General features: G+C 67.3%; 57 protein-coding genes and 2 pseudogenes (1 of these 59 running past the window's edge). 25 read left to right on the top strand and 34 right to left on the bottom strand.

Translation table 11 applies throughout. The features are described from left to right. Positions 1–37, bottom strand: the 5' portion of a protein-coding gene (locus Psi02_RS30935; protein ID WP_203979372.1) for a hypothetical protein. 263 nt of this gene lie to the left of the window's left edge; the window shows 37 of its 300 coding nt (coding positions 1–37); its start codon is at positions 35–37; its stop codon lies off the left edge, out of view. Positions 38–383: 346 nt separating this feature from the next. On the opposite strand from Psi02_RS30935, the gene Psi02_RS30930 reads away from it, so the two are divergent. Continuing rightward, a complete protein-coding gene (locus Psi02_RS30930) occupies positions 384–2,036 on the top strand; it encodes an ATP-binding protein (protein ID WP_203979371.1) in 1,653 nt (550 codons plus the stop codon). A 35-nt stretch (positions 2,037–2,071) separates the two neighbouring features. Here the strand turns inward: Psi02_RS30930 and Psi02_RS30925 are convergent, their stop codons facing one another. Further along, complete coding sequence (locus Psi02_RS30925; RefSeq protein WP_203979370.1) at positions 2,072–2,305, bottom strand: hypothetical protein; 234 nt, start codon at positions 2,303–2,305, stop codon at positions 2,072–2,074. A gap of 820 nt (positions 2,306–3,125) precedes the next feature. On the opposite strand from Psi02_RS30925, the gene Psi02_RS30920 reads away from it, so the two are divergent. After that, entirely contained in the window at positions 3,126–3,722 is a 597-nt protein-coding gene (locus Psi02_RS30920; protein WP_203979369.1) for a Clp protease N-terminal domain-containing protein, read from the top strand. A gap of 285 nt (positions 3,723–4,007) precedes the next feature. On the opposite strand, the gene Psi02_RS30915 is transcribed toward Psi02_RS30920, so the two are convergent. Both Psi02_RS30915 and Psi02_RS30910 read right to left on the bottom strand, forming a co-directional pair. Continuing rightward, positions 4,008–5,171 (bottom strand): acyl-CoA dehydrogenase family protein, encoded by a 1,164-nt coding sequence (locus Psi02_RS30915; protein ID WP_203979368.1) that lies wholly within the window; start codon positions 5,169–5,171, stop codon positions 4,008–4,010. 49 nt (positions 5,172–5,220) lie between these two features. Further along, on the bottom strand, positions 5,221–6,513 hold the full coding sequence (locus Psi02_RS30910; RefSeq protein ID WP_203979367.1) for an acetyl-CoA hydrolase/transferase family protein: 1,293 nt from the start codon (positions 6,511–6,513) through the stop codon (positions 5,221–5,223). 149 nt (positions 6,514–6,662) lie between these two features. Between Psi02_RS30910 and Psi02_RS30905 the strand changes: the two genes are divergently transcribed. Together Psi02_RS30905 and Psi02_RS30900 are read left to right on the top strand one after the other, a co-directional pair. Then, a complete protein-coding gene (locus Psi02_RS30905; RefSeq protein WP_203979366.1) occupies positions 6,663–6,839 on the top strand; it encodes a hypothetical protein in 177 nt (58 codons plus the stop codon). 277 nt (positions 6,840–7,116) lie between these two features. Further along, positions 7,117–7,464 carry a GNAT family N-acetyltransferase gene (locus Psi02_RS30900; RefSeq protein WP_203979365.1) on the top strand — a complete coding sequence of 116 codons (348 nt, stop codon included), beginning with the start codon at positions 7,117–7,119 and terminating at the stop codon, positions 7,462–7,464. A gap of 280 nt (positions 7,465–7,744) precedes the next feature. Here Psi02_RS30900 and Psi02_RS30895 read toward each other — a convergent pair whose 3' ends face one another. Next, on the bottom strand, positions 7,745–8,182 hold the full coding sequence (locus Psi02_RS30895) for a hypothetical protein (RefSeq protein WP_203979364.1): 438 nt from the start codon (positions 8,180–8,182) through the stop codon (positions 7,745–7,747). A gap of 170 nt (positions 8,183–8,352) precedes the next feature. Further along, positions 8,353–9,078 (bottom strand): SDR family oxidoreductase, encoded by a 726-nt coding sequence (locus tag Psi02_RS30890; protein ID WP_203979363.1) that lies wholly within the window; start codon positions 9,076–9,078, stop codon positions 8,353–8,355. A gap of 134 nt (positions 9,079–9,212) precedes the next feature. Here Psi02_RS30890 and Psi02_RS30885 point away from each other — a divergent pair, with 134 nt between their 5' ends. After that, the gene (locus Psi02_RS30885; protein ID WP_203979362.1) at positions 9,213–9,677 is read left to right on the top strand and encodes a MerR family transcriptional regulator; all 465 of its coding nucleotides are present in this window, start codon (positions 9,213–9,215) and stop codon (positions 9,675–9,677) included. 177 nt (positions 9,678–9,854) lie between these two features. On the opposite strand, the gene Psi02_RS30880 is transcribed toward Psi02_RS30885, so the two are convergent. Continuing rightward, positions 9,855–10,943, bottom strand: coding sequence for a quinone oxidoreductase family protein (locus tag Psi02_RS30880; protein WP_203979361.1), 1,089 nt, complete (start codon positions 10,941–10,943; stop codon positions 9,855–9,857). Positions 10,944–10,958: 15 nt separating this feature from the next. Further along, a complete protein-coding gene (locus Psi02_RS30875; RefSeq protein WP_203979360.1) occupies positions 10,959–11,513 on the bottom strand; it encodes a DUF302 domain-containing protein in 555 nt (184 codons plus the stop codon). A 445-nt stretch (positions 11,514–11,958) separates the two neighbouring features. Between Psi02_RS30875 and Psi02_RS30870 the strand changes: the two genes are divergently transcribed. Next, positions 11,959–12,456, top strand: coding sequence for a winged helix-turn-helix transcriptional regulator (locus Psi02_RS30870; RefSeq protein ID WP_203979359.1), 498 nt, complete (start codon positions 11,959–11,961; stop codon positions 12,454–12,456). 282 nt (positions 12,457–12,738) lie between these two features. On the opposite strand, the gene Psi02_RS30865 is transcribed toward Psi02_RS30870, so the two are convergent. After that, on the bottom strand, positions 12,739–13,626 hold the full coding sequence (locus tag Psi02_RS30865) for an NmrA family NAD(P)-binding protein (protein WP_203979358.1): 888 nt from the start codon (positions 13,624–13,626) through the stop codon (positions 12,739–12,741). A 346-nt stretch (positions 13,627–13,972) separates the two neighbouring features. Here Psi02_RS30865 and Psi02_RS30860 point away from each other — a divergent pair, with 346 nt between their 5' ends. After that, positions 13,973–14,542 carry a TetR/AcrR family transcriptional regulator gene (locus Psi02_RS30860; RefSeq protein WP_203979357.1) on the top strand — a complete coding sequence of 190 codons (570 nt, stop codon included), beginning with the start codon at positions 13,973–13,975 and terminating at the stop codon, positions 14,540–14,542. A gap of 775 nt (positions 14,543–15,317) precedes the next feature. Here the strand turns inward: Psi02_RS30860 and Psi02_RS30855 are convergent. The 7 genes and pseudogenes from Psi02_RS30855 to Psi02_RS30825 form a co-directional block, all read right to left on the bottom strand. Then, a complete protein-coding gene (locus Psi02_RS30855; RefSeq protein WP_203979356.1) occupies positions 15,318–15,491 on the bottom strand; it encodes a hypothetical protein in 174 nt (57 codons plus the stop codon). An 8-nt stretch (positions 15,492–15,499) separates the two neighbouring features. Further along, complete coding sequence (locus tag Psi02_RS30850; RefSeq protein WP_203979355.1) at positions 15,500–15,790, bottom strand: DUF6247 family protein; 291 nt, start codon at positions 15,788–15,790, stop codon at positions 15,500–15,502. Between the two features lie 289 nt (positions 15,791–16,079). Beyond that, the gene (locus Psi02_RS30845) at positions 16,080–17,288 is read right to left on the bottom strand and encodes a vWA domain-containing protein (RefSeq protein ID WP_203979354.1); all 1,209 of its coding nucleotides are present in this window, start codon (positions 17,286–17,288) and stop codon (positions 16,080–16,082) included. Next, a complete protein-coding gene (locus Psi02_RS30840; RefSeq protein WP_239095304.1) occupies positions 17,288–18,451 on the bottom strand; it encodes an AAA family ATPase in 1,164 nt (387 codons plus the stop codon). Before Psi02_RS30840 ends, Psi02_RS30845 begins: the two co-directional genes overlap by 1 nt. Before the next feature lie 82 nt (positions 18,452–18,533). Further along, positions 18,534–19,817, bottom strand: coding sequence for a hypothetical protein (locus tag Psi02_RS30835; RefSeq protein ID WP_203979353.1), 1,284 nt, complete (start codon positions 19,815–19,817; stop codon positions 18,534–18,536). Positions 19,818–19,934: 117 nt separating this feature from the next. After that, positions 19,935–20,129, bottom strand: a pseudogene (locus Psi02_RS30830) (transposase family protein); the annotation flags it as partial. 245 nt (positions 20,130–20,374) lie between these two features. Then, on the bottom strand, positions 20,375–21,220 hold the full coding sequence (locus Psi02_RS30825; RefSeq protein ID WP_203979352.1) for a helix-turn-helix transcriptional regulator: 846 nt from the start codon (positions 21,218–21,220) through the stop codon (positions 20,375–20,377). A 188-nt stretch (positions 21,221–21,408) separates the two neighbouring features. Here Psi02_RS30825 and Psi02_RS30820 point away from each other — a divergent pair, with 188 nt between their 5' ends. Then, positions 21,409–21,801 carry an ester cyclase gene (locus Psi02_RS30820; protein ID WP_203887760.1) on the top strand — a complete coding sequence of 131 codons (393 nt, stop codon included), beginning with the start codon at positions 21,409–21,411 and terminating at the stop codon, positions 21,799–21,801. Between the two features lie 170 nt (positions 21,802–21,971). Here Psi02_RS30820 and Psi02_RS30815 read toward each other — a convergent pair whose 3' ends face one another. From Psi02_RS30815 to Psi02_RS30805, 3 genes are all read right to left on the bottom strand, one after another. Then, positions 21,972–23,150 carry a GDSL-type esterase/lipase family protein gene (locus Psi02_RS30815; protein WP_203979351.1) on the bottom strand — a complete coding sequence of 393 codons (1,179 nt, stop codon included), beginning with the start codon at positions 23,148–23,150 and terminating at the stop codon, positions 21,972–21,974. Between the two features lie 79 nt (positions 23,151–23,229). Further along, on the bottom strand, positions 23,230–23,799 hold the full coding sequence (locus tag Psi02_RS30810; RefSeq protein ID WP_203979350.1) for a TetR/AcrR family transcriptional regulator: 570 nt from the start codon (positions 23,797–23,799) through the stop codon (positions 23,230–23,232). Positions 23,800–23,965: 166 nt separating this feature from the next. Continuing rightward, positions 23,966–24,184 (bottom strand): hypothetical protein, encoded by a 219-nt coding sequence (locus Psi02_RS30805; protein WP_203979349.1) that lies wholly within the window; start codon positions 24,182–24,184, stop codon positions 23,966–23,968. A gap of 404 nt (positions 24,185–24,588) precedes the next feature. Between Psi02_RS30805 and Psi02_RS30800 the strand changes: the two genes are divergently transcribed. The 7 genes from Psi02_RS30800 to Psi02_RS40860 all read left to right on the top strand — a co-directional run bounded on the left by Psi02_RS30800 (position 24,589) and on the right by Psi02_RS40860 (position 32,676). Continuing rightward, positions 24,589–26,022 carry a M20/M25/M40 family metallo-hydrolase gene (locus Psi02_RS30800; RefSeq protein WP_203979348.1) on the top strand — a complete coding sequence of 478 codons (1,434 nt, stop codon included), beginning with the start codon at positions 24,589–24,591 and terminating at the stop codon, positions 26,020–26,022. Positions 26,023–26,283: 261 nt separating this feature from the next. Next, the gene (locus Psi02_RS30795) at positions 26,284–27,219 is read left to right on the top strand and encodes an ABC transporter ATP-binding protein (RefSeq protein WP_203979347.1); all 936 of its coding nucleotides are present in this window, start codon (positions 26,284–26,286) and stop codon (positions 27,217–27,219) included. Continuing rightward, positions 27,219–28,067, top strand: coding sequence for a hypothetical protein (locus Psi02_RS30790; RefSeq protein ID WP_203979346.1), 849 nt, complete (start codon positions 27,219–27,221; stop codon positions 28,065–28,067). The genes Psi02_RS30795 and Psi02_RS30790 overlap by 1 nt, the downstream gene beginning before the upstream one ends. A gap of 89 nt (positions 28,068–28,156) precedes the next feature. Next, positions 28,157–29,479, top strand: coding sequence for a sensor histidine kinase (locus Psi02_RS30785; protein WP_203979345.1), 1,323 nt, complete (start codon positions 28,157–28,159; stop codon positions 29,477–29,479). Beyond that, positions 29,476–30,153, top strand: a complete 678-nt coding sequence (locus Psi02_RS30780) for a response regulator (RefSeq protein WP_275415303.1) — start codon at positions 29,476–29,478, stop codon at positions 30,151–30,153. The genes Psi02_RS30785 and Psi02_RS30780 overlap by 4 nt, the downstream gene beginning before the upstream one ends. Before the next feature lie 1,528 nt (positions 30,154–31,681). Beyond that, positions 31,682–32,428 carry an SDR family oxidoreductase gene (locus tag Psi02_RS30775; protein WP_203883076.1) on the top strand — a complete coding sequence of 249 codons (747 nt, stop codon included), beginning with the start codon at positions 31,682–31,684 and terminating at the stop codon, positions 32,426–32,428. A 125-nt stretch (positions 32,429–32,553) separates the two neighbouring features. Next, a complete protein-coding gene (locus tag Psi02_RS40860; protein WP_275415302.1) occupies positions 32,554–32,676 on the top strand; it encodes a hypothetical protein in 123 nt (40 codons plus the stop codon). 1,017 nt (positions 32,677–33,693) lie between these two features. Here Psi02_RS40860 and Psi02_RS30770 read toward each other — a convergent pair. The 4 genes from Psi02_RS30770 to Psi02_RS41175 form a co-directional block, all read right to left on the bottom strand. Continuing rightward, entirely contained in the window at positions 33,694–34,989 is a 1,296-nt protein-coding gene (locus tag Psi02_RS30770) for an MFS transporter (RefSeq protein ID WP_203979343.1), read from the bottom strand. Positions 34,990–35,134: 145 nt separating this feature from the next. Further along, on the bottom strand, positions 35,135–35,272 hold the full coding sequence (locus tag Psi02_RS30765) for a hypothetical protein (RefSeq protein ID WP_203979342.1): 138 nt from the start codon (positions 35,270–35,272) through the stop codon (positions 35,135–35,137). A 91-nt stretch (positions 35,273–35,363) separates the two neighbouring features. Further along, positions 35,364–35,669 (bottom strand): DUF427 domain-containing protein, encoded by a 306-nt coding sequence (locus Psi02_RS30760; RefSeq protein WP_203979341.1) that lies wholly within the window; start codon positions 35,667–35,669, stop codon positions 35,364–35,366. A 289-nt stretch (positions 35,670–35,958) separates the two neighbouring features. Beyond that, a complete protein-coding gene (locus Psi02_RS41175) occupies positions 35,959–36,219 on the bottom strand; it encodes an MmyB family transcriptional regulator (RefSeq protein ID WP_203979340.1) in 261 nt (86 codons plus the stop codon). 707 nt (positions 36,220–36,926) lie between these two features. Between Psi02_RS41175 and Psi02_RS30745 the strand changes: the two genes are divergently transcribed. The 5 genes from Psi02_RS30745 (at position 36,927) to Psi02_RS30725 (ending at position 40,637) form a co-directional block, all read left to right on the top strand. Then, on the top strand, positions 36,927–37,481 hold the full coding sequence (locus tag Psi02_RS30745) for a carboxymuconolactone decarboxylase family protein (protein ID WP_203979339.1): 555 nt from the start codon (positions 36,927–36,929) through the stop codon (positions 37,479–37,481). A gap of 254 nt (positions 37,482–37,735) precedes the next feature. Continuing rightward, positions 37,736–38,746, top strand: coding sequence for an isocitrate lyase/PEP mutase family protein (locus Psi02_RS30740; protein WP_203979338.1), 1,011 nt, complete (start codon positions 37,736–37,738; stop codon positions 38,744–38,746). Between the two features lie 60 nt (positions 38,747–38,806). Beyond that, positions 38,807–39,454 carry a nitroreductase family protein gene (locus Psi02_RS30735; RefSeq protein ID WP_203979337.1) on the top strand — a complete coding sequence of 216 codons (648 nt, stop codon included), beginning with the start codon at positions 38,807–38,809 and terminating at the stop codon, positions 39,452–39,454. Positions 39,455–39,876: 422 nt separating this feature from the next. Next, entirely contained in the window at positions 39,877–40,074 is a 198-nt protein-coding gene (locus tag Psi02_RS30730; protein WP_203979336.1) for a hypothetical protein, read from the top strand. Further along, positions 40,068–40,637 carry an MmcQ/YjbR family DNA-binding protein gene (locus tag Psi02_RS30725; protein WP_239095302.1) on the top strand — a complete coding sequence of 190 codons (570 nt, stop codon included), beginning with the start codon at positions 40,068–40,070 and terminating at the stop codon, positions 40,635–40,637. The genes Psi02_RS30730 and Psi02_RS30725 overlap by 7 nt, the downstream gene beginning before the upstream one ends. Before the next feature lie 399 nt (positions 40,638–41,036). On the opposite strand, the pseudogene Psi02_RS30720 reads toward Psi02_RS30725, so the two are convergent. The 6 genes and pseudogenes from Psi02_RS30720 to Psi02_RS30695 form a co-directional block, all read right to left on the bottom strand. Beyond that, positions 41,037–41,309, bottom strand: a pseudogene (locus Psi02_RS30720) (cupin domain-containing protein); the annotation flags it as partial. 526 nt (positions 41,310–41,835) lie between these two features. Continuing rightward, entirely contained in the window at positions 41,836–42,534 is a 699-nt protein-coding gene (locus Psi02_RS30715) for a response regulator transcription factor (RefSeq protein WP_239095301.1), read from the bottom strand. After that, a complete protein-coding gene (locus Psi02_RS30710; protein WP_203979335.1) occupies positions 42,531–43,109 on the bottom strand; it encodes a hypothetical protein in 579 nt (192 codons plus the stop codon). Before Psi02_RS30710 ends, Psi02_RS30715 begins: the two co-directional genes overlap by 4 nt. 16 nt (positions 43,110–43,125) lie before the next feature. Then, entirely contained in the window at positions 43,126–44,397 is a 1,272-nt protein-coding gene (locus tag Psi02_RS30705; protein ID WP_203979334.1) for an ABC transporter permease, read from the bottom strand. Next, positions 44,394–45,134, bottom strand: a complete 741-nt coding sequence (locus Psi02_RS30700) for an ABC transporter ATP-binding protein (protein WP_203979333.1) — start codon at positions 45,132–45,134, stop codon at positions 44,394–44,396. The genes Psi02_RS30705 and Psi02_RS30700 overlap by 4 nt, the downstream gene beginning before the upstream one ends. Positions 45,135–45,139: 5 nt before the next feature. After that, positions 45,140–46,327: an efflux RND transporter periplasmic adaptor subunit gene (locus tag Psi02_RS30695; protein ID WP_203979332.1), complete on the bottom strand. Its 1,188-nt coding sequence runs from the start codon at positions 46,325–46,327 to the stop codon at positions 45,140–45,142. 409 nt (positions 46,328–46,736) lie between these two features. On the opposite strand from Psi02_RS30695, the gene Psi02_RS30690 reads away from it, so the two are divergent. Continuing rightward, positions 46,737–47,429 (top strand): response regulator transcription factor, encoded by a 693-nt coding sequence (locus Psi02_RS30690; protein ID WP_203979331.1) that lies wholly within the window; start codon positions 46,737–46,739, stop codon positions 47,427–47,429. A 166-nt stretch (positions 47,430–47,595) separates the two neighbouring features. Here the strand turns inward: Psi02_RS30690 and Psi02_RS30685 are convergent, their stop codons facing one another. Both Psi02_RS30685 and Psi02_RS30680 read right to left on the bottom strand, forming a co-directional pair. Beyond that, positions 47,596–49,053 carry a HAMP domain-containing sensor histidine kinase gene (locus Psi02_RS30685; RefSeq protein WP_203979330.1) on the bottom strand — a complete coding sequence of 486 codons (1,458 nt, stop codon included), beginning with the start codon at positions 49,051–49,053 and terminating at the stop codon, positions 47,596–47,598. Next, the gene (locus Psi02_RS30680; RefSeq protein ID WP_275415305.1) at positions 49,050–49,721 is read right to left on the bottom strand and encodes a response regulator transcription factor; all 672 of its coding nucleotides are present in this window, start codon (positions 49,719–49,721) and stop codon (positions 49,050–49,052) included. Before Psi02_RS30680 ends, Psi02_RS30685 begins: the two co-directional genes overlap by 4 nt. A 402-nt stretch (positions 49,722–50,123) precedes the next feature. On the opposite strand from Psi02_RS30680, the gene Psi02_RS30675 reads away from it, so the two are divergent. Continuing rightward, on the top strand, positions 50,124–50,621 hold the full coding sequence (locus tag Psi02_RS30675; protein ID WP_203979328.1) for a hypothetical protein: 498 nt from the start codon (positions 50,124–50,126) through the stop codon (positions 50,619–50,621). Between the two features lie 130 nt (positions 50,622–50,751). On the opposite strand, the gene Psi02_RS30670 is transcribed toward Psi02_RS30675, so the two are convergent. From Psi02_RS30670 to Psi02_RS30660, 3 genes are all read right to left on the bottom strand, one after another. Continuing rightward, positions 50,752–51,549, bottom strand: a complete 798-nt coding sequence (locus tag Psi02_RS30670; protein WP_203979327.1) for an SDR family NAD(P)-dependent oxidoreductase — start codon at positions 51,547–51,549, stop codon at positions 50,752–50,754. Positions 51,550–51,745: 196 nt separating this feature from the next. After that, positions 51,746–52,615: an LLM class flavin-dependent oxidoreductase gene (locus tag Psi02_RS30665; RefSeq protein ID WP_203979326.1), complete on the bottom strand. Its 870-nt coding sequence runs from the start codon at positions 52,613–52,615 to the stop codon at positions 51,746–51,748. Between the two features lie 235 nt (positions 52,616–52,850). Continuing rightward, entirely contained in the window at positions 52,851–53,297 is a 447-nt protein-coding gene (locus tag Psi02_RS30660) for a hypothetical protein (protein ID WP_203979325.1), read from the bottom strand. Positions 53,298–53,520: 223 nt separating this feature from the next. Here Psi02_RS30660 and Psi02_RS30655 point away from each other — a divergent pair, with 223 nt between their 5' ends. From Psi02_RS30655 to Psi02_RS30645, 3 genes are all read left to right on the top strand, one after another. After that, positions 53,521–53,778, top strand: a complete 258-nt coding sequence (locus tag Psi02_RS30655) for a hypothetical protein (RefSeq protein WP_203979324.1) — start codon at positions 53,521–53,523, stop codon at positions 53,776–53,778. 495 nt (positions 53,779–54,273) lie between these two features. Continuing rightward, positions 54,274–55,455, top strand: coding sequence for a Dyp-type peroxidase (locus Psi02_RS30650; protein ID WP_203979323.1), 1,182 nt, complete (start codon positions 54,274–54,276; stop codon positions 55,453–55,455). A 75-nt stretch (positions 55,456–55,530) separates the two neighbouring features. Further along, positions 55,531–56,643 carry a YVTN family beta-propeller repeat protein gene (locus tag Psi02_RS30645; protein ID WP_203979322.1) on the top strand — a complete coding sequence of 371 codons (1,113 nt, stop codon included), beginning with the start codon at positions 55,531–55,533 and terminating at the stop codon, positions 56,641–56,643. The last annotated feature ends 332 nt before the right edge of the window (positions 56,644–56,975 follow it).

The following is a 56,975-nucleotide window of genomic DNA, read 5'->3' as shown; positions in this document are numbered from 1 at the left end:
CCTTGTAGAACCGCTCGGCAAATAGCTTGGACTGCACAGTCCACGGTCAACTCCCTGGTCGTCCTGCCCGTGGCCCTGCCCAACCCCCCCGGGCATCGCCGCAGTGGTGGTCGTTGCCCAGACCCTGGTCGAGGTGGTCGGCATGGTGATCTACGTCCAGGCGGTGCCCCGACTGTCGCCCGCCCACTGACCTCGGTCCCGCCTCAGTCAGCCGTGCCCGGGTCGGCGCCGTACAGCTCGAACGGGGACACTCCTCGTGGGTCGAGAACGATCTATGAAGGATCTCCCCGGCGCACACGGCAGTCCCTTTCGGAATACATAGCCTTAAGGCATTATTCGCCGTTTGGGCGGATTGGGCAGGTGGTGGGTAAGGGGGAACCGCCATGGCAGCCAGCGACGGGCTCGAGGACTGGGCGGGGTATGGGTTCAGCGAGGACCTCGTCAGAGCCTTGTTCCACGGTCTGCGCGTGGGTCTGTACGTGGTCGACCAAATGGGGAAGATCCTCCTGGTCAATCCGTATGCCGAGAGGCTGCTCGATCGTCCCGCACGGCAGTTGATCGGGGTCGACCCCCACGACCTGCTGCACCGCAACGCCGACGGAAGCCCGATCCCCCGGGAGGACTGCCAGATTCTGGCCGCGTTTGCCGAAGGGGTGTACGTCCGCAGCGAGGAGGCGTGGTTCACTCGCGGATCCGGAGACCTGGTCCCGGTGGGCGTGATGGCGGCCCCGCTCCCGTTGGGCGGGAAGAAGGACATGGGCTCGGTGGTCCTGTTTTACGACCTGTCGCGGCACAAGGCCGTGGAACACAAGCAGGCGGCCGCTCTGGCGGCACTGGAGAAGCTGACCGACCGGTTGTCGCTGATGGCCGAGATCAGCACCGTGCTGGCCTCCACCCTGAAGGTGGATGAGGCGCTGCGGCGGCTGTCGCGTCTGGTGGTGCCCCGGCTGGCCGACTGGGCGATGATCGACCTGCTCGGCCCCAGCGGTGACGGGGTGAACAGGGTGGCGGTCGTGGTCAAACAGGACCGGAGCGGTGTCGAGTGCAAGCAGTGGGAGGGGCCGCTTCCGGCGTTTCCAGGGACCTCCCAGGTGCCGATGGCGCGAGTGCTGCGCGGCGGCCCCGCGGTGCTGTTCGGCCCAGAGGATCTGGCCGAGCAAATTGACCCGGAGGAGTACAGCGTCCAGCGGCGGCGGCCATACGAGGAGTTGGGTGCCCATTCGGTCATCGTCGCGCCGCTGCGTACGCCGCGCCGGGTGCTGGGTGCGCTCACCCTGGCCCGCTACGCAACCTCCCCGGTGTACGACTCGGCCGATCTATCCCTTATCGGCGACATCGCCAGCCGGGCTGGGCTCGCCGTGGACAACGCGGACATGTTCGAGGAGCAACGTCGGTTCGCCTCCTCCACCTCTCACGAGCTCAGAACGCCGCTTGCCGGTCTCCGCGCCCGGCTCGAGGAGGCGGTGCTCTACCCCGCCGACGTCGACCCGCACGTGACCATCAGGGAGGCGCTGACGGTCACCGATCGGCTGGAGACGATCATCGACGACCTGCTGGTGTCGGCCCGACTCCGTGCCGGAGGGCCGGCCGCGTACGAGCCGATCGACGTCGGCGCGCTGGTGGCGAAGGAGGTGGCGGCCATGGCGGGTGGCGTCCCGGTACACGTCGACGCGGGCCGGGATGTGAACGTTCTGGGCAACCGGATTCAGCTGATCCGGGTCATCGACAACCTCCTGGTCAACGCCCGGCGGCACGCGGACGAAAGGGTCGAGGTCACGGTGGCACGAGTGGAGGGCTCGGCCGTCATCACCGTGTGTGATGACGGTGCTGGAATCGAGTCGCAGGACCGAGAGCGCGTCTTCGAGCGCTTCGTCCGACTGGACGAGGGCCGGAGCCGGGAGCCGGGAGGTAGCGGGCTCGGCCTGGCCATCTCGCGCGACATCGCCCACGCCCACAACGGGACCCTCTCGATCGAAGACTCAACGCGTGGTGCCCGGTTCGTCCTCCGACTTCCGCTGACAGACAGGCGTCCGTAGCCTTCGCGGGCCACCGGCCGTCCTCGAGCGGCGGCTCAGGCGTGGGTCGCCTTCGGACGACACGACTTCCGGCGCTGGTCTCCAGCGGTCTGGCGACGAAGGGAAGCAGCCCCCTGGTTGTAGACATACCCGAGTGCCTCCATCGACTCGAACACCCGCTCGAGCACCAGGCCGGCGAGCAGCACGACCCCGAGCACGAGGGGGATCAGCGTGCCACACGACACCCAGCCGTACGGCTCGGCCTGCACGATGGCGTAGACGACGAGCATGACGCCGGCGGTGACAGGATGGCGCCGAGGCGGCGCGCGGCAATCCGACAGCGCGCGAGGCGCCGCCTGAGCCAACGGCTCATCGCGTCCTTCAGAGAGGGCGCCGACCTCTCGCATGGCGACAGATGGGAAGCCGACAGGCAAGGAGAAGGACAGCAAGGCGTTACAAGGGGCAAGGAGTGCCCGTCACCCCCCGATAACGGGCACTCCTTGTGCCCCCGGTGAAACCACGGAGACAACCCGGCAGGGAATGCGTCGCCAGGCCTGCGCAGGCTCCTCCTCCGAGAGAGAGCCGCGGACCGAACGCTAGCAATTTTCGCAGGTCAAGCGGCGGAAGCACGCCGCGTAGCGCATCGGCGCCGGGGTCCCCCTACTTCGCCCGGTCTCGACCTGCGGTTTCCTAGTCTGCTCGCGTGACGCTGCGCATGGTCGGCCTGCACGGGTACGAGGTCGAGGCGATCAATCTCAACGGCCGCCGGTAATTCCGCATCCCCCAGAACGTCGGCATGCACCCGGATGCGATCAGGCGTCGCTTGGCCGAGCGCGAGCAGCGGGAGAAGCGGCACCTCCACTGAGGGCTCGCCTCTCAGCGCGCAGGAGTCGCATCATCGTGCCACGCGCGCAGACCGACGACGGCGCATAGACTCCACACCAGAGGCGGTTGAACGTTCCGCCCGCTCCGAGCCGTAGGTGCCTACGCCACCCGGCGAAGAGGACAAGGTCCACCGGATCAGCGTTCCTACTCCTCACGAAAAGTCTTCCCTCAGCGGACATGGTTCCCGGCGGGGTGCGTAGGACGCCGCCCGAGAGGATAGAGACCGTGGTCAAGGACTCCGCCCGCAAGAAGGCCATCAGAGAGCACATGGCGAACACGGGCAAGAGCTACACCGACGCCGCCCGCGACCTGGATCAGCAAGCCGACGCCAGGCAACCGCAGGTGGTCACCTTCGACTGGTTCAGCAGCCAGGCGCGCCACGTAGTCGATCTGGCACGCGAACATGCCCGAACCCACAGGCACAGCGCGCTCGGCACCGAGCACCTGCTGCTGGGGCTCCTCGACGACGGGGCGGGCGGCCTGGCCTTCGAAATCCTGGACGATCTGGCCGGCAGCGTGGAGGCCGTCGAATCAGCCATCACCACCGCCATGCCCCAGGGTGAGACCAGCGCATCGCAGGAGGTTGCCTTCAGCGATCACGCCGCGTTCGTACTGGCCAAGGGCGCGCCGCGACAGGCGAACAAGACTGGACACGGCTACGTCGGATCCGAGCACATCCTGCTCGCCCTGCTCGCCGTTCACGACTGCCGTGCCTGCCAGATCCTCACCAGTCTGGGGATCTCTTACAACCCCATCAGAACCGAGATCGTCGATCGACTGAAGGCCATGGGGGTGCTCAGCCGCTACCACAACCCTCGCTGACGTGCCCTTTGGGGAATTAAGCGACCTCCGGGCAGGCCACCCTGCCCGGAGAAGCGGGCGAATCGTGATCATCCGTAGAACGGAAGGCCCCTGGGCGGGGGCTTACGCTTTTGCCCTCGCCTGACTGCGGTTTCCCACCATGCCGCATGCCACTAAGGATGGTCGGTATACCCGATCACGGCGCGTTGCCCTCGGCGTACTGCCTTGGGGAGCCGGCCGGCACAGCCGGGCGGCCTGGGCCTTCGCCTTGGCGAGCCGGTCGCGGCCACGCGAGCCCGGCGGATCCTAGGCGAACGCAGGCAGGCCCGTGATGGCCTTGCCCATGATCAGCGTGTGGATTTCATCGGTTCCCTCGTAGGTGCGGACGGCCTCGAGGTTGCACGCGTGCCGCAGGGGCGAGTAGTCGAGCGTGATGCCGTTGCCGCCGAAGATCATGCGGGCCTCCCGGCAGACCTCGATGGCCTCGCGGACGTTGTTCAGCTTGCCGAACGAGATCTGCTCGTGCCGCAGCACGCCGGCGTCCTTCAACCTGCCGGTGTGCAACGCCACCAACGTCCCCTTCTGGATCTCCAGCACCATGTCGACGAGCTTCTGCTGGGTGAGTTGGAACGCACCGATCGGTTCGCCGAACTGGTGGCGTTCCAGTGCGTAGTTGAGCGCCGCCTCGTACGCGTCGCGGGCCGCGCCCATGGCGCCCCACATGATCCCGTATCGCGCCTCGTTGAGACAGGTGAAGGGGGCCCGCAGGCCGTGGGCGTCCGGCAGGACGGCCTCGTCCCCGAGGCGTATGTCGGTCAGGGAGATCTCGGCCTGGATCGAGGCGCGCATGCCCAGCTTGGGCTCGATCGGCATGGCGGTGAATCCGGCCGTGCCGGTGGGGACGAGGAAGCCACGGAGGCCCTCGTCCGTCTTGGCCCAGATGACCGCCACATTGGCGATCGTGGCCAGCCCGATCCACCGCTTGGCGCCGTTGAGCACCCAGCCGTCGCCGTCCCGCTCGGCCGTGGTGCGCATCTCGGCGGGGTCGCTGCCCGCTTCCGGCTCGGTCAGGCCGAAGCAACCGATCAGATCACCGGCGGCCATGCCGGGCAGCCACCGCTGCTTCTGCTCTTCGGAGCCGAACCTGTGGATCGCCGTCATGGCGAGCGACCCCTGGACGCTGGAGAACGTGCGTATGCCGGAGTCACCGGCCTCCAGTTCCATACAGGCCAGGCCGTACTCGACGGCGCTGCGGCCGGCGCATCCGTAGCCCGTCAGGTGCATGCCGAGCAGGCCGAGCGCGCCCATCTCCTGCGCGATCTCCCTCGGGAAGTACGCGTCTTCGTACCACCGCCTGATGTTCGGTGTGATCCGGGCGCGCACGAATTCGCGGACCTGGTCGCGCAGCTTCAGTTCCTCCGCGGAGAACAGGCTATCGAGATCGAGGTAATCCGCTGACAGATCCGGCATGTCGGCCTCCTTGCCCCGGGATGGTGCCGTGCGTCGTGACGAGTCCTTCTCAATGCAGGAGCCCGGCCGTACGGGCATCGTGGCGGAGCCGGTCGCGGTGGTCGGGATGGGCGATCCGGATCAGCGCCTCGGCGCGCTGGGAGAGGCTGCGTCCTCGCAGGTGGGCCACGCCGTACTCGGTGACGACATGGTCGGCCGTGTTCTTCAGGCTGGTCACCGCGCTGCCCGGAGTGAGAGTGGCGGTGATCCGGCTGATGCCGCTGCTGGTGGTCGCGTGCGTCACCAGGAAGCCCTTGCCGCCCTCGGAGTACAGGGCGCCGCGTGCGAAGTCGGCCTGGCCGCCGGAGCCCGACCAGTACCGGCCGGCGATGGTCTCGCTCGCCGCCTGCCCCATCAGGTCAACCTCGCTAGTGGCGTTGATCGAGATCATGTTGGGCTGCTGAGCGATGACGCGCGGGTCGTTGACCCGCTCTACCGGCAACAGCGCCACGGACGGGTTGTCGTCGATCCAGTCGAACAGGCGGCGTGTCCCCAGGCAGAGTGTGGCCACGTGCTTGTTGCGATGTCGGCGCTTGGTTCCACCGGTCAGCGCGCCCGCCTCTTCGAGATCCACCATTCCGTCGACCAGCAGTTCGCTGTGGACGCCGAGATTGCGATGATCGCGTAGCGCGGGCGACAGGGCGCTGGGAACCCGGCCGATCCCGATCTGCAGGCAGGCCCCGTCGGGGATCCGATCGGCGATGAACTCGGCGATCCGCCGGTCGCGCTCGTCCGGGACGGCCGACCTCATCTCGGACAGCGGGTAGTCCGCCGTGCACCAGCCGGCGACCTGGGACATGTGCACCTGGTTCTCGCCGTAGCTGCGCGGCATCTGGGGATTGGCTTCAAGGAAGAACGGGACTTCACCGATGAACGAGGCGACGTAGTCGGCGTTGGTGCCGAGGCTGAAGTACCCGTGCTGGTCAGGCGGGGCGGCGGCAGCCAGGACGATCACGTGCTTGGTCGTTCGGCGCAGCAGCAGCGGCACCTCGCTGAAGTGCGCAGGGACCAGTTCGACCGTGCCGGCCGCGTACGCGTCACGCGATCCCGGCCCGAGGAAGGCCGTGATGTGCTCCAGCCGACCCGGATACGCCCCCTCGATGTAGCGGCGCCGGCGCGACGGGTCCATCTGATGTATGCGCACGCCCTCAAGCTCGTTCGCGTGCGTTTCCAGAGTGTCGATCAGCGTCTGCGGCTCACCGCACTGCGGCGGCACGATGAGGTCGGTGCCTGGCGCCACCAGGGGCAGCACGTCCTCCTGACGCCCCGGCCGCACCATCGCGGCCTGCCCGCGCTCCGTCATCATGTACCCCCTTTGGGTCATGACCGTGTCTGGGGCACGCACCTCAGCCTATGGCGAGTCACGGCAAACCTTCGTCAAGCGCCAGCATGCGCTTGATGAACCACCGAGGCCGCACGCCGACAGGCGGCTCAACACCGCCTACTTCCCCGGTGGCGCGCTGGGCAGCGGCCGCCCTGCACGCCGTCGGACGGCTGGCCGCCGAATACACCCTGGTGAGCTATACCTTCCTCCCTCCACTCGACCCCGGCGTGCTCGCCGCTCACCTCGGTCGGCGCGTGCAGCGCCTGGACAGCGAGAGCGACGACTTCTCGAGGACCCGTGGGTGAAGTAACGGGGGAAGCCGACCGCGACGCCCCGCCACGTCCTGTTCGAACGGCAGGTAATGCCGACGCCCAAACCTTTCTGAGAGTGAACATGAACCCAGCTCATGCAGCCCTGCCTACGAGAATTCCCGATGACATCGCGACTGGTGAATGCCACGCTCGTGGTGTGGAACATGTGTCGATCCGCCCAGCCCGGCTAGAGGACCTCCCGTTCCTTGATGAGCTGGTCCTGCGGTCGAAGTCGCATTGGGTGGGCGGGCGCGTGGAGGAGGTTCCCGCCGTGACGCCGAAGCTCACAGCAGGGGACATCGCGTCTCGCCATGCCACGGTTGCGGAGAAAGACGGCATCCCTATCGGCTTCTACACACTCAACGAACACGAGGACTACCTGGGAATCGGTCTGCTGTTCGTTGATCGGTACATCATCGGCACGGGGGTCGGACGCCTGCTGTGGTGTCACCTGGTCCAGCACGCGGTCTCACTGGGCGCGCGTCTGCTCGGCGTCGGCGCGGAGCCGCGTGCCGAGGGCTTCTACCAGCGGATGGGCATGGTCAGCCGGCACGAGATCGATCACAACGGTGAGCGCCTGATCTGGATGACGGGCGAAATCGGCAAAGTTGCGAGCTGACTAGGACACGAGCCCGCTCCCTGACCCCGACGAATTTACGGTGGTACCCACAAAACGAGGCATCGTCGCGCTGGTTCTGGCCCAGTGTGCCGTGCCCGCTACCGCTCCGCAGTGGGTCGACGGCAGGTGGACAGGGGCAGAAGCTGTGGCTGATCTTCCTTGGCATGCGCGCGATGCGGACGAGTTCGCGCGCCACCAGAGAGGATCAGCGTCCGGCGAAGCTATCGAGATCAGCGGTCGAACTCTTGGCATGGATCTCGCAGTCATTTAGCCCGGCTGGTCAACTCAATTGGCTTAACAGCCATATGAACCATGCGATGAACAGCACCCCGCCGGCGAGAGTCAGGTAGCTGAGTAAGACGCCGCAGAATGCGATACGCGAGCCTCGCCCGTAGGTCCACCTGAGTTTGTGCTGGGCGATATGACCGCTGACAATTCCCAGCACGCTCAGCCCCGGGAACAGCAAGGGGAATACCACAGGAACCAGCAGCTGCCTGATGGCTTCTGTGATCGAGTCGACGTCCATGAACAACAAGATCACTATGCCCGGAAACGGAAGGAGGCTGCACAGCCCGCTCACGAAGGAGGCCACGGCCAAAGCATTGATATTGGATAGCGCGGTATCGCGACCGGAACTGTCGTCAGGATCATTCATTGCCGATTCACCTATCGGCGATCGCATCTCCATGACAGTGAGTGTCTGCTGCCCCACCTCCATCGTCCTGAGTACAAGACGCACATTTTCCTGAGTACCGCGATGAGAGCCTGGGGCACCGCCCCGCGTGCCCGTTGCGTGCCCGTACGGTCGGCAAGCAGCGGGGAATGACGGGGACTCACGGTCACTCGACCGGCATACGCGAGCGGTATATCCCACTCCGACCGAGCTGCTCAACTCGCACCGAGCAACTCGGTGATCTGTGCGTAGAACGCGGCGGGGTCGCCGACGAGCGACGCCTTCACCATTGCGGTCCAGTCATCGACGATCACCTCGATCGAGCCGGCGGCCAGGCCGTCGAGCGAGCGGCGCGGCACCTCGCGGGGATCGATCTTGGGTCCGTCGTATCCGGCCATGATGTCCGTGTCGGCGGCGCCGAGGAGGACGCCTTGGACGAGCGTGCCCTGATCCGCGAGCTCGAGACGGACGCCGTTCGACATGTTCCACTCCGCAGCCTTGGCAGCCGAGTACGAGCCGGTGCCCGGGCCGGCGAACCACGACAGCGCCGACAGGACGTTCACGATTGCACCTCCGCCGTTGGCCGCGAGGACGGGGCTGAATTCGCGGATCACGTCGAGCGTGCCCCAGAAGTGCGTGTCCATCTCGCGGTGGACCTCGTCCAGGTCACCCGTGACGAGGGCGGCACCGGTCGCGATGCCGGCGTTGTTGACGAGGAGGGTCACATCCCGCGCGGTCGCCGCTGCCGCGAGGACGGACTCGTGGTCGACAATGTCGAGTCGCAGCGGCACCACCCGGGTGTCGTCGAAGTCGAGGCTCTCGGGGCGGCGAGCCGTCGCGTAGACCTTGCTCGCCCCGCGCTCGAGCAGTTCGAGCACGAACTGACGGCCGATACCGCGGTTGGCTCCGGTGACGAGGGCGATCTGGTCGGTGACGTTCATGGGTTCCTTGCTTCCTGCGTAGGTCTCTCGGGTTCGGCGAGCCGCATCCGGCCCGGCATCGGCTACCGTAAAACCTCACATTGACGTCAAGGGCAAGTCGAGAACCGCGAAGCCGGAATCAGGGGAGGGCGCAGATGCGGATAGGCGAGATCGCACACCAGGCGGGGGTCAGCACCAGAGCTCTCCGGTACTACGAAGAGCAGGGTCTGCTCACCCCGGAACGCACCGCCAGCGGCCAGCGAACCTACCCCGAGTCAGCCGTCGAACGTGTCCGGCTGATCCAGCAGTTCTTCACCGCCGGCCTGCCGAGCCGGACCATCCTGCAGCTACTGCCCTGCGTCGATACCGGGCAGGCCTCCCCCAAGGCCTTCGAGCTGCTGGCATCGGAGCGCAACCGCATCACCGCCGCCATGGCCGACCTTGCTGCCGCACGCGACGCTCTCGACCGCATGATCGACATCGCGAACCATCCAACTCCCGAACACTGCCCTGCCCTCCGTGAGCCCGCCTGGGCGCCGTACAACCCTGCCGACGCAACGCGGACTGCACCTCACCCAACTGCGGCTCGCGATGAGTCAGCCACGCTCATCACCATGTGACCGTGGCACAGCGGAGACCAGGCCCGCCTTGTCGCAGCCCCCACCCGGCGCACTCTGCGCGTACGCCGGGACGACTGACGGCAGCAGATAGAAGCTCGCCGAGGAGCCGACGACCGTCACAAAGCGCAACAGCGGGGAAGTCGACCCTGCGCTGTAGGGCTCGTGAGCGCTCCCCCCTCACGTCCCCGCGGCCAGATCGCGATCCACGATCACCGCGATCTTGCCTAGCGCTCCGCCGCCCTCCTTCAGCGACCGCAGTCCGGTGCTGATCGCCTCGACGGTGCTGTCGACGGTCTGGCTGACGTGCGGGACCACGAGCCCCTTCGCCGCCCACTCCATCGCCAGGTCCATCCCGCGCTGGAGGAAGCCACGCGCCTCGCCGTCGAGCATGGCGGGTTCGGAGAAGTAGCGCAGCAGGTTGACGTTGACATGCCTGGCTCCGCGCCCGGCCAGGGTGGCGTCCACCGGGCTGTGCGTCTCGGCCAGGCGGGTCGTCCTGCCGGGGCCGACACCGAGCACGATCCAGCTGCCACCCCGCCGGACGGTCTTCGCGGTCTCGGCGAAGCTCTGCTCGTTGTAGGTGGCGTCGAAGACCAGGTCGACTCCCCGGCCGTGCGTCAACTCCGCGATCTCGACTGCGACGTCGTCACGCTTGTAGTCGAAGACGAAGTGCGCGCCGGACTGCCGGGCCAGCGTGATCGACTGCGGCCTGCCACCACTGCTGATCACCGTCCCGGCGTCCAGGGCACGTGCCGCCATCTGGACGGCCAGATGACCGACACCGCCCCCGCCGCCCGGTACGTAGACCGTGGCACCGGCCTGGACGGCCCCGTAGAGACCCGCGAAAGCCGAGAGGAAGCACATGGGAAGCGCCGCCGCGTCACGGAAGCTCACGGACGTCGGCTTGCGGACGGTGAGGAAGCACGGTGCGACGGCGTAGGAGCCGCCGTCGCCACCCGTCGCGGCCCAGCCCCCGTCACCGTTCAGGCCGGCCATGGCGGCCACCTCGTCACCGACGGCCACGCCCTCCACGTCACGGCCCACGGCGGCCACCACGCCGGCGAGGTCGAAACCGAGCACGACGGGAGGCGTCCGTCCCATGAAGTTGAGGTCGGCCAGCTTGTACTCCAGCGGGTTGAGCGACGAAGCGGCGACGCGGATCAGCACCTCGTCGGCCGTCGGCCGCGGGACGGGAACGCGTACTGCCTCAAGTGGCAGCCCGGCGCGGTCCCTCGTGTAACCGACACCGAGAAACGTCTGCTTCATGTCCGCCACCCACCTCTACCTCGTACGGGCGTCCGCCGGGACGAGCCGTTCCGGCACGGGCACGCCGAGGTAGTCGAGGAGGGCGGCAACCTTCCGGTCGAGTTCGACGCCGACGGCCGCTATCTCGGGATCGCCGAAGGAGGCGAACTGCGCGCTCGGCTGGTCGAAGGCGAAGCGCGTCACCCCACGGGCGTCCTCGTAGACCGTGGTGCGCAGAGGCGCGTAGAGCAGGACACCGGGATCGTGGTGGAACATGCGCTGGGCGATGGTGTGGTTGCCCATCAGGTACTGCACGCTGTGCCACCGGTCACCGGAGCCTTGCATGATCGCCGTGTTGTCCAATCTCCAGAAGATCATGAAACCGTGAGGCGCGTTTTCCCCTGCGGCTCGCAGGACGGCGTCCCAGTCGGAACCGGAATGACGCAGGCGTTCGTACTCCGCCATGTCGAGCGGCGGCACCGCCCGCTCGTAGCTCTCCCGGAAGGCCGCGAATGGCATGCCTGTATCCACGGTCAGCCGGTGGACCTCGCGCGCGACGTCCTGGACAGGGTGGGTCTTGATAGCCGTCATGGTGATTCCCCCTTCACCAGTGCGGCCGGTCCGGCATCCCGCTCCGTGGGCGGGACCGGGACATGGGCGTCGCCGTACTGTAGGGCGCCGTTCTCGGCGTCTGCCGCAGGACAGCTCCGGCCGACCAGCCTGACTTTCAAAACGAAAGCTATTTCTACCTGCGACGTTACGTCTTCGGCTTGTCAGATGCAAGCCAGGCTGTGCGGAGCGACCGAGGCGGCCGCCTGACACCGAACCGGCCGCCCCAGGCGACCACACCGTGGCGAACGACACTCGACGTCAAAGGACACACCGCCTGAAGGGAATGATGAGGCGGTCGCGCGGTGAGTGGCGTGACGCCGCATGCCAGGTCGAAGCGCCATGGGGCGAGGGGCCGACCCCCTTCCGGCCTCCCGAGCTAGACTTGCTTAATGAAAGCCAGTGTTGGGCTCGAGAGGAGGCTGATGTGACAACAGCGCGACAGGTGTCCGTTCCCTGCCCGATCGGCCGCGCCGCCGGCCTGCTGGGCGAGCGGTGGACGCTGCTCATCCTGCGTAACGCCAACCTGGGCACCACCCGCTTCGACGCCTTCCGCGCGGAGCTCGGCATCGCCGACAACATCCTGTCCAACAGGCTCGCCCGGCTGGTCGAGGCCGGGGTGCTCATGCGGGTGCCGTACCACGACGGGGGGCGCACCCGGCAGGAGTACCGGCTCACGACTGCGGGGGCCGAGGTGCTGCCGGTGCTGCACGCTCTGGCCGTCTGGGGCGAGGAGCACACCAAGCCGGCCGAGCCGACCGGCTCGATGCAGGTGATCCACCAGCGGTGCGGCCAGGTCACGACCCCGGGCAGGGTGTGTGACGGCTGCGGCGAGCTCGTCCGGCGCGAGGAGGAGGCGTGGGTACGGCCATGGCTCTCCCCCGACCCGATCATCCTGGCCAGCCCGGTCACCACCGGCACCTGACCCCCGGGCGCCCGCCCGACCAGCGGCGGCTCCGTGTCATGGACGTGCCGCCGTGGTGAACGCGCACGTGATCGCCACCATGCTCCGGCCCCTGGTGGTCATCGCGTTCGCCATCGGGGTCGCGTTACTGATGGGTTCAGCCCATACCTTCCGCAAGACCGTCGCCACTGAACCGCGCCGAACCTCTCGGCCCGTAGGCAAGCTCCGAGGCGGCCGTGACGCTGCCTTGTCCATCTCGGTCATGATCACGGCCATACCCCGGCCCCGAGCCCTAGGGGGAAGTCAGTTTGCCGACTTGGTGTAGTCGAGCTCGAACAGGGAGCGGTTCTCGTTGATGAACTCCTCGACCGTCACCAGCGGCTGGCCGTTGATGCTCGGGGCCGCTTCGCTGACACCTGCCAGACGCCCCTCCTGCTGGTCGATGGTGACCGCCTCGAAGTGCTTGAGCTTGGCGGTGTCGTTCTCAAGACCGATCAACTCAAGGAACCTGGTCACGGTGACCTGCTCGAAGGGAAGGTCCTTGCCCAGCACGCGGCTCACCTCGGCCGCGAGCTCCTGGTGGCTGTATTCCACCGGGCCTGTGAGCGTGTAGATCTGGCCGCCGTGCTTCTCGGGCGAGGCGAAGACGTTGGCGGCGGTCAGTGCGATGTCACGGCCGGCGATCGGAGCGAAGCGGCTGTCCCCATTGAAGGGCATCACGTAGCGGCCATAGCGGATGAGCCCGGAGATGTAGAGGAGCCACTGCATGAAGAACGTGATCCGCAGGTGAGTGGTCGGGACGCCGGACCAGTCGAAGACCTGCTCGGACAGCCAGTGGTTCTGGGTGGCCTTGCTGCGCGCGTAGGGGCGCGACTGAATCTGCGACATGTTCACGATGAGCTCGAGATTCTGCTCCTTTGCGGCTTGCGCGAACATGACGGCCGCCTCCACCAGGCCGTCCCCCAGCGGGTAGTTGAAGTAGGCACGCTGGACCCCCTCCAGGGCCGTACGCACGTCGCGGAAGTTGAGGAGGTCACCGAAGACGACCTCGGCGCCCGCCTCGCGCAGTTCCTGTGCCCGTGCATCGTCACTGCGGACCATGGCGCGGACGTTGAAGCCGTCCTTGAGCAGGTAGTCGACCATCGGCCGGCCGGTGCTGCCGTTGGCGGTGGTGATCAGAATCGTGGTCATCTCATCTCTTCTTTCACTGCGCAGAGCGCCCCGGGTGCGCCGAGTCCGCGAGATCGCTCGCGGGCCCAGGCCCGGCTGAAGAGAGGATCGCGGCCGGACTGCGCCGCCCTGGAACCAATAGGGGCGACGGGCCCACGAGCGGCCGTCCGCCACCCCTCCGGCATCAGCTGTGTCAGGGCGGCAGAGCCTGGGATCACATTTAGATTATGACTGGCATCTAAATGATGTCAAGCTCGTCACGCTGCGTGAAACTCGGCACACCTAGAGAAAGCGGACCTTCCGCATGAAGTACGGTCGGCTACGATAGATATCGTTGAAACTCTAAATGGAGAGCAGGTGTCCCCCAGTGAGCCGTGTGTCCCAAGCCCAGGCCCTGGAGAACCGGGCCAGCGCCGTCGCGGAGGCTGCGCGCCTGTTCCGCGAGCGCGGCGTGCAGGAAGTCAGCGTCGCCGATGTCATGAAGGCCATCGGCCTGACCCCTGGCGGGTTCTACAAGCAGTTCGGCTCCAAGGAAGCGCTCGTGGCCGAAGCAACCATTCGCGCGTTCGAGGAACGTAGTGCATACCTGGCCGGCTTGAGCGGAGCCCACCCCGACGCCACGACGGCACGCAAGGCACTCCTGGACGAGTACCTCTCGCCCGACCACAGGGACGACCCCGGGACCGGCTGCGCCGCCGCGGGCCTTGCCGGCGATATCGCAAAGACGGATGACGACGACATGGGCCCCCGTGAGACCTACGCCGACGGCGTGCGAGAGTTCGCCGACTGGCTGTCGGACACCGACCGCGAGGACGGCCTGGCCGCGACCGCCACCCTCGTCGGAGCCATTCTCCTGGCCCGTGCCACCGCGGGCACGGACCTGTCCGAGGACATCCTCGCTGCCGCCCGCCACTCACTGGAGGCGCAGCTTTCCTGAGACGGCCGCACTTCATGGCGACGCTCAGCAAGAGATCCTCGAGATCGAACTGACGAGTGCGGTCAACTACGCGCGATCCGGGCTGTGGCCGGGAGCGACCATAGAAGCCCTCGTCGGCTGGGCACGAACTTCCCGTAACCCCGCGACGTTCGAGCCCCACCCGTGCGATTGCTGTGGACGCACCAGCCGTCAATTCCTCGGCGAGATTCTTGAGATGCTGTCGTCCGTGTGTACCCAATCTCCCCGGTCGACCGAATACGTCGGTCCGCTACGCCCACAACGTGCGAAGGCAGGCCGATCAACCTGATACCCGGACCTTTCCGCGCGCGTCGACGTTCCGATCGAACACGGTGGTCCGCCGTCCCCACGCAACCGGGTGCCGGGAGTGAGCGGCTCAGTGACGGTCCAGGGCGGCAGGTGACGTCTGGTCCCACGGACCAACCACGGTCCAGACGACGAAAGGCCAGACCCCGCTGGCGCGGTATCTGACCTCTGAACTGCGGAAACGTGGTGGGCGATACTGGGATCGAACCAGTGGCCGCTTCGGTGTGAAACACCTGAGTGAGACCGCCCACGTGGGTCGAAAGCCGACCTGACCTGCGATTACGATCCACGGGCGTCCGCCTCCATCTGAGGACGTCCGTCGCCGTTGTCACTCAAATAGTCGCTCATATCGAGAGTGGGCCGGGAGGGATAGCGTTGCTCGATCCCTCCGTCAGCCCGCCCACGTCACATTGAAGATGGTGATCAGCTCGTCGGCCTCATCGACCTTGAATTACAGAACGCCGAAATCACCGAAGGTCGTCATACGGAAATCGGGATCATCCTTGTACAGGACCCACGCGTCCCAGGGCTTCTCGACGAGATCCACCGTCCGGGAGATCAACGCGTCGAGCGCTTCATCGGGAAGGCCCTTCATCTGGGACAGCGCCGCCACGTGGAGATCCACGCGGTAACTCATCGACGGTCGGCCCATCCAGGGAAGGCATCCTCCATCGACACGAACTCCTCGCGCCGACCCTCACGAACCGCCCGCTCCGCCGTGTCGAAATCGGGATCGGAGACCGCAGCCGCGTGCAGCCGCCACACGCGCAGAAGCTCCCGCAGTTGCTGGAACCGCCAGACCTCGTGGGCCGCGTCCAAGGCACTGTGATACTCGCTCAGGAACTGCTCATGCCACCGCTCCGGCAGCGCACGCAAGATCTCCGCCGGGTCATCCTCGGCGTGATGCAGCGGCTCAGCAGTCATGCCATCAGGCTACCGCCGCCTCCCACGGCGGCCTCCGGATATCCACAACGCCGAATTGGTCATCAGCATCAGCGAGACTGTCGGTATGCACGAGCACGATCATGCATCCGCACAAAGAACACGCCCGCACCTGAAACGGTAGTCACCCAGAGCATGCGAAAGGCCGCTGCCATCCGAGAGGGAACGGCCTCTGAACTGCGACAACATGGTGGGCGATACTGAGATCGAACCAGTGACCTTTCGGTGTCTATACCCGAAGGCCTGATCAGGAGTGTCAACGAGGTATTGACTAGCCGATGTCGACCACCCGTGCCCATGAGGGCGGGATGTCCGGCACGTAGTCGGGATCGCTCTCGTACGACCGCCTGGTCCGGGAAAACAGCCCCACCACCATGCGGGCCGTCGGCCGTTCCTGCGGCCACGGGGTCTGTCCGTCGGTCAGGACCACGATGACGTCCGGCCGCGGGCTCGCCCGCAGCGCCTTGGCGATGCCCGCACGCAGGTCCGTACCGCCACCGCCCACCAGCGTCATCCCCTCGGCCCGGCACAGCTGTTGCGCGACCCGGGCGGCCGCGTCGCAGGACAGAACGCTGACCAGGTCGCGCCGGCCGCCCACGGCGCGGACGATCGCGGCGACCTCCAGCAACGCGCTTCCCAGTTCGGCGTCGCTGACCGACGCGGAGGTGTCGATGACCACGCTGATCCGCGGCGGCCTGCGCCGCAGGCTCGGCAGGATGACGCCCGTCAGGCTGGCCGAGCGCCGCGGCGGCCTGCCATAGGTGTAGTCCTCGCCCACGCCGGGTCCTGACACCGCTGAGCGGATGGCTGTGCCGAGCAGTTCCCGCCACGGCTGCGGCGGGTGGAATGCCTCCTCCGCCCACCGCCGCCATCCCTTCGGCACATTCCCCGGATGGGCGTTAATGCCCTGCGCCACCCGGAACCGGACCGCCTCCCGCTCGTGGTCGCTGAGCCCGTTCGCGCCCTCCAGTCCGAGATCCCACTCCCGCTCGAGTCCGTCGGCGCCGCTGCCGCAGTCCAGCCAGATCAGATCCTGCGTGTACGGGCCCAGCCGGAACTGGCGCAGATAGTCCTCCATGAGCTCGCCTTCGTGCAGCCCCAGCATCTTCGGTTGGACGGCGCCACCAGGCCAGGCCAGCCCGTCACCGTACACGTCGTCGTTGATCTCGAGGTCAGCGGCGATGTTCATCCGCAGCCGCTCTCCCCGTCCCGTCAGCTCCCGCTGCCGGGCGACCCGGTCGCTGCGGCCGTGATGGTCGCGCAGCAGGTGGGAGACCTCGTGCACCCACACGCTCGCCAGCTCCTCAACGGGGGTCCGCACGACGAATGCCGGTGAGATGTAACAACGCCAGTGCCGATCCACGGCCATCGTGGGCACTAACCGCGACTCCACCGGATGCAGCGCGAACAGCGCCGTCGCCAGATAGGGCCGGGCCCGCGCGGCGTACAGCCGGGCGGTGAAGAGCTTCTCAAAGTCCATCAGCCCGTCACCCGCGCCGCGATCGCATCCGCCTTCCTGCTCAAGGAGACCACCCCGGCAAGCCTCTCGATCGTGGCCGGGACCTCCCAGTCCGCGCGGCGCAGCGCGGCGAGCGTGGAAGCGGGCACGACCACCAGGTCCGGCGCACCGGTCTCCAACGCTCGCGCCAGCAGCGCCCATGCTGCGTCCCACCGGCCCTTATCCGGCCGCTTCCGCACGGCCGCGACCACACCGTCAAGTACGGCCTGGCGCAGGTCACCCCGCTGGGGCAGCTCGGCCGTCGCCGGGTCGGCCAGCAGCGCCTCGGGGTCGGGAAGGTCCATCCGGTCCATGGCGGCAAGCAGCTCCAGCCCAGGCCCGTCTCCCACCGCGCCCCTGACCAGCATGGACAGCACGTCCTTGGACGCGGCGGCCGCGGCGGCGAAGGCGGTCAGGCACAACGCCATCTCCCAGCTGCGAGGTGAGGGCCACGGGCCACCCCGGTGTGCCTCATTGTTCGGCAGCCGGTGCACGAGCTCGGGGCGGGCGGTGAGGAGCCCGCACACCGCACGCCGGGCGAACGTCACCGCCTCGGACAGCCGCTCCGGGTCGAGCCACGGCAGGCTCGCGCGCGGCCAGGTCCCGCCGAGGCCGCGTACGACGACATCGTGATCGTGACGCCATTGCAGGTGGACGAACCGGTTCGCGAGCGGCGGGCTCAGCTCCCAGCCATCAGCGGCAGAGGAACGCGGGTTGGCGGCCGCCACGATCCGGACACCTGCCGGGAGCCGCAGGGCCCCGACCCGCCGTTCCAGAACCAGGCGGAGCAGGGCGGCCTGTACGGCGGGCGGTGCCGTGGACAGCTCGTCTAGGAAGAGCAGCCCCCGGCCCGCGCGAGCCAGACGTACGGCCCAATCCGGCGGCGCCATCGGGACGCCCTGCGCGGCGGGGTCGTCACCGACCACCGGAAGGCCGGAGAAGTCGGACGGCTCGTGCACGCTGGCGATTACCGTCGTGAGCGGCAGGTTGAGTGCCTCAGAGAGTTGCTGCAGCGCCGCGGTCTTGCCGATCCCCGGCTCCCCCCACAGCAGGACGGGCAGGTCGGCCGCCACGGCCAGGGTCAGGGCCTCCAACTGCGTGTCGGTACGTGGCTCCGTGGTGGTGTCGCGGAGCAGGGTCAGCAAATCGCCGGCGACTTCAAGGCGCGAGGCGTGAACAGACGAAAGGATGATGAATCACCTTGGAGGTCTAGGAAGAAGTACAGCGTCAGCGGAATGTGGCGTGGCGCGGGCGTGCCCGGCCCTTACGGGAGCGGCGGTCCGGTCGCTCGGTCGGTCCCGGGACCGACCCGAGCCCGGTACGGAACAGCCCGTGGTCGATCCGCCGCCGCGCGGCCTTCTCCAGCACGTCGCGCAGCGCGCCCTCGGGCAGCCGCGCACCAGGTCCGAGGAGACCGTCGACGGTGGCCTGAGCACCGGCGGCGTCGCCGTGCTCCAGTCGCGTGCGGACATCGAGGAGGCACTCCGGGGAGCGGTGGGCCTCCTCGATTAGCCGCAAACAGGGCAACGGGGTGCCGGTCAACTCGGCCAGCAGTTTCTCGCGCCGGATCTCGGTCGCGTCGTGATCCAGTGCGACCAGCATGCCGTTCACGAGCGCGATCCTGTGCTGGGCGCCGCGACACTCGACCATTCGCGGCTCGTTCTCGCTCTGGTGGCCGTGCGGCTTGGCGTCCGGCGAATGGCCGGGTAGAAGAGCCGTTGCAACGAGCGGGTGCAGCCTGTCGGCCTCGATTAGCCCGGCACGCAGCAACGCCAGGTCGGGCAGCACCCAGGTCGCCGCATCAGGCAAGATCGGCGGCGGCGCGGGTCCTTCGTTGCCGACCCGGGACGCGTCAACATCGAGGATCACCTGACGCCGCCCGCCGACCCGGACGGCGACCGTACCCCCGTCCTGCCCCTCGGCACAGAGCAGCAACCGGGCCTCGGCCAGCCACCGATCGACGGCCCAGCCCCGTGCGTGCGGCGGCGTTTCGGAACGTGTACGCAGCTCACCGGCCCTGCGTGCATCCCACAAGTGGCGATGCAGATCGAGGCGGAAGCGTCGATTCGGATGGGGGTGCGGATGCGGTCCCGACCGGGAACTGTCCCAGAGCGCCAGGCTGATCCGCTGACCGGCATCCGCCCAGGCCGGCGGAGTCCTGGCCACAAGGTGGACCGTGTTATCCCTCTCGCGGTACCGGGCCAGCGAGAGGGTCAGGCCCGGACGTATCAGGCCGTTGGGAGCGATTCTTGGCATGTGCCAGCGCAGCAGGTCAGGCGCCAGGTGACGGAGGTCGCTGCGAAGGTGGGTGGCCAGTTCCTGGCCGTGGAGGCGCGCTATGTGGCGCAGGTTGAGATCGACGTCTACGTGTGCTGCTGCGCACGCTGCTGCCCAGTCTCCGGCAGCACGGCGGGCGGTCGCAGACTCGATCATGGGGGGCGGCACGGCGAACTCACGCACGCGCAGCCAGAGGGTTAGGCGGGAATCCTCGTTCGGGGTTGAGTGCGGCATCAGCACTCACCTTGCGTGAACGGGGCCCCCAATCTGATGGAGGAGGTATTCATCATGATCAGCGTAGCGTCTTCCGGTGCGCGCGAGAAGAGCGAACTCTGGCAGGAGCGGTTGGCCGCCGATGCCGAACCCAGCGGCCAGGCGGGCGTAGGTATCCCCGTTGCGCAGGTGGGCCAGCACCAGCAGCGCTTGCCGGCCCGGATCCAGGCGCCGCCACCGGCATCGACGTTGGGCACGCTGAGCGCGGATGAGATCAGCCAGGCGGACGAGGGTACAGTTCGACAGCGGAATCGCGGCAGGGTAAGACAGCAACGAGGCTCCCGGTTGGGGCATCGGATCTTGGTCGACTGCTGTCTTACCGGGGCCTCCCCTCACCCCGTATCTGGCCTCACTCCCATCACCGTGACCAGCATGATCACGATGGAAAAGGCTCACTGGTCATCAGGGGGACGATCTGGCGTTGCCGAGGGATCCAGGCCAGGTGCTGATCATCCTTGTTACGAACGAACACTGAACCTCGCGCAGCGCAGACGACAGAACCTGATCACCCAACCCGGTCAGCTAAACGGCTGCAGGCCGATCGTCGCCAGCAGGTCGAGCTGCCCGGCCGCCTCGCTGTCCTGCGCGCTGGTGTAGACGATCAACCGGAGGTCGGTGTCACGTACAGTGAGGAAGTCGCTGTCCATTGTGATCGGTCCGATCTCGGGGTGCAGGAACGTCCGACTGCTCAAGCCGGGCTGGGGGGCGGCCAGGCGCTGCTCCCACAGGTCGGCGAAGTCTGTGCTGACTTCCAGCAGATCGTCGATGAGGTCGCCGAGCAGCTTGTCCTTCGGATAGCGGCTTCGAGCCTCGCGCAGATCGGAGACCAGTTCCAGGCGGAGCAGGCGCTCCTCGGCCTCGGTGCGGATATAGCGTGTTGGAGCGCAGGTGAAGACGGTCCAGGCGAGGTTCCGCTCACGCAGCGGCAGTGCCGACGTGTCGCCGGCCAGGGCATACGCGAGCGGGTTGGACGTGATGCACTGCCACGAGGCGTCGACGACCTGGACGGGCAGGTCGGTCAGGCGGTCCAGGATCCGCTGCACGCTCGGCGTGATGTGGCGCTTGATGCTCCCGTGGGCCGGCTCGGCCTGATCCGCGACGCGGAAGAGATGTGCGCGCTCCTGGTCAGAAAGCCGCAGCACCCGGGCGAGCGACATGAGCACCGACGGCGACGGGTGGATCGCGCGGCCCTGCTCCAGGCGGGCGAGGTATTCGACCGACAACCCGGAAAGCTGGGCGACCTCCTGCCGGCGCAGGCCGAGCACGCGGCGCCGGCCGCCCTCCGGAAGGCCTACCTCGGCGGGTGACACGCGGCCGCGCCAGAGGCGCAGGCTGCACGCGAGCTCGTTCGAATCTGAAACCACAACCTCACTCTAGGTCCGCGCGGCAGGCACAGGGTCGCCCTGCCAGTACGAGGCTCGGCAGGTCCATTTTGCCTGGTGTGCGGAGAGGTAAGTATCGGATCGCGGCCCCGTTCTGGGGCCGGCCGGATCAACCCGTCACCACGGGTGTGGCTACCAACAGAGTGGAGAGATTGACGATGAGTACAGGCATGTCTGCAGAGGAGCTGCGCGAGTTCTACGGGCGGTACGTGGAGATGGCGAACACGCGTGACTTCGACGGGATGCGCGAGCTCCTTCACGACGAGGTCATCCTGGGCGGCACTCCAGTTGCCCGTGAAGCCATCATCACCGAGTTCCGCAAGCACACCGATGCCGTCCCGGACATCCACTGGGAGGTCCAGGAACTTCTCGTGGAGGGCGGTCACATCGCTGCTCGCGCGCTCGACACCGGAACGCCGGTGGCGGAGTGGAACGGTCTGGCCCCCAACGGAGCGAGCATCTCCGTCGCCGAGACCGCGTTTTACGAGGTCGTGGACGGCCGATTCAAGGTCATGTGGTACATGATGGACGTCGACGCACTGCGGCAGCAGCTCGTCGGCTGACCCACGATCGGTCCCCCGCAGGGTGACCTCGGTGTCCGCTCACGCCCATGCCCCCGCCGGAGTGACGCGAGATCGTCGCCGTCACTCCGGCGGCCACTTCCAAGTGAGCCTTTTCCATCGTGATCATGCTGGTCACGGTGATGGGAGTAATTGTCCGGGGCTGTACGGGGTCAGCCGGTCTTGGTGGTGAAGGGGCCGTTGTTCGCGAACACGAGCTTGGCGAAGTTCTCGCCGATGCGGCGGTGTCCTTCGGGGCTGGGGTGGATCGCGTCCGGCAGCGGGAACTTGGCGTGGTCGCTCTCGCCGTAGAGGTCGAGTCCGTCAAGGTAGTGGAGGTTCGGATCCTCGGTGGCTCGCTGCTTGACGATGTCGGCGAGTACCTCACGGATGATCGTGAGCGTCAGCCGTCCGGCGGCGGTTTCGGCCGGATCGCCGGTGGCCTTGAACTGGAGGGTTCCGCTTTCGAGGTCCGGCATCAGGGGGCCAGGGGTGTTTTCGTGGGTCGGGCACAGCACCGGCGACACGAGGAGCAGGGGTGTCGTCGGGTGGCCCTCGCGGATGGTGTCGAGGAAGCCGTGGATGGCGGGGGCGAAGGCGCGCAGGCGCATGGCGTCGCTGTTGACGACGTTGATGCCGAGCTTGACGCTGATCAGGTCGGCGGGGGTGTCGCGCATCGCACGCGCGGTGAACGGGTCCACCAGTGCGCTGCCGCCGAACCCGAGGTTGATCAGTTCCACGCCGCCGGCGGCCGCGGCCAGGGCGGGCCAGATGGTGCTCGGGAAGACGGCGTTCGAGCCGTGGCTGATGGAGCTGCCGTGGTGCAGCCACACCCGGCGTCCGTTGTCCGGGGCCGGCTCAACGGGGGCGTCGGTGTGCAGGGCGATCACCTCGGTGATCTCCGCGTGCGGAAGCCAGATCTCGATGTTCTTCTCGCCCTCGGGGAGGTCGGTGAAGTGGGCGGTGCCCGCCGGTCCCTCGGTGAACTCCGCGGTCTGGGTCTGCATGTCGGTGATCGTGCTGAGGTTTCCGCCGTCCACGGTGGCCTGGGCGGTGAGTCGGCCGTCGACCAGGAGGTCGTACACGCCGTCCGGCGGAGGCGGGAAGCCCAGGTAGACCCGCTTGATGGGCAGCGTGTCCAGTTCGATGGTGGTGGCGCGGGTGCGGAAAGCCAGTCGGACGCCGGAGGGCTGGGCCTCGGCCACGGCCAGCCGGTCGTCGGGGATCTGGCGGCGCGCCCAGGCGGGCAGCCGGTGCGGCAGCAGACCGTGCGCGGTTTCTTCCACCTCGAGGTGCCCGCGCAGGAAGTCGGCGGTGATGGGGGTGGTGATCCAGTTCTGATCGGTGCTCATTGCCTCAAGCCTTTGGTTCTGGGTGGGTGGCGGAATCGGGTCAGTACGCGGGACCGTTCGAAGGGTGGCGTGCCGCTGGTCAGGGGGCGGCCCGGTTCCGCAATGCGGCGTCGAGGGAGTCCAGGGTCCACACCCAGGATTCCTGTGAGGCGACGTCCGTGTGGCTGAAGCCACCGGCTGCCTCCAGGCTGGCGTAACCGTGGAAGACGCTGCCGAGCATGCGGACCGCGTGCGTCTGGTCCGGCTCCGTGAGGTTGTAGCCGCGCAAAATCGCCCGTGTCATCTGCGCGTGCCGGACGCCGGCACTGGCTGCGGCCGTCTGCGGGTCGAGCCGGAACCGGGCTGCTTCGTACCGGCCGGGGTGCGCGCGGGCGTAGTCCCGGTAGGCGTTCGCGAAGGCCATCAGGGCGTCTTTGCCCGCACGTCCGGCCACGGCATGGGCGACCTGGTCGGCGAGTTCCTCCAGTGCAAGCAGCGCGATCCGGGTTTTGAGCTCCTGGGAGTTCTTCAGGTGTGAGTACAGGCTCGCAACCTTCACGTCGAAGCGCCGGGCGAGCGCCGACAGAGTCACTTGGTCGAACCCGGCTTCATCGGCAAGTTCCGCACCGGCGAGCGTCAGCCGCTCCGGGCTCAGTCCTGCCCGAACCACAACCATCACCTACTATCGATTTACCTACATGAAGTAGGCGTCTACCTAAATCCTGTAGGCAAATCGATGGCCGCTTCAGGGGAGAGCCGTGAGCGGATCACGCGCCTGGCACCGCCGCACCTACCGGGACAGTCCCCCGATAAGCCCCCGGGCCAAGCACTGGACATCACCCGTCGGGGCGTTCCTCGTCCGGGGGCGTGCCGATGCTGACGCTGATCCACTCGTCGGAGATGCGGCGGCCGGTGATGGGCAGGCCGAACGTCTCGGCCATGCGGATGAACATCTCGGTGTTGAAGGCGCGCGCGGCGGACTGGTGGGCGTAGCCGTCGCGCTCTACAGCAACTCGTGCGCGGTCAACAGCGCCCGCCGCTTCCTGTTCCACCACCCGGAGACACGCCCCTCGCCGGGTTCGATCTGCCGCAGCCCCGCGAGCGTGAGGTCGCCGTGACCGCGAAGTTGTGGGGGTGGATCCCGGAGGATGACCGGCAGGTGTTGCTCGATGCCGAGTTCGGCCCCGACGACCTCAACGCGCCCATCGAACGCGTGTTCTAATCTCTGGCATACATCACACCGAGGTCAATGGGGGCTCCACCGCCGAGACCAGCCTGAATCTGCCGGCCAACTCGTCCACACGTGGCGACGTCCTCTCCGACACGGCCACTGTCTGCGACAACAAGACCGCCACCGCCTGGACGTCGGCGCAGAACGGCGAGAACGAACGGCCGGGGAAGCTCAAACGGGACACATTCGACCATGGACAAAGTATTCGTCTCTGGATAAACCAGCTATGTGGATGACAAAGATTCTCAACTCCCCAGTAAAGCCAGCCGTCGTACGTTCCTCTCCATTTCGGCGGCCGCAGCCGCCGCGACTGCGGTAACCATCGACGGCCGTCCGGCGGCAGCGGACTCAACCCGGCCGACCGGTCCCGGCCGGCCCGCCACCGACCAGCACCCCGACGCCGAATTGCGCGCTCTGCTGCGCGACATCGACCAGCGACGCGTCGAGGCCACCGTCCGCAAGCTCGTGAGCTTCGGGACCAGGCACACCCTCTCGACCCAGGAAGATCCGGACCGTGGTATTGGCGCCGCCCGTGACTGGATCTTCGCCGAGATGGAGCAGTACGCCGCGGCGTCCGGCGGGCGCATGACCGTCGAACTGCAGTCCTACATCCAGCAGCCCGCCTCCCGGATACCCACCGCCACCCGCATCACCAACGTCGTCGCCACACTGCGCGGCTCCGTCACCCCTGACCGGATATACGTGGTGTCAGGTCACTACGACTCACGGGTCACCGACGTCATGAACGCCACCGCGGACGCGCCAGGCGCCAACGACGACGCCTCGGGCGTGGCCGTCGCCATGGAACTCGCCCGAGTCATGTCCCTCCGCCGGCCGAAGGCCACCATCGTCTTCGCCGCCGTCGCGGGGGAAGAGCAAAACCTGTACGGCGCGCGGTACATGGCCGCACAGTACAAGGCCGTAGCCGCCGACGTGCAGGCGATGTTCACCAACGACATCATCGGCAGCAGCACCGCCGACGACGGCACCCGAGATCTTCGCACCGTCCGGCTCTTCGCCGAGGGCGTGCCCACCGCCGAGACCTCCGCCGAGGCCAACACCCGCCGCTCGGTCGGCGGCGAGAACGACTCGCCCGCCCGCCAGCTCGCCCGCTTCGTCACGAACGTCGCCGACAACGACGCCACCGGCATGAACATCCGGATCATCTACCGCCGCGACCGCTACCTGCGCGGCGGGGACCACATCGGCTTCCTCGAACAGGGTTATCCCGCCGCCCGCTTCACCGAACCCAACGAGAACTTCGACCACCAGCACCAGGACGTACGCGTCGAGAACGGCAAACAGTTCGGCGACCTCCCGGAATTCTGCGACTTCGCCTACATCGCCCGCGTCGCCCGCGTCAACGCTGCCACCATCTGGTCACTTGCCCAGGCCCCCGGCACGCCCAAGAACGCCAAGGTCCGCACCGACCAACTCACCAACGACACCGACCTCGTCTGGACCCGCGGCACCGAACCCGACCTTGCCGGCTACGAAATCGTCTGGCGCGAAACCACCAGCCCGGACTGGACCCACGTCATCCCGGTCGGCGACGTCACCGAAGTGCGCATCGACTTGTCCAAGGACAATGTCTTCTTCGGCGTACGGGCCATCGACAAAGCTGGGCACCGCAGCCCCGTCAGCTTCCCCGTGCCCTCCTGACCCGACGGGGGCAGGGCACATCACAGCACGTGCCCTGCCTCTCACCCGCCTTGCTCGCCACCCTCCAGGAGCAGGGTGAGCGTGCCGCCCTTGTCCGGGCGCTCGTCCGAAGCCGGCCAGAACCGCCGCGGGATGGTACCGCGGTACCACTCGCTCCTCGGATCTCGGCTCCGCGGTACCACGGATCCCGCTGGTCCCGGTCCTAGCGTTGCAGGTGAGGCGGGCCGGGAAGGCTGGTCCGTGCGCACGTAGGGATGACTGATGATCGAGGCACACCAGCTGACGAAGCGGTACGGGGATAAGACGGCGGTCGACCAGCTGGACTTCACCGTTCGGCCCGGCACCGTCACCGGATTCCTGGGGCCGAACGGCGCGGGCAAGTCCACCACGATGCGGATGATCGTCGGTCTGGACGCCCCGACCAGTGGCTCGGTCATAGTCAACGGCCGCCGTTACGCCCAGCACAGGGCCCCGCTGCAAGAGGTCGGCGCGCTGTTGGAGGCTAAGTCGATCCACCCCGGCAGGTCGGCCTTCGACCACCTGATGGCGCAGGCCTACACCCACGGCATCCCGCGACGCAGGGTGGAGGAGGTGGTCGAGCTGACCGGACTGCAGTCTGTGGCGAAAAAGCGCGCCGGGTCGTTCTCGTTGGGAATGGGCCAGCGCCTGGGCATCGCCGCGGCACTGCTCGGCGATCCGCAGACCGTCATGCTCGACGAGCCGGTTAACGGGCTGGACCCCGAGGGCGTGCTGTGGATCCGCAACTTGCTGACCGGGCTGGCGGCCGACGGCCGCACGGTCTTCGTGTCCTCACACCTGATGAGTGAAATGGCGCTGGTCGCGGACCACCTCATCATCGTCGGCCGCGGCCGTCTGCTGGCCGACACCACCGTGCAGGACCTGGTTCGCCAGGCCGGTGGTGACACCGTGAAGGTGGCCACCAGTGATCCGGCCCGCCTACGCGAGATTCTGGCGAAGCCCGGCGTCGAGATCACCGGCCAGGCCGGCTCGGAGGAGCTGCTGGTGACCGGCCTGTCTTCGCGCTCCATCGGGGTCTATGCCGCGGAGCACGGCATCCCGTTGTTCGAGCTCACCCCGATGACCATTTCCCTGGAGGAGGCGTTCATGGAGCTGACCCGGGACGCCGTCGAGTACCACGGCACCACGGGCATCCAGACCCTCAGGAGCGTCGCCTGATGAGCACCATCACCTCGACCCACACCTCCGCACCCGCCCCTTCGCGGTCCACACGTCCGTCCTACAGGGTGACCGGGCTGCGGGTGCTGCGCTCGGAGTGGGCCAAGCTGTGGTCCCTACGCTCCACGTGGATCACCCTCGGTCTGGGCCTGCTGTTCCTGGTCGGCATCGGCCTCATCGCCGCGGCGCAGTACAAGTCCCGGATCACCTCCGGCCATCACATGGACCCGGACTTCGCCGGCGCCACCGCCGTCAGCCTCTCCCTGTTCGGCACGAGGTTCGCGCAGCTGGCGCTGGGCGTCCTGGGCGTGCTGGTCACCGCGGGCGAGTACTCCACCGGCATGATCCGCTCCACGCTCGCTGCGGTCCCGCGCCGCCTACCGGTGCTGTGGTCGAAGTCCGCGGTGTTCGGCCTGGTCGCTCTCGTGGTCAGCACCGCAGGTGTATTCGCCACCTTCTTGTTCGCCGGCGGCATCGTCTCCGGCACCAACGCGGCCATGACGCTCTCGGACACGGGGGTGGTGCGCAGCCTGCTGGGCGCGGGACTCTACCTCGGCCTGGTCGCAGTGATCGGTACCGCCCTGGGTGCCCTGCTGCGCTCGGTGGCAGGCGGCATCTCGGTGCTGGTCGGCGCCTTGATGCTGATCCCCGGCCTAATCTCTCTGCTGCCCAGCGCCTGGCAGGACAACATCAGCCCGTACCTTCCCAGCAACGCAGGCGAGTCGATGTTCGCCCTGCACCACGACGCCACCACGCTGTCGCCCACGGCCGGGATGCTGGTCTTCCTCGCCTGGACCGTGCTGGCGCTGGCCGGTGCCGCCTGGCGCCTGGCGCGCACCGACGCTTGACACAGTCATTGCGTACCGCCCGCGCGGTGCCCGGCCTCGGCCTGGCGCCGCGCCGGCGTTCCTTCGCACATCATGGACAGGTGACACCTGTGAGCAGCGACGACACCGCCGGAGTGGAAGTGCCTGCCGGCCTGCCGCACCACGGGCCGGACCCCCTGCAGGGTCACCCGCTGGTCGCGCGGCTGGCCCGGGTCGGCCAGCTGATGCGACAGGCGGACCGGGACCACCCGTGGGTACTGGATACGGCAGTGGTGGCCGGCGTCTTCTTGCTGTTCTGCGTGCCGGACCTCGTGGACGACGGCGATCCGCGTGAGCTGCGGATCGCGTTCACGCACGTGCCGCTGGCCGGCACGCTGGCACTGCAGGCCGGCTTGCTGCTTCCCCTGCTCTGGCGGCGCAGGACACCGTCCGTGGCGTTCGCCCTGATCGCGGCGGTGTTCCTGCTGCAGTGGTCCCTGGGGGCTTTACTGCGCGCCGATGTCGCTCTGCTCGTCGCTCTCTACAGCCTGGTGCTGCACGGACGACTGCGGCATCTGCCCTGGGCCTGCGCGGCCATGGCCGGAGCGCTGGCCTTGGTCGCCGTGCGCGTCTCCACCGCGGTGTCCGTGTGGGACGCCCTGTTCTTTCTGGTCAGCGCCGCCACCGCTGCCGTCGCCCTGGGCCTGGCGGTGAGGATCCGACGCGCCCAGCTCGCGGTGCTGCGCGACCGCGCGACCCGGCTCGAAATCGAACGCGACCAGCGCAGTAGGCTGGCCGCCGCTACCGAACGCACCCGCGTGGCCCGCGAGATGCACGACATCATCGGGCACAACCTGTCCGTCATCATCACCCTCGCCGACGCCGGGGGGTACGCGTCCGGCGTCAGCCCCGACCGTGGAAACGAGGCTCTCCGGCTGATCGGCGACACCGGCCGCCAGGCATTGGGCGAGCTGCGACGCATGCTCGGCATCCTGCGCGAGCGGACGGGGGCGCCCGAACTCAACCCGCAGCCCGGAATCTCCGACCTCGACGCGCTGTGCGCCCGTATCCGGGCGGCCGGACCGCAGATCGTCTACCGCTCCGGCGGCGAACTCAATGCCCTGGACCGCGGGGTCCAGCTGATGGTCTACCGCATCGTCCAGGAGGCGCTCACCAACGCCCTCAAACACGCCGGCCCCGACACGCGGGCCCACGTGGTGCTCACCGTCGCAGGCTCACAGCTGCGCGTGCGCGTCCACGACACCGGCCCGCCCCACGGCACCGGGCAGCCCGGGCCGTCGCACGAGGACGGCCACGGGCTCGCCGGCATGAGAGAGCGCGCAGCCCTGTACGGCGGCACCGTCACCGCAGGACCCGCGCCCGGTGGAGGATGGATCGTGGAGGCCGGCCTCGACCTCACCCCGATCCCCAACACATCAGGCGGCTCGGCGTGACCACCGTCCTCATCGTGGACGACCAGTCCCTGCAGCGCTACGGCTTCCGCATGCTGCTGGAGACCGCGCCCGACACCGAGGTGGTCGGCGAGGCGGCGCATGGAGCCGAGGCCGTCCGTATGGCAGCCGAACTACGGCCCGATGTCGTCCTTATGGACATCCGCATGCCCGGCATGGACGGCATCGAGGCCACCCGCCGCATCATCGCCGCCGGAGGACGCTCCCGCATCCTCGTCCTGACCACCTTCGACCTGGACGAATACGCCCATGCAGTGCTGCGCGCGGGAGCCAGCGGCTTCCTCCTCAAGGACGCACGCCCAGAGGAACTACTGGCCGGCATCCGCGCCGTCGCCGAGGGCGACGCCGTCATCGCCCCTGCCCTCACCCGACGGCTTCTCGACACCTACGCTCACCACCTGCCCGGAGCGCCGCAGGGCCGAGAGGGCAGCATGGATCCCCGCTGGCGAGCACTGACCGACCGCGAGCGGGAAATCCTGGTCGCCATCGGGCAGGGCTGGACCAACGGCGAGATCGCCAAGCATCTGGTGCTCTCGGAATCCACCGTGAAGACACATGTCGGCCGGGTGCTGGCGAAGATCGGAGCCCGCGACCGCATCCAGGCCGTGATCTTCGCCTACGACCTGGGCCTGACCCGCCCGAACACCCCCGGCTGACCACGATGGTTGTGCCGCGGGTGCCCGGGGGTCAGCGAACGGGATCGCCGCAGGTACGCCTCGAGCCCTGGCCACAGGGGCCGGAGTTCGACCCGCACTCGTGGAATCAGAAGCTCGTGTAGCTCGTTCGAGTTGCGCACGTCGATTGCCCCCAATCGCTTGCGGAGGTGATCCTCGCCCCTCATGGTTGCTGTGTAATCACGTAGCTACAGGATGTGACTGCGATGGCACTGTTCATGCTACGGGTGCCGATAACCTCATCCACCTGGTGTGACCTGCAATGATGCGGATCTGTTCGTGGACGAGGGATGTGTGTGGTGCTGCATGATGGACGGTCATGCGACTGCGGTTCGTCTATCTCTTCGTCGTCAGCGTGTTCGCCTGGATGCGGTTGGCCCGCCGGCAGGGTGCGTGGAAGGACGCGGAGATTGTGCTGTTGCGTCACCAACTCGCCGTGCTGCAACGCCAGCAGGTGCGCAGGCCGAGATTGAGATGGTCCGACCGCGCGTTGATCGCTGCGCTGGCCGGTGTGCTACCAGGCCATCACGCTGAGAAAACTCCGAGACGGCCTGCAGCTGGCCGCCGTCGCGACCAAGACCGCCGCCCGCGCCCCCTCCATCGTCCATGCGCTCATCGCCGCACGCAGCACCCTTGTGCAGCCATCCACAATACTGGTCGAAATAGTCCACTTGTTACTCCAGGAGTGGTAGGCCGCTCAAGCAAGTCGTGCCCTCGGCAGCTACACGCGAACGACGAACGGCACGATTCTTCGAGGTCAGCTGCTAGGGACACCTTGCGTGGCCAGCCGACCAGACAACAGGACCAGATGAGAAGTCATGGACGAAAAAGTCCCAAAATGGGGTGTCCTCCCGCGCCTGGCACTGGTAGCGTCGACTGCTCAACCAACACGAACAGGAGACCCTACTGAACCCGAAGGCATTGCCGCGTCGCTGCTTGAGTGATTTAACTCCGGCAAGGTCAGCGCGATGATGACCTTGTACGACCCGGAGGCCGCGTTCATCGCGAAAGACGGGATATCGCCCAGATCGTGCTGAACTAGTCAATTGATGGCACAGGTCCCGACGGTAAGCACGTGCACCTCGAAGGGCCGCCAAGTGATCGCGCACCGCGGCGCGGATGGACTCTGGCGGTACCTGATCGACAACAATCTTGGGACGGCGGTGCGACAGCCCGCCTGACACACGTGCGCCACGGCAGCTCTCGGCGATGGACCCACTCTTCAGCGTGGCGTCGACGATCACCGCCACGTAGTGCCTAACGCCGCATCGGAGGTCACCGCGATGCCCGCGGTCCTGGCGACCGCACGCGCAATCAGCCAAACGTTCCAAGCCAGCACTGTGTCGCGAGGGCTTCGCCAATCACCGGCGCGGCTGTGTCGGGGATTGCCGCCCCTGTCACGAGACTCCTTCTCGCTGAACGGGAATCGATGCGGCCTTGTCATGTCCTGAGTGTCATTACGGTCTACAGCGATGACATTCACTGCAATAACTAATGTGGAGTGATCACCATGTCGGCACGTGCAGCTCTGATCACCGGTGGCACCAGCGGGATCGGGAAGGCGACTGCGGAGGTTCTGCATAGTCGTGGTTACCGGGTCGCGGTCACCGGACAACGTCCGGAAAGCGTCGCCCGGGCACGCGAGGAACTACCCGAGGACGTCCTGGTATTGCGTGCTGACGCGCGCTCGCTTGCTGACACTGACCGGGTGGTATCCGAAGTCAGCGAACGATTCGGGACTCTGACAACGCTGTTCCTGAACGCCGGCATCAGCCGTCCCATGGCGCTGGACGCCTGCGACGAAGCCACCTTCGACGACGTGTTCGCCGTCAACACCAAAGGACAGTTCTTCACTCTGGTAAAAACGCTCCCACTGCTGTCTGACGGCGCTTCGATCATTGTCACCGCGGGTATCGGAGCGACGCGCGCCCTGCCCGGCAACAGTGTCACAGCCGGGTCACGAGGCGCACTGCTGACCATGATCCCAACGCTGGCCCTGGAGCTCGCCCCACGCCGCATCCGAGTCAACGCCGTCAGCCCGGGATTCACCGACACCCCCATGATGCGGACCACACCCGGCATGGGATCCGATGAGGTCGCCGCGATGCTGGCCGCTATGGCGGCAAAGAACCCGTTCGGTCGCGTCGGCATGCCTGAGGACATCGCCGAGACCGTCGCGTTCCTGGCTTCGGACGGAGCCGCGTACATCACCGGGCAAGAGATCGTGGTGTCCGGCGGGGCCGGATTGGCCGTCTGACCGAACTATCGGCAATCGACGGACACACTTCTGTCCGTGCCCGGTGCCACGGACTTCGCAGTGACCAAACCGGGATTCGACAAACCCGGCCGGCACATCAGGAGCCGGAGCCCGAGGAGCGAACCGTGACCGATCGCACCGAGATCGCTACCGAACTCGAGCGCGATATCAGCCTCGGCCTGCCGCTGGAGGCCAAGGCGCGCCATGTGTTCGTTGCCGGCGATATCACCCAGATCGTGCTGGACTAGTCAATTGATGGCACAGGTCCCGACGGTATGCACGTGCACCTCGAAGGGTCGGCAAGTGATCGCGCACCGCGGCGCGGATGGACTCTGGCGGTACCTGATCGACAACAATCTTGGGACGGCGGTGCGACAGCCCGCCTGACACACGTGCGCCACGGCAGCTCTCGGCGATGGACCCACCCACTTCGTCGTCGGGGAGACGCTGCGCCCGCCCACCGAGAACGCCACCTCCGAGCAGATCCTCAACCTGCGGATCTGCGATCCGGCCATGGGGTCGGGGCCTTTTGGTGCCGGGCGGTGCACCGGCTCACCGAAGCCTACGGTGATGCGCGGGCCCGGGAGGGCGAACTGCTCGACTACAAACTCCACGACGCCCAGCGTGCCACGTGCCGACGGCTGATCGTCGAACGGTGCATCTATGACGTCGACCTCAACCCGATGGCGGTCGAGCCGGCGAAGGTCTCGCTGTGGCTGGCGACGGCGGCGGCCGGCAAGCCGCTGTCCTTCCTGGACTCGCATCTGTGTTGCGGCAACGCCGTCATCGGGGCGAGCATCGACACCTGGGAGGTGCCTCCACCCCGGGCGCAAGGAGAAAGAACCAAGACGACGGACCACGTCATCGACGAGCAGCATCCCTGTTCGACCTGCCGGCTGATCTTCGACCGCTCTGATCTTGTTAGCCGTACCGGAAAGCGGACGTCCCCGCTACGGGGGATTGGCCGGCGCTGGGCAGTGTTCCGCAACGTGCTGAATCGTGGGCATGACCTTCCGACCTCTACCGAACCGCGTCGGCGGCGATCCGGGAACACATCCGCCCGTTCCACTGGGAGATCGAGTTTCCCGAGGTCTTCATCAACACCTACGGCCGAAGGCGGCCCGACGCGGGCTTCGACGCCTGCTCGGCAACCCCCTGTGGGAGGGCGTGAAGTCTCAGCGAGCCCGATCACTGTCGCTCCGAAGAGCGTCGAGTGCGCCCGGGGCTCTGAGCGCCCGGCCACTCCCTGCCTCGCTTCGGTCTCCTCATTCCCTCCGGGCGAGTGTTACGAACCGCGCCGCCACCGCGGCGAGCACGGCGGAGGCAAGGACGATGAAGCCCGCTGTGAGGAACACCGTCTGCAAGGTTGTCGACGAAACAAGGATCGCGCCGAGGCCAGACCCTGCCGCCACGGCTATCTGAAGGTTCGTCACATTCACCGCCGATGCGGCCTCTGGGGTTTCTGGGGCCGCGTCGAGTATCCAGACCAGCGTTCCCGGGTTCACGATTCCCCAGAACAAACCCCACAGCACGAGCAACAGGCCAGCCAGCCAGGGTAAGGCGCCCACGCTCGCCAGCCCGATGAGCAATGCGGCCACAACCGCCGCCGCCCCGGCGAAGCTGCCGATCACTCCGCGCTTGAACAGCGATCCGGCGATGAGTGAGCCGACAATGCCACCACAGCCGTAGATGACGTACAGCAGGGAGATCACGCCGCTGGACAGATGCGTGTGGTCCATCAGGAACGGGGTGATATAGGTCCAGGCGGCGAACTGTCCGATGAACACCATCGCGCCCGCTGCCATCCCAAACCGGGCGGCCCGCCGCGTCACGACTCCCAAAAGATCACGCAGGTGCGTACGCCCGTCCGGCGGAATACCCGGCAGCACGACCGTCTGCACAACCACGACAAGCAGTGTCGCCGCCGCCGCAATGGCGAAAGTGAGACGCCAGCCGACGAGGTCGCCGAGGAACTGTCCCGCAGGCAGCCCCACCACCGTCCCACCCGAAATACCGGCCGCGATGATGGTGATGGCGCGAGTGCCGCCGGCCGTGCCCACCAGCTTGGGTCCGACCGGTGAGACCACGGTCCAGAAGGCTCCGAGGGTGGCGCCGAAGAGCATACGGGCGATCAGCACCAGGACGAAGTTCGGCGCCACCGCGACGACCGCGTTCGACACCAGCACCGTTAGACCCAGGACGAGGATGACCGAGCGCCGGTTGAAGCGGCCGGAGCTGCGGAAGAACAGCGGCGCCGACACCGCGGCGCTGAAACCCGGCACGAGCACCATCAGCCCCGCGAGGCCGAGCGAGACATGCAGTCCGTCGGTGATCTGCGGCAGCAGCCCCACTGGCAACGTCTCCGTCATGACGATGACGAACGCGCCGAGTGCGACCGCACCGACGGACGCCCAGCCCCGCCTGCTACCGGGCTCCGCAGCAGTGGCGACAGCGCGGGCGGCTGCAGGCTGGGTCGGGACGGCCGCGCTGCACGACGATCCCGTGACCAGGCGCACCTGCGGTGCGTGGTGTGTCGGCGTCGCCTCTTCGTTATCGATCATGTGTTCTCTTCACTCATGGCATGCTCCTGACCGGGCTCCGCTCTGTAAGCACCCCGGGGTGTATCTGCGCGAGTCACGCGGGCAGTCAACACAGCTCACGTTGCGATCTAGCTCCATGAGCCCAGTGCGCGGCTGCGCGGCCGTGTTAGCCCTCGATGAGGTCGATGATGTGGCCGAAGTTGAGATTTGATGCGAGTGCCGTCAGGTCTCCCTTCGCAAGCTTCGCCGCGGCCGCCTGTGTGGCCGCGAGGGCGTGCGTGTAGGGGTCGACCCCGAGGCTCATCCGGCGGACACCGATCGTCTGCAGTTCCGCGAGGGTAGCCGTATCCCGAGGGCTGACTAGGACGTTGACCGGCTTGGGGGCGACAGCTCGGTCAGATCTCGATCCGAACCTGGCGCCCATCGAAAGCGACATAGCCACTGAAGTCGCGGCCAACACGGACCGCCGCCGACTCGTTTATGTCCGGGTAGGACCAAGCCCCGTCCCTGAGCACCGTCTCGCCGATCAGGACGTCGTGATATTGCGCCCTCCCCTTCCAGGGGCAGGTGTAGGGCGTTGGGCTGTCGAGGAGCACGCCGGCCACAACTGAGTCCGGCGGGAAGTAGGCATTCCCCTCCATCCTGACTACCGCCTCGTTCGCAGCCTCGGCCACGACGGTCTCCCCAACCACTGCCTTCATTCCGTTTCCCCTCATCGATCCTTTGGCTGGCCGCATTCGCCCTCGTGACTGGCCGCGTGGGCACCAGGAAGGACCCACCCCGCACCCCTCGATGGCCTCTCCAAGTCGAGACCACCGGCGGAGGCGACGGGCCGTAGCCGGGCGCTCGAGTTGGTGCAGTCAGAGTCAGCTTGCGCGTTCAACTAGACGTTGGTATCGGGAAGGGCTCTCCTTCTTACCCGTGTCTTGAGAACGCGCAGCCGGACGGATGAGGAGTGACCTCATCGCGTTGGCCATCCGGCGGTCGCGGTTAGGCGGGACCTGGGGTTGGCAGAAACAACCACGAGCTGGAGCCCGAGATGTCGAGCCACGTGCCCCGTGGTGTCCGGGCCACTCGGGCCAGCAGCGAGCGGGAAGAGCTGGCCGCGTTGCGGCGGGAGAACCGCCGGCTGCGCGAGGACGTCGACATCCTCAAGCGGGCAGCCGCCCGCCGGTTCTTGGCCAGCACATCCAACCGATGGTTGATCACGTAGGCCGGCGCGTGATCCCAGTCCTCCAGAAGTCGAAGCATGCTAGGTGTGACTTGCCCACCTCGATCGACGGGCCTGCGCCTGGTCTCCCGGGCGTGGGCGAGTTTGTGTAGATGCTCGGCAGCCTCCGGGTCGAGCTGGAGGGCGTGGGCCAAAGCGTCGAGCACTTGATCTGACGGATTGCGGTCTCTTCCCTGCTCCAGCCGGGTGTAGTAGTCGAGGCTGGACGAAATCGTCCAAATCTCCTCGTGCTAGCGACTGCACGACCAGGCGCGAGCAGCCCTGAAGATTCCGTGCGGTCTGCCAGCGCCATGCGCCGAAACCGGGATGACGACCGGCCACCGGGCAGCTCTGCGGCCGCAGGTCGTGCGAGATCAGTAGAGGGACGGCGGCCACCCGAAGAGGAACTCCCAGATGGCTGTTCCTGAGCCACTCGACATCCGGGATGCACGCCGGGGATCCGGATGGCGTCGCCCCGTGCGGCTGGGGCTTTCGTTACAACAAGTGGTTGTAACCCCAGCTTTTGGACTATATAGTCCTTCTTGCACGGTTCCCGTTGTGAAGAGATCCGGAACACGGCGCGACCGAGTCACCCCTCGCAATGCAGGTCACCGGGCGCCCGGCGCAACCGACGCCACCGGCGAGGTTGCGGCCGGCGCAGGTAAGGCCTGCGGCGGAACTCTGAAGCTAAGAGCCCGACTTGGGCTCGACGACGACTACTCACACCGCGACCGGAGGTCGATTCGCTGTGTCACGACTGAACGTTCCCGCCCCAGAGGATGTGCCCGCCGGCGCGCAGCGGATACTCGACAACGTTGGTACGCAGCTCGGCTTCGTCCCGAACATGTTCAAGACCATCGCGTCGAACCCGACCGTTCTCGAGGCCGTCACGACTCTGCAAGGCACCTTGAGCCGAGTTCTGGACGCGAAGACCCGGCACAGCATCGCGCTGGCCGTGTCGCAAGCCAACGGCTGCAGTTACTGCCTGGCGATACACACCTACGTCGCGACCAAATTCAGCGGCATGTCAGGCGACGACATCGAGCTCGGCCGCGTCGGGAGCTCGGCCGATCCCAAGCGCGCCGCGGCCGCTCGCTTCGCGCAACGGGTGGTCGACAGCCGCGGGCAGGTCAGCGACGCCGAGCTCGCGGGTGTGCGAGGCGCCGGGTACACCGACCCGCAGATCCTGGCGATCGTCGCGTTGGCAGTGCAGTTCCTGCTCACCAACTTCATCAACAACGTCAACCAGACCGACCTCGACATCCCCGCCATCGGCTCGGTCGATACGGTCGTGGCCCAGTAAACCCGCACCCGGAGCCGACGGCGTCATCGAAACACCCACCGCCGTGCTTTTGTCGGGAGACATGGGGTCTGGAGTGGTCCAGGGCCGCGAGTCGATCCGTGCCTTCCTCGCCGGCGACTTCGCCGCCCGTCGCCGCGAAGGAGTCTTCGAGAACTGGGTGGCCTACCGGGACCTACCTCACCGACGGGCATCAGTCGATCTAGGAGTATCCGCGCCAGACACCGACGGGCGAACAGACCCACCTCGTAGAGCGCATGGACATCATCGACGGACTCATCGCGCGTCATCTCGTCTGTTGGGGCCGGGGCGGCTTAAGAAGCTCCACGCAGCCGCCAACAACACCCCACCAACCGGTTGATCGCCGGAACCTGGACGCGGTCCGCGCACCCAGCCGCAAACCCCTCACCGACTCAACCATCATTCAGGAAAGGCTCGACATGCCGGGCTCCGAACTCTATGAGAAATTCATGGCGCTGCACACCCGCGACGGTGGCCTCGTCATGCCGAACGCCTGGGACGGCCTCTCGGCGTTGATGCTGGCCGATGCCGGCTTCGAGGCGATCGCGACATCGTCGGCGGCGCTCGCCGCCACGCTCGGCCGGTCCGACGGACGTCACGAAGTCACCCGCGACGAGCATCTCGAGCATGCACGACTGCTCGGCCGACTCACCGGGCTGCCCGTCAACGGAGACTTCGAGGACGGTTACGGCGACACGCTTGGAGACGTCGCCGCGACCGTTGAGGCCGCCGTCGAGTCTGGCTTGGCCGGTATCGGGGTCGAGGACACCTCGGGCAATCCCGATCAACCGATCCGCGACTTCGACGAGGCAGTCAATCGCATACGTAGCGCCGTCGACGCGGCCAAGGGGCGCATCGTCGTCACCGGCCGCACCGACAACTTCATCCAGGGGCGGCCCGATCTCGACGACACCATCCGGCGTCTGACGGCCTTCGCTGAGGTCGGCGCGGATGTGCTCTACGCCCCATTCCCACCCGACCTCGACGCCCTCGTCGCGATCGTCACCGCGGTCGCGCCGACACCGGTCAACGTCCTCGTGTCACCGTCGGACAAGGTGCTGACCGTGGCCGAACTGCAGAAGGCCGGGGTCAAGCGCATCAGCTTGGGCCCATTGCTCTACACCCAAGCGATGGGCGCACTCGAACAAGCCACGAAGGCGCTCGTCGCGGGCGACCTCGCCTCGGCGACGACAGGTGGTACGAGCTTCGACCGCATCAACGAACTGCTCGCCCGCACCACGAACTAGCCCGAACCCCACGATTCACCGGCTCCTCACCCACTGATCGCAAGAAGAAGGCAGGTTGACATGGATCTCGACAAGCTCATGAACAAGCACCTCACCAGGTACTTCGACGCCAGCAAGACCATCCCGGAGGAGACACTTCAGCAGCTGCTGAGGTTCCTGCGCTCGACGCCGTCGTCGACGAACGTACAGGCCAACCACTTCTACGTCCTCGCCACGCCCGAAGGCAAGGAGCGGCTGGCGGCCAACCTGGGCGAACGATTCCAGGACAACAGCGAGAAGATCCTGAACGCCTCACACACCATTATCCTCACCACCCGGGCAGATCTACCCGAGAGCCACATCGAAGAGGTGTTCGACAAGGAGAGGGTCGACGGGCGGTTCCCCGACCCGGCAAAGCACGAGCTGTGGGAGTTCATGACCCGCGACTTCCTCAACCTGCGCAACTACGGCTACAAGGACCTGAACCACTGGATGGAAAAGCAGACCTACCTGGCTATGGGTCTGACCATGATGGCGGCTGCTGAGCTCGGCGTCGAAGCCATGCCGCTCGAAGGGTTCGACCCGACCAGTGTCGACAAGGCCTTCAAGATCCGCGAGACCGGCCACACCACGACAGTGCTGCTGGCCCTCGGCTACCCTGACCCCGCGAAGGTGTACACCACCCCGATTTCGCGCTTCGAAGCCGACCAGCTGTTCACCTTCGCCTAAACATCCCCGGCATCGGAACGACTGTGGCCAAAGTACGAGGACCGCGGACACCTCGGTCCTCGATGTCGGCCCACCCCGGACAACCAGCCCGGCGGCAGGCGCCGCCGGTCATCACGGCCCGCGCGATGTCGGTCGCGGGTCGCCGGTCGGCTCCCCAAATCGTTGGTGGCCCAGCGCCGTCCGCGGTCGCCCGACATCGGGTTCTCGACCTGCACTGCCCGATGCGAGAGGACTGTTTTCCCTCTCCCCGTAACACCAGCCGCGACGTCGAGTTGGCGTCCAGGTCTCGGGAAAGTGGGCCGCAGAGTGAGGCCCAGGGCTGACGGCGTTCTCGGATGGTGAGACGCGGGGATTGGGTCACAGAGTGATCGCGGAGGGGGGTCGCGGCCCTTACGTGCAGCAAGGCCCCATAGAACGTGTGATTGTCGAAGATCATCTCGTTCGCTGGAGCCTCGTTGTCGTTGCAGCCTGTCATGCCCGCGGCCGTCTCGGCCGTCGCCACTGTCCTGGCCGAGCAGGACGGCCCTGTGGCCCAGGGCCCGGAAGCCGATCTTCGGCAGGTGTGGGCGCAGATCACCGATCCGCGGGATCGGCGGGGCGGCGTCATTCGCTGGTGGTGATCCTGGCGCTGGTGCAGGCCGCGGTGGTGGCCGGTCCGACGAGCTTCGCCGCGATCAGACGCTTCCGTCACTGTTGCCGGCGTGCGGACGCCGCCGTTCGTGGCGGCCATGCGGGAGACGCCACCTTGGGCCTTGGCCGGGCGGTCAGGGCACTCGAATCGATAGAGGAGTTGATCACCTTGGACGGACAGGAGCTGCAGAAGATCGCGGGCGACTGCACCGTGGAACTGCCCGGCGCCGACCTGGAGCGTCGTTTCGACCCCGACTGGGAGCTCTACAAGGTACGCGGCAAGGTCTTCATGCTCATGACCGACATGCCAGGGCGCCCCGTCGTGATCCTGAAAGCTGATCCGGACGACGCCGCAGCCCTGCGTGAGCGGTACGCAGACATTACCCCCGGCTATCACATGAACAAGAGGCACTGGATCACGGTGGAAGGCGGGGGCACCATCGACGAGAAGCTAGTGAAGGAGCTCGTGATCGACTCCTACCGTCTCGTGGTCGGCGGGCTTCCCAAGACCGAGCAGCCCGTGGATCCGCGCACCTACGGCCGACGCGCCTGACCTTCGTCATGCCCATCAGCGGCAAGAAGCTCGAGGACAGAGCGCGCGACAAGGCACTGGCGCTGCCCGGGGTCAGCCACGGGCGTCCGTTCACAGCAGCTGGACGTCTACAAGGTCCCGGGCAAGGTCTTCCTGATCGTCACGGACGACCCGGACGGACGCATCGTCACCCTCAAGGCAGAACCGGAGTACGGGCGGCTGCTGCAACACGAACACCCATCGATCACCCCGGGCCTACCAACCAAACCTTCGTTACCCAGCACTTGGCGGAGTGAGCTCGTGGCGAGCCAACGCGAACTCGATGGGCCCTCCTCGTCAGGCCCACCCGACCCGCGGCCGACGGCATTCTTCGGGCCGGGCGGCCACTACGCCGTCACAGTGGTTGGTTGAGGAGTCGAGTCATCCTGGCTGGGTAACCCGCAGGTGCCGCCGTTCGGCCAGCTCCTCCGCGCTGACCACGGTCAGAACGGGGGTACCCGGCGGCGCGAACATGGTCACGACCAGCTGCGACTGCGCGTTTGGACGATTGTTGGCGCCCTGGTAGTGGATCACGTCGCCCCCGGGCTCGAACAGAGCGTCACCGGCCTTGATCACCCGAGGCGGCTGCCCCTCAAGCTCGAAGAGGATCTCACCCTGGGTCACGTAACCGAAGAGCGGTCCAGGGTGCCGGTGCGACGGCGCGTCACCTGCTCAGCCGCCAACGGGGCGATAGGACTCGAACCTGGCTCTCCCCGTGTCGGTGACGTCGTCGATCAATTCACGCTGATCCGGATGCGAGACCAGGCCAGTCAACTGAGTCCAGACCCGCCCTGGGGCATGAGCGAGCGGCAGGCTTCGTACGCCTTCTGCATCTCAGGCGACATCGAACCGAAGCCTCCCGGTCCCCCGCTCGGCCGCGCCGTCGGACGGCCACTCGGCCTTGCCGTCGGACGCCCGCTGGGACGTCCACTGGGCGGGGTCACCCCGTTCTGCTGGAGGCAGTCGTTGAACGCGGCCCGGTCGCCGCCCCCGCCTCCACCTGAGTTCGTGCCACCACCTTGGGACGTCCCGCCCCCCGAGGTCGTGTCACCGCCAGAGGTTGTGTCACCAGCACCCCCGCAACCGGAGACCAGTACGGCTGCGGCCGCCAGAGTCACGGCACACCAATAACGCATGTGGAATCAACCTGACCTTTCACTACGAATTAGAGGGAGATCGCTTACGAACGTGGCACTCGCAGGACATAGCCGACGCCGCGCAATGTGTGGATGAGCTTGGAGTCGGCCGTGTCGATCTTGCGGCGCAAGTAGGAGACGTACGATTCGACGACGTTGCCGTCGCTGTCGAAGTCGAAGTTGTAGCGCCAGACCTCCTCGAGGATCTGGGCCTTCGATATCACCCGGCCCTGGTTGACCATGAAGTAGTGCAGGAGTTTGAACTCGGTCGCCGAGAGCGATATGTGCTTGCCGGCCCGCCACACCTTGTGGGCATCTATGTCGAGTTCGAGGTCGGCGACTCGCAGCCGGGAGGTCGGCACCTCCCTGTCGACCCTCGTACGGCGGAGCACCGCCCGGATCCGGGCGACGACCTCCTCCAGGCTGAACGGCTTGGTGACGTAGCCGTCCCCGAGTGACAGCCCGATGATCATGTCGTCGGTCGCGTCCCGCGCGGTGAGAAACACCACTGGGATCTGTTGCCCGGCGGCCCGGAGCCGGCCGGCGACGGCGAAGCCGTCCATGTCGGGCAGCATCACATCGAGCAACATCAGATCCGGCCGGGCCTGGTCGGCGACCTGGACGGCCTGCCGCCCGTCCGAGGCGGTGACCACGTCGAACCCCGCGAACCGCAGGCCGGCCGACAACAACTCCCTGATGTTGGGCTCGTCGTCGACCACGAGCACCCGCGTCTCCGCGGTCACGACCCCTGCCTTCCTCCAGGGGGTGACCCTTGGCTGACCGATGTCGCGTTCACCGTGCCGTCGGCGCCCTTGTCTCCGGAGACGACGACGGAGGTGCCGGCCCTCAGGTCCGTGGCCTTCCCTGTCGCAGTCACCTGGATCTTGGTGGAGGAGGTGGTCTTCACAGTGACCGCGTCACCTTGGGCGGTCTTGATGTAGATCGTGCCGCCCGCGACGCGCTGGACCGTGCCGATGGTCGCGTTGCCGCCCGCGCCGGCGAACCCGCCGCCGCCCTGGCCGCCGAACCCACCGCCGCCGCCCTGACCACCGGCCTGACCACCTGCCTGGCCACCGCCCTGGCCCCGTGTCGCGCCGGCGTTTCCCTGCCCGGCCGCGAACGATGGGGCCGCCGGGCTGCCGAAGGTCTTCTGCGCTTGGATCCCGGCGAGCAGCCCGGCCACGAGCACGACGCCGGCTCCGAACGACAACGTCAGCTTCGACGGCCCGCGCCGGGCGGGCTGGGCCGCCAGCTCGGCCTGGAGATCGTCGTCGAACGGGGATGTCTCCAGCAGATTCTCAGCCTTGTGCCTGCTCACATTCATCTCCTGGCTGTCACTCGAAGCGCAGGGCTTCGATCGGCCGCAGCTTGGCGGCGCGGTTGGCGGGATAGCTGCCGAAGAACAGGCCGATCGCGACCGAGACCGCGAGCGCCAGCACGATCGAAAGCGGCACGAGCACAGGCTTGACCCCCGCGATCGTGAACTGCGCGCCGATCACCGCGATGACCACCCCTAACAGGCCGCCGACGAGGCTGAGCACGGTCGCCTCGACGAGGAACTGCCCGAGAATCGCCGCCCGGGGCGCGCCGATCGCCTTGCGGATGCCGATCTCCCTGGTCCGCTCGGTAACGGTGACCAGCATGATGTTCGTGATGCCGATCCCGCCCACCAGCAGGCTGATCGCCGCTACCGCGCCCAGCAGCACCGTGAACGTCCCGGTCGCCGCGGCCGCCGTCTCCTGCAGCGTCGCCTGGTTCAAGATGCGAAAGTCGGTGCTCGCCGCATTGGTGATGTCGTGCCGCTGGTTGAGGATGTCGGTCACCTCGCTCTGGGCGGTGTCGACGAGGTCGGAGCTCTTGGCCTCGACGACGATCTGGCCCAGTGGGCCGAACCCGGTCAGACTCTGCTGTACCGCGGGCAGTGGCGCTATCGCCACGTCGTCGGCGTCCTGGAACCCCGACGACCCGGCCTCCTTCAGCACCCCCACCACGGTGAACGGCACCCCGGACACCACGATCTGCTTGCCCACCGGATCCACTGTGCCGAACAGGTCCTCGGCCACGGTGTTCCCGATGACCACGACCTTCCGGGCGGCGACCACGTCGTCGTTGTAGAAGTAGGTGCCCTTGACCACCGGCTTGTTCGACGCCTCGAAATAGCTCGGATAGGTGCCGACGAACTGCTGGATCGCGTGACTGGCCCCCTCGTAGGTGGCCGTCTGCGACTGCGCCTGTGCCACCGGGGACACGCTCTTCACCGACGGTGCGTTCGTCGGGTCGGCCAAAGCCTTCGCATCCTCCACCGTCAGGTCCTTGGCCTGGGTTCGGGGACCCGAATTCTGCTGCGCACCCGCACCGCCACCACCACCGAAGCCACCTCCCCCGCCTCGGCCCCCACCACCCGATGTGGACGGCGAAATGGTCAGCGAGTTGGCGCCCAGCCGCTGAATGTTCTGCTGGATCTGCTCCGAGGAGCCCTGCCCGACCGCGATCAGCAAGATCACTGCCGCCACGCCGATCAGGATGCCCAACATCGTCAACGCGCTGCGCATTTTGTTGGCGGTCAGGCCTCGCAACGCGAAGCGCAGGATCTCCACCGGATTCACGCGCCCACCTCCGCGAGCCGTGGGGGCAGACCGCTCACCGGCGATCTGCGCACGTCCTCGACCACCTGACCGTCCACCAGGCGGATCACTCGCTTGGCGTGCGCGGCGACATCGTCTTCATGCGTGATCAAAACGATCGTCCGCCCGGACGCGCTGAGCCCGTCGAAAATCCGCATCACGTCACCGCTCGACCTGCTGTCCAGCGCCCCGGTCGGCTCGTCAGCCAGCAACAGTGTCGGCGCCGTGACCAGCGCCCGGGCCACGGAGACGCGCTGCTGCTGACCGCCGGATAGTTCGTTGGGCTGGTGGCCGACCCGCTGGGCCAGACCCACCTGGTCCAGCGCGGCCAACGCACGCCTGCGTCGCTCCGCCGCCTTCACCCCGCCGTACGCCAAGGGCAACTCCACGTTGGCCAGCGCGCTCATCCGCGGGATCAGATTGAACGACTGGAACACGAACCCGATCTTGCGGTTCCGTACGATCGCCAGTCGCGCGTCGTCCAGGACGCCCACGTTCGTGCCGTCCAGCAGATAACCACCCGACGACGGGACGTCCAGGCAGCCGATGATGTTCATCAGCGTCGACTTACCCGACCCTGAGGTGCCCATGATCGCCACATAGTCACCGCGATCGACCTGCAAGGACACCCCACGAAGCGCGTGCACCGCCGTCTCGCCCTCCCCGTAGACCTTCGCCACGTTCCGGATATCGAGGACCGGCTTGCGCGTGTCTGTCATCTCCGTCATCCCCGCCCGCCACCGGCACCGCCGAACCCGCCGCCGCCACCGCCGAGCCCGGCACCGCCGCCACCGAACCCTCCGCCGGCGGGGAACTGACCGCCGCCGCCCGAGGATCCCGGGGACTGCGATCGCACGACCTCGTCGCCTTCCTTGAGGCCCGACTTGATCTCGGTGGTCGCGTCACCCTTCACGCCGACCTGCACCGCCTTCGCGACCTGCTTGCCGTTCTCCATGACTTTGACCGTGCTCTGGCCGCCCGCCGTCGTGACGGCGCTGCTCGGGAGCGTCAGCACGTCGGCGGCACGATCGATGATCACCTGCACGGTGGCCGTCTGACCGAGCCGCACGGTGCTCGGCACCTTGCTCAGGGAGATGGTCACGGGGTACTGCACGACGTTGTTGTTGGTCTGCGACTGCGGGTCGATGGTGGCCACCGTGCCGCTCGCGCTCACTCCGGTGAGCGCGTCGAAGGTGACGGTCGCGGTCTGGCGGACCTTCAGTTTCGTCACGTCGGCTTCGGTGAACTGCCCGATGATCTGCAGCTTCACCGGATCCGCGATCTCGATGAATCCGCTTCCGGTGCTCGACGAGCTGGAGCTGGAGGAGCTTCCGCTCGACGTGCCACTACCGGAGCCGCTCGAAGAGCCGCTGGAGGTGCCCGTGGAGGAACCGCCCCCCGAACCGCTGGACGAGCCGCCCACCGAGCCGTTGACCGCCACGATCGTGCCGGCGAACGGCGCCTTGATGACCGTGCCGCTGACGGCCCGCTCCGCGGCGTTGTAGGAATTCTTGGCGTTGATGTACTGCGAGTAGCCCGATGCGGTCGAGGTGTCGGCATCGTCGGCGGCGTCGAGGCTCGCCTTGGCGGCGCTCAGGCTCTCCTGTGCCGCGGTGTCATCCACCCGCGCGAGCACCTGCCCCTTCTTGACCTTGTCGCCCGGCTCGACCGCGATCGACTCGACCGTGCCGCTCGTGGTGAAATCCAGCGACCTCGTGCGGGAGCTCTCCACCGACCCGGAGGCCGACACCGAGGACGTCACCGTGCCGCGCGTCACCCGGGCGGTCAGCGGCGCAGCCTCGTCGGGCGATCCGCTTCCAAGTGCGGCGTAGGCCACTCCGGCCCCGCCGAGCAGCAGCACCCCGAGGACGCCGTTGGTGATCAGCGCTCTGCGCTTCGTCGACAACTTCACGATGCCGAAGTTGCCGGATCCCCCTTCGGGCAACGTGAGCCGGCACTGGCAGTTCCCTACGCGGATTCTCAGACAACTCCCAGGCAAAACTCCGAGGCGTCACCCCGACTGGACACCTCCAGCCCATTCTCATCAGCCTTTAATGATCGGCTCAGGAAGAACAAATCCCAGCCGGTGAGGGTGGCCGCATGAGCCAACTGACTTCCGGCCAGCTCGCGCGGGCTGAACTGCCGATGAGCGACTCCGCCTCTGGATTGCCGAGGGGGATTGTTTACGACCCACCTCGGGCGTCTTTATCGCTGATCGGTGCCGGCACCCCCGTCGTAGCCTCAGGCAACAGGTGTGCCGACGGCACGGTGAACGCGACATCGGTCAGCCATGGGTCAACCCTTGGAAAGAGGCAGGGGTCATGAGCGCGGAGGCGCGGCTGCTCGTGGTCGACGACGAGCCCAACATCAGGGAGCTGTTGTCGGCCAGCCTGCGGTACGCCGGTTTCGACGTGGTCACCGCCTCGGACGGAAGGCAGGCCGTCCAGGTCGCCGACCAGACCAGGCCGGACCTGATGTTACTCGACGTGATGCTGCCCGACATGGACGGCTTCGCCGTCGCCGGCCGGCTCCGGGCCGCCGGACGGCGCATCCCCGCGGTCTTCCTCACCGCGCGGGACGCGACCGACGACAAGATCGTCGGGCTGTCGCTCGGGGACGACTACGTCACCAAGCCGTTCAGCCTGGAGGAGGTAGTCGCCCGGATCCGCGCGGTGCTCCGCCGTACCCGTGGGGAGGTGGAAAACGCGCCGAACCGATTGCGAGTCGCCGACCTCGAACTCGACCAGGACGCCCACGAGGTGTGGCGGGCCGGCAAGCACATATGGCTCTCGCCCACCGAGTTCAAGCTCCTGCACTACTTCATGGTCAACCAGGGCCGGGTGATATCGAAGGCCCAGATCCTCGAGGAGGTCTGGCGCTACGACTTCGGCGGCGACAGCAACGTCGTCGAGTCGTACGTCTCCTATCTGCGGCGCAAGATCGAAACAGGCGAGCCCAAACTCATCCACACATTGCGCGGCGTCGGCTATGTCCTGCGAGTGCCACGTTCGTAAGCGATCCGCATGCCGTTCGGTCGTGGCCGTCCCCGGCGGGCGGGAAGCCTAGGGGCCGGTCACCATGCCTGCGGGGCTCCCTACGCCTTCAAGCGGCCGTCCCTTTACCGGATGCCAGTAGCGCGAAGCTGACACCCGCGAGCTCGGGTCCCGGCCACGTGCCCCGCTAGGCCTCCCGGCCGCCGTCTACGCCGCCGACGCGGCTACCTGTGTCCGCGATGCCGACCCACGCCACATCACCGTCCACCAGGTCATCCTCCGCGGGTGTCGCCGAGCCGGGCAGCCGCAGCCAGGCCAGTGTGCCACCACCCTCCGCGGGGCCGAGCCCGACCTGTCCCCCGGCCTCCCGGATCACGCGCGCCACGATCGCGAGCCCGAGGCCTGATCCGGGCAGGCTACGGGCGGACGGGGAACGCCAGAAGCGGTCGAAGACGTACGGCAGATCCTCGGAGGGAACGCCGGGACCGTGGTCGCGCACGGTCAGCTCGCCCCCGTCCAGCCGCACGGTCACGGCGCCTTCCGGAGGGCTGAACTTCACCGCGTTGTCCAGGAGATTCACCACCGCGCGCTCCAGTGAGGCCGCGTCCCCGTGGACGTACCAGGGCGACACCGTGGCGTCGATCCGGAGAGTCAGGCCGCGCAGTCGCGCGCGCCGCACGGCGTTCTCGACGACCTCGTGCAAGGCGACCACGCCGTCGGAGGCGGCCTCCGCCCGAGAGAGATCAAGCAGATCACCGACGAGGCTGGAAAGCTCGACGAGTTGCTCCTTCACGTTGACGAGCAGCGTGTGCTTGTCGGCAGCCGGCAAGGGACGGCCCGTGCTCTCACTTCGGAGCATCAGATCGACATTGGTGCGTAGGCTCGTCAGCGGCGTGCGCAGCTCGTGCCCGGCGTCCACGATCAGCTGCTGCTGCCGGTCACGGGCCCTTGCCAGTGCCCGGGTCATGCTGTTGAACGACCGGCTCAATCGCGCGATCTCGTCCTTGCCCCCCTCCGGGATGGCGGTGTCCAGGTCCTCGGTCCGGGCGATGTGCTCAACGACCTCGGTCAGCCGGTCCACGGGTCTCAGCCCGGCCCGAGCGATCACGAGCCCGGCTACCGCCGCGCCGAACACGCCGACGGCCGAGACCGCGACGAGCAGCATGGCCAAACTGTTCAGGGATTCGTCCACAGTGGTGAGCGGCCTGGCCACCGACACCGCCGCGCCAAGACCCGTACCCGGCCAGCCGGAACGGGTGAACACCCGCATCGGCGTACCGTCTTCGGTCCTGCCGTCCCGATAGGTCGGCCCACGCTCCCCCCGGGCGATCGCGACATCGCCGACCGTGACCACGAGCGGACTGGCGGTGTCCGGAGGACTGCACACGGTGCCGTCCGCCCTGACCACCTGCATCGTGGGCAGGAACCCCGCCGACCGGGCGTCGTCGTGCGGCGGCTGGTCACAGATCGCCTGAGGGGAACCTCGCAGCGGCCCTCGCTGGCCCGACAGCGACTGGTCAAGCTGCTCCATCAGGCGGCCGGAGACGACGAACCAACATCCGACCGCGCAGGCGGCCACCGCGACGGCCACGGCCACGCTTGTCAGGACCGCCAGCCGGGCACGCAGGGACAACCGGCGCGTCATGGGTCTCTCAGAACGTAACCGACGCCCCGCACCGTCTGGATCAGCCGCGGCTCACCCATCCTGCGCCGCAGGTACATCACATAGACATCGAGGGAGTTGGACGCTGGTTCGAAGTCGAACCCCCAGACCGTCTCCAGGATCTGCTCGCGGGTGAGCACCTGCCTCGGATGGGCGAGGAACATTTCCAGCAGGCTGTACTCGGTGCGAGTGAGGTCGAGACTCCTCCCGTCCCGGGTGACCTCCCGGGTAAGCGGATCCATCCGCAACCCGCCGTACTCGAGGACGTCACCACGGTCGTCCGGCCGCGACATGAGCACACTGCGACGCAAGAGCGCCCGCACGCGGGCGAACAACTCGTCGAGCTCGAACGGCTTGACAAGATAGTCGTCCGCGCCGGCGTCGAGCCCGGTCACCCGGTCCCCTACGGTGTCCCGTGCGGTCAGCATGAGCACCGGCAGCGTCTCCCCGCGAGCGCGCAGCCGACGGCACGTGGTCAAGCCGTCCAGACGAGGCATGAGGACATCGAGCACCACAAGATCAGGCTTGACAAGATCCAGCTTGTCCAGCGCGTCGAGGCCGTCCACAGCGGTGTCGACGTCGTAGTCCTCGAACAGGAGGCTGCTGGCAAGGGCATCTCGAACGGCGGGCTCGTCGTCCACGACCAGAATGCGCACGACTTCGACGCTAACCTGATCCACAGACCGGACAGAACGGTCATCGTGCGCGCGGAGCTCTTTCTCATCAAACTTTCACCGTGGTCAAGGGAATCTCACGGTCTCGGCGCGAGGCCTGTTACCTGCGCAATGCGCCGCAGCAGGTGTCCGGCTACAGGGGAGCCCTGAAAATGAGTCCTCCTCATCTCCCACAAATCGATAGGTGATTCTCCAGCCAATGGGAAGGTCACAGATCGCGGCGCGGAGGGCCCGGCGGACGACAATCCGCAGTTCAGGGGAGTTCTCATGGCGCTGTGAGACGGTTCTCATCTGAGAAGGCCAGGGTTTGTCGACATGAGGCACCTCCCCCGAGGGGATCACCGAGGTCCCCGGAGGTGTCCCAGATCGGACAAATCCATGCGTCTCAGCAAGACTCTCGCCGCCGCAGGCCTCCTCAGCCTCAGCCTGCTCACCGGAACCGCAGCCGCCGGCGCGGCATTCGCGGACGCCCACAGCCCCCAGCCTGCGTCGAAGGCGACCGTGCCCGTCCAAGCCATCGCCGACAAGGCCAAGATCTCGGACCAGAAGCACGATCGCAACGAAGCGGGCGACAAGGGATCGGGCCTGCACCGGCGCACCAGCGCTTCGATCAGCGCGACCGCCGCCCCCGGGAAGATCCGGCAGGGTGGCACCTACACAGTCGCCATCACGACCACAGGCGTCCCGAACGGCACCACGGCCACCGTCCAGGGCATCGACGACGGCCACGACTACACGGTGACCGTCCACAACGGCAGGGCGAGCAAGACCCTCCGGATAGCCCGCGACGCCAAGCCGGGCTCCCACACAGTAAAGGTGTCCGTGGGCGACCTCCATGACTCGGCCGACCTCACCATCGTGCACGGCGGGAACTAGCGAGCGGCTGCCGAACATGGTCATCCGTTCGGGAGCCGGATGACCATCACGTGGCCGGCACCTCACCGGTGTCGGCCACGCACACAGGCCCGGCCGTGTCGCCATCGGCGTCCGTCCGCCGACACGTACCTCACCGTGGCGGAGAGGGGATGGAACCCTCCTCTTGGATCGAGTTCCCGCCGTCGACCACGAAGACCTGGCCGGTGATATAGCTCGCCTCCGAAGACGCGAGAAAGGCCACCAGACCGGCTACCTCTTCGGCGGTGCCCGACCGGCCCAACGGTGTGGCCGCGCCCAGCATCAGCTCCCGGTCGGTGGAGGAGCCTGTCGCGATCCACCCGGGAGCCACCGCGTTGACGGTCACGCCCCGCTTCGCCACCTCGATCGCCACGCTGCGGGTGAGGCCGACGACTCCGGCCTTGGCCGCGTGGTAGGCGCTGTCGCCGCTGAAGGCGAGGACCGGTCCGGAGACCGAGGCCATATTGACGATCCGGCCGTAGCCGCCGGACAACATGGGCTCCAGCGCCGCCCGGGTCATGAAGAACACGGTGTCCAGGTTGCGGGCGATCGACCGTCTCCACTGGTCGTCGGATAGCCGGCCGATGTCCGCCGAGTCGTCGGGGTCACTCACCGACGTCATGCCCGCGTTGTTGATCAGCACGTCCAGCCGGCCGTACCGCTCGGTGGCAAGGCGGACCAGTTCGCCGGCGGCGCCGGGGTCGGTGAGGTCCGCGGCGAGGCCCACCGCATCGGCGCCATGCTCCCGCAATTCGGCAGCGCGTTCATGAATGCGCTCCGTGGTGGAGGTCAGCACTACGCGCATCCCGTCCGCGACGAGCCGCTGCGCGCAGGCGAAACCGATACCGTCGGCGCTGCCCGCGCCGGTGACGACGGCGACCGGCCGCGTCTGTGCCGTGGAAGGTTTCATCGGTCCACCAGGTCCTTGATCGCATCACGATGCCCCCGCTCGGCGCCGCCGTTCGGCATCTGGGGTTCGCATCATCGCATCGGCACCGCCCGCTCAAAGGCGCTGCCCCTTCCGGGAGGTCAACCGCCATCGTCGCCATCGCACCACTCACACTGCGCCTCCCCCCGAACCGCTCGTCACGGAGCCGATGGGTCGGTTATGCCAGCGTCTCGGCGAAGCGGTCGATCTGCCCCATGTCCACGGACCAGCAATAAAAGATGATCTCGTCGGCTCCGATGTCCGTCACCTGCTGGACGGCGTCGCGGACCTCGTCAGGGGTGGTGAGCATCCTCTGCACGACCATCTCGGTGTAATCCGGCGGCATGTCCATGTAGTGGGGTCCGCTGTAATAACGGTGGAGGTGACCGCGTGCCTCTTCGATGGTCGGCTCCGGGCCGAGAGCGGCGTTGAGCTGGGCGACCAGTTTGGGACGTCCGGTACGGCCGGCCGACCGCCATGCCTGCTCGGTGGCACGGAAGAGCCGGTCCATTTCGGCGCGCGGCGATGCGCTCAGCAGGCCGTCCCCGAAACGAGCGATGCGCTCGATGGCGGCCGGCTTGAGCGCGCCGAAAAGAATCTCCGGGCCGCCTTCGCGTACGGGCGCCGGCCCGATCGGCCCGCTCTCCTCCCCGTACGGCTCCCCGGACCAGATACGGCGCATGTCCATCATGATCTCGTTGAGGCGTGCTCCACGGCCATGGGAATCGACTCCCGCGGCCAGATAGTCGTCCCGCCGCCCTCCCAGCCCGATGCCGAGTGTGAGCCGGCCGCCCGACAGACGATCGAGGGTGGCGGCCTGTTTGGCCATGAGAGCGGGCTCACGAAGCGGCGCGAGGAGCACTTCCGTCTGCACGCGGATCCGACTGGTGACACCTGCGAGCGCGGCGAGCATCACGAGCGGTTCCGGATTGTCGTACACCAACCGGTCCAGCAGGGCGAGGGTGCTGAACGGACCGGCGTCCGCGCTCCGGGCCCAGTCGAGCAGCAGAGGCGGATCGCTGATGGGCAGGCCAAGGCCGACGTTCATGAGTGACACCCCCCGTGGTCGGGACCAACTCAACCATGCACTCCCCGGCACCCCGGACTACCGCCACGCCACGTTTACTCACATGGCGCTCTGTGCGGACCGGCTGCTCCGCGATCCGGGCCAGGATCTGTTTCGGATTCGGGTCGGCTCAGGCTGTTCGGCTGGTCTCCTGCCGATCGTGCAACGTCTCGGCCGACTATGAAGAGTCGTCGGAGCTTGATGTACACCCCGGCGCTCAGTCGGCGCCGACGACCTTGAAGTCGGGGGTGACGAAGACGTGGTGCGGCCAGTTGACGCCGATGTTGTGGACCTCGTACTCGCCGCTGCTCAGCTGCACAACACGGTCGACGATGCCCCCCTGGTAGGTGGCCAGCGCAGCTTCCGTCGCCTTGTTCGCCGCCGTTCCGCTGACGATCGTCCCCTCCCCCTCGGTGTAGTTCACCGGGATCTGACCATCCTGCTTCGCCGCGGACGGTGCACCGCGCTGGAAGGCGACCACCTGAGCCGGGGAGTAGGTCGCAGACCCGCCGGCAGCCGGTTGCACGATGACCTGCGTGGCCGTAATGGTCGTTCCGTCGACCGTCCCAAGTACGAGGACGGGTTCGCCTGTTGCAACGGCACTCGCCGGGGCCGAGCTCGGCCCCTTGTTGTATGTCGTGGAGGACGCCTCGTTGATAGTCAACTTCTGACCCCCTGACGTCGACATGGTGAAGCTCGACGTGGACACGCTGCCGACCGTGCCGACTGCTCCCCCTGCGGCCGGACCAGATCGAGCGTTGGATCCCCCGCCGCCGGATCCGGGACCGCCGCCGCGGGGCATGCCGTGCCCAGCTGTCGCGGAGGGGGGCGTGGCTGCCGCTGAGGGATATGTGGAGCCACAGCCGGCAAGTCCGATCATCGCGGACATGAACACAGCGACCACGATCCAGCCACTTTTCCTCTTCGACAGTAATCGCCGTGCCCTTGGCCGGCGTGCCCGATCGGCCATGGTCACCGAGGCCGACCAGTCTGGCGAAGACACTGACGGCGGCGCCGCGCCGTCGGCGCATGAACTTCCAGCGGCCGACGGCCCTGACATCGCGATCATGGTCAGCTTGCGGGAAAACATGGAGGCCGCTCCTTTCGTTCGATGGGAACAGACCAAACCTCGCGAGTCGCGCTGAGACTCCCCCAGGAAAAGAATGAAAAATTCCTTTAAAACCTGAACACGATGATGTGCCCCCGTCTTGTGGGCACCCGATCGTTCGGGACGGCGTGTCCTGCGAGGAATCGGGTGCGGGTGCGGGTGCGGACAGCCCCTTGAACAGCCCGCACCGGCGCCTGAGATCGACCGCGCCCTGCAGCTAGCATGGACGTCGGGAGTTCCGCTGGAACGGGTTCGGGGGCTACCCGCGAGGACGGCGAACGTCGAAAGCGGGATCGAAGCGTGTTCCCTTCGGCTTGATAAGGGCGACAGGCTCGCTTCCCGTCAAGCCAGAGCACGAACCGATGAACGTGACCCGAAAAGTCACCCTGTTCGGGTGCTCAGAGGTCGGGGCGAAGCCATGACTGACCGAAGGCCCCCAGAAGATCGATGGAGCGACGGAGGGTGCCCGGCGGGTGCCTTCACGCGGCGGTCGTTCCTGGGGGGCACAGTCGCTGCCGGCCTCGCCGGCGCGGTGGGCAGAAACCTGCTGGACGGCGATGCGGCCCACGTCGGCACGCCTAGCGGCGAGGGCACGCGCACGAGTGCGATTCCGTTCCACGGCTACCATCAGGCGGGCATCGCCACTCCTCCACAGACGATCGGGTCCTTCGTCTCCTTCGACGTGACCGCCTCTGACCGCCGAGAACTCACTGAGTTGTTCCGCACACTCACCTGGCGGGCCCGATTCCTCACAGCGGGCGGCACGCCACCGAAGGCCCCCCCTGGATCAGCACCGCCGGACGACGGCATCCTGGGCCCCAAGATCGCACCGGACGATCTGACCGTCACCGTAGCCCTCGGCGCGACCCTCTTCGACGGCCGCTACGGATTGGGCGCACGCAAACCGGTTCAGCTCATCACCATGCAGCCCTTCCGCCACGACGACCTGGATCCCGCGATGTCCCAGGGCGACGTGCTGATACAACTGTGCGCGGGCCACCGAGACACGACGGTGCACGCGCTGCTGGACATCCTGACCCACACAGGCGGCGCGATGAGGCCGCGCTGGCGCATCGACTGCCAGCGCAATCCGCCGCGCCCCATCGGTACCCCGCGGGACTGGTTCGGTTTCAAGGACGGCATCGCCAACCCCGACACCACCAACGCTGCCCAGATGAATCAGGTGGTCTGGGTTCAAGCGCACACTACTGAGCCCGCTTGGGCGGCAGGCGGTACCTACCAGGTGCTGCGCATCGTCCAATTCAACCTCGACGCGTGGCGGAAAGTGCCCCTTGCGCAGCAGGAGCGGATCTTCGGCCGCCGCAAGGCCAGCGGCGCTCCCATGTACGCCATGGACGAGAACGCCTCGGACCTCCTTGATCCCATCTATACCAACGACCCGCAGGGACTGATCACCCCGCTGAACTCGCACATCCGCCTTGCCAATCCGCAGACCCCGGATACGGCGTCGACCAGCACCATCCTGCGTCGCAGCTACGACTACGACCGGACCCTCGACATTCAGGGTGGCCTGGATCTGGGACACGCGTTCTGCTGCTTCCAGCGTGAGCTCAACACCTACATCACCATGCAGACCCGGCTGGAAGGCGAAGCACTGGTGCCGTACATCTCTCCGCGGGGCGGAGGCTACTTCTTCGCCCTTCCCGGCGTGCGCGATGACCGAGATCACTATGCCCGCGGACTCCTGACCTGACTGCCAGAACCGGTCTCCGGCAAAAGGCGGCCCGGTCCGCAGACCGAACCCCTTGCTATGTGCACAGGAGGAGAGATGCATTTTCTCCGGCCGACCTCCAGGCGGACCCGGGTCGACGCTGCCGGCCGGCAGCGCACAGGGGCGCTCCGCCCGGTAGTGAGGGCCGGCATCGGGCTCCTGCTGGCGTCCGGTCTTCTCACCGCGTCGGCCAGTCCGGCCTCGGCAGTGGCGCCCTCCGTGATCGTCGTCCCGGGTGCCAGTGGCCACGTGTACGTCACCAACCAGCTCGATGACACGGTCTCCGTGATCGATGCCCGAACGAACAAGGTCGTCGCGACCGTGCCGGTCGGCTCGGCGCCCGAAGGCGTAACGGTCGCCCCGGACGGCAGGCACGTCTACATCGCCGACAACGGATCGGCCCAGGTCTCGGTGCTCGACACCCGAACCAACAAGATCGTCTGCACTGTGCCGGTCGGAAAGAGTCCCAGCGGTGTCGACCTGAGCCCGGACGGCAGGTTCCTCTACGTTGCCAACGGCGGTTCGAACAGCGTCTCGGTGCTCGACACCCGGACCAACCGCGTGGCCGCGTCCGTCCCGGTCGGCACCTCCCCTGTAAGTGTGGCCGTCAGTCCCGACGGTGCTGCGGCCTACGTGGCCAACGCCGGGTCGGGCAGCGTGTCCGTCATCGACACCCGTACACATCGGGCCGTCCGGGACCTGCCTGCAGGCCGCTCCCCGGTGGGTGTCGCCGTCACCCCGGACGGTGGGTCGGCCTACATTGCCGATGAGGTGGCAGCGAGCGTCTCGGTCGTCGAAGTCCGTACCGGCACGGTTACGGCCACCGTGCCGGTCGGCGATGGCCCTTTCGATGTAGCCCTAGGGCCGGACGGCCGGTCGGCCTATGTCGCTGTTCTCGGCCCGGGCAACGTATCCGTGATCGACACCCGTAGTCGCCGCATCTCGGCGACTGTTTCCGTGGGCTCCCCGGGCACCGACCCGTTCAACGTGGCGGTCAGCCCCAACGCGATCTACGTCACAGAGCAGGGAGCGGGCACCCTTACGGTCATCGACCCGAAGACCCTCGAGATCGTCGCAACCGTCACGGTCGGCAGCAGCCCGTACGGCGTGGCAGCGAGCCCACAACGCCTCTCGATCATCAGCCCCAGCGCCTCGCGTCCCCGCGCTTAGGCGCGGCCTGTCGAGCTCCAAGTCTCCTGCAGCAGGCGCTGTGGCCGACGGAAGGTGGCCGACACGGGAATCGGCTGGCGAGGGAGTCGCTGCAGAGCGCCATAGACAAGGCCGGGCTCTGACGCGGCCACGTCGGGCACATCATGGGGGGACCATGTTCTCCTTCGATGTCCGCTGGGCGACGTGGTCGCTCAAGCTGGGGCCGAGCCGCTGAAGCGTACGCCGACCCGGATTCATCCCGACCGGCGAGGACATCCCGCGGTTCGCGGTACGCGCGTGCCGCGTTGTGACGCCCTCAGCGACGATGTCCCGCGGTAGGCCCCGGGGCATGC

This window comes from Planotetraspora silvatica (assembly GCF_016863315.1).
Lineage (GTDB): Bacteria > Actinomycetota > Actinomycetes > Streptosporangiales > Streptosporangiaceae > Planotetraspora > Planotetraspora silvatica.
This window is presented reverse-complemented; position numbering and strand designations above follow the sequence as displayed.

Coding starts and splice junctions, on each gene's coding strand:
- Psi02_RS30930 (WP_203979371.1), top strand. CDS start 384: ATGGCAGCCAGCGACGGGCTCGAGGACTGGGCGGGGTATGGGTTCAGC.
- Psi02_RS30925 (WP_203979370.1), bottom strand. CDS start 2,305: ATGCTCGTCGTCTACGCCATCGTGCAGGCCGAGCCGTACGGCTGGGTG.
- Psi02_RS30915 (WP_203979368.1), bottom strand. CDS start 5,171: ATGCCGGATCTGTCAGCGGATTACCTCGATCTCGATAGCCTGTTCTCC.
- Psi02_RS30910 (WP_203979367.1), bottom strand. CDS start 6,513: ATGACGGAGCGCGGGCAGGCCGCGATGGTGCGGCCGGGGCGTCAGGAG.
- Psi02_RS30895 (WP_203979364.1), bottom strand. CDS start 8,182: ATGGAGGTGGGGCAGCAGACACTCACTGTCATGGAGATGCGATCGCCG.
- Psi02_RS30890 (WP_203979363.1), bottom strand. CDS start 9,078: ATGAACGTCACCGACCAGATCGCCCTCGTCACCGGAGCCAACCGCGGT.
- Psi02_RS30885 (WP_203979362.1), top strand. CDS start 9,213: ATGCGGATAGGCGAGATCGCACACCAGGCGGGGGTCAGCACCAGAGCT.
- Psi02_RS30880 (WP_203979361.1), bottom strand. CDS start 10,943: ATGAAGCAGACGTTTCTCGGTGTCGGTTACACGAGGGACCGCGCCGGG.
- Psi02_RS30875 (WP_203979360.1), bottom strand. CDS start 11,513: ATGACGGCTATCAAGACCCACCCTGTCCAGGACGTCGCGCGCGAGGTC.
- Psi02_RS30865 (WP_203979358.1), bottom strand. CDS start 13,626: ATGACCACGATTCTGATCACCACCGCCAACGGCAGCACCGGCCGGCCG.
- Psi02_RS30850 (WP_203979355.1), bottom strand. CDS start 15,790: ATGACTGCTGAGCCGCTGCATCACGCCGAGGATGACCCGGCGGAGATC.
- Psi02_RS30845 (WP_203979354.1), bottom strand. CDS start 17,288: ATGGACTTTGAGAAGCTCTTCACCGCCCGGCTGTACGCCGCGCGGGCC.
- Psi02_RS30835 (WP_203979353.1), bottom strand. CDS start 19,817: ATGCCGCACTCAACCCCGAACGAGGATTCCCGCCTAACCCTCTGGCTG.
- Psi02_RS30820 (WP_203887760.1), top strand. CDS start 21,409: ATGTCTGCAGAGGAGCTGCGCGAGTTCTACGGGCGGTACGTGGAGATG.
- Psi02_RS30815 (WP_203979351.1), bottom strand. CDS start 23,150: ATGAGCACCGATCAGAACTGGATCACCACCCCCATCACCGCCGACTTC.
- Psi02_RS30795 (WP_203979347.1), top strand. CDS start 26,284: ATGATCGAGGCACACCAGCTGACGAAGCGGTACGGGGATAAGACGGCG.
- Psi02_RS30790 (WP_203979346.1), top strand. CDS start 27,219: ATGAGCACCATCACCTCGACCCACACCTCCGCACCCGCCCCTTCGCGG.
- Psi02_RS30775 (WP_203883076.1), top strand. CDS start 31,682: ATGTCGGCACGTGCAGCTCTGATCACCGGTGGCACCAGCGGGATCGGG.
- Psi02_RS30770 (WP_203979343.1), bottom strand. CDS start 34,989: ATGATCGATAACGAAGAGGCGACGCCGACACACCACGCACCGCAGGTG.
- Psi02_RS30765 (WP_203979342.1), bottom strand. CDS start 35,272: ATGAGCCTCGGGGTCGACCCCTACACGCACGCCCTCGCGGCCACACAG.
- Psi02_RS30760 (WP_203979341.1), bottom strand. CDS start 35,669: ATGAAGGCAGTGGTTGGGGAGACCGTCGTGGCCGAGGCTGCGAACGAG.
- Psi02_RS41175 (WP_203979340.1), bottom strand. CDS start 36,219: ATGCTTCGACTTCTGGAGGACTGGGATCACGCGCCGGCCTACGTGATC.
- Psi02_RS30740 (WP_203979338.1), top strand. CDS start 37,736: ATGGACATCATCGACGGACTCATCGCGCGTCATCTCGTCTGTTGGGGC.
- Psi02_RS30735 (WP_203979337.1), top strand. CDS start 38,807: ATGGATCTCGACAAGCTCATGAACAAGCACCTCACCAGGTACTTCGAC.
- Psi02_RS30700 (WP_203979333.1), bottom strand. CDS start 45,134: ATGACAGACACGCGCAAGCCGGTCCTCGATATCCGGAACGTGGCGAAG.
- Psi02_RS30690 (WP_203979331.1), top strand. CDS start 46,737: ATGAGCGCGGAGGCGCGGCTGCTCGTGGTCGACGACGAGCCCAACATC.
- Psi02_RS30685 (WP_203979330.1), bottom strand. CDS start 49,053: ATGACGCGCCGGTTGTCCCTGCGTGCCCGGCTGGCGGTCCTGACAAGC.
- Psi02_RS30675 (WP_203979328.1), top strand. CDS start 50,124: ATGCGTCTCAGCAAGACTCTCGCCGCCGCAGGCCTCCTCAGCCTCAGC.
- Psi02_RS30670 (WP_203979327.1), bottom strand. CDS start 51,549: ATGAAACCTTCCACGGCACAGACGCGGCCGGTCGCCGTCGTCACCGGC.
- Psi02_RS30665 (WP_203979326.1), bottom strand. CDS start 52,615: ATGAACGTCGGCCTTGGCCTGCCCATCAGCGATCCGCCTCTGCTGCTC.
- Psi02_RS30655 (WP_203979324.1), top strand. CDS start 53,521: ATGAACACAGCGACCACGATCCAGCCACTTTTCCTCTTCGACAGTAAT.
- Psi02_RS30645 (WP_203979322.1), top strand. CDS start 55,531: ATGCATTTTCTCCGGCCGACCTCCAGGCGGACCCGGGTCGACGCTGCC.